57 protein-coding genes, 1 other RNA gene and 1 pseudogene (1 of these 59 running past the window's edge) are annotated in these 57,671 nt (G+C 37.6%); 16 read left to right on the forward strand and 43 right to left on the reverse strand.

Going from position 1 to position 57,671, the window contains the following annotated elements; translation table 11 throughout:
- Positions 1–226 precede the first annotated feature (226 nt).
- The 10 genes and pseudogenes from U8D43_RS03620 to U8D43_RS03665 all read right to left on the reverse strand — a co-directional run bounded on the left by U8D43_RS03620 (position 227) and on the right by U8D43_RS03665 (position 9,760).
- Positions 227–661 carry a BrxA/BrxB family bacilliredoxin gene (locus tag U8D43_RS03620; RefSeq protein WP_335869622.1) on the reverse strand — a complete coding sequence of 145 codons (435 nt, stop codon included), beginning with the start codon at positions 659–661 and terminating at the stop codon, positions 227–229.
- Between the two features lie 11 nt (positions 662–672).
- Positions 673–1,788: a conserved virulence factor C family protein gene (locus tag U8D43_RS03625; RefSeq protein WP_335869623.1), complete on the reverse strand. Its 1,116-nt coding sequence runs from the start codon at positions 1,786–1,788 to the stop codon at positions 673–675.
- Positions 1,789–1,860: 72 nt separating this feature from the next.
- Entirely contained in the window at positions 1,861–3,753 is a 1,893-nt protein-coding gene (locus U8D43_RS03630; protein WP_335869624.1) for an ABC-F family ATP-binding cassette domain-containing protein, read from the reverse strand.
- Positions 3,750–4,385 (reverse strand): HD domain-containing protein, encoded by a 636-nt coding sequence (locus U8D43_RS03635; RefSeq protein ID WP_335869625.1) that lies wholly within the window; start codon positions 4,383–4,385, stop codon positions 3,750–3,752. Before U8D43_RS03635 ends, U8D43_RS03630 begins: the two co-directional genes overlap by 4 nt.
- A 255-nt stretch (positions 4,386–4,640) precedes the next feature.
- On the reverse strand, positions 4,641–5,489 hold the full coding sequence (locus U8D43_RS03640) for a DegV family protein (RefSeq protein ID WP_335869626.1): 849 nt from the start codon (positions 5,487–5,489) through the stop codon (positions 4,641–4,643).
- A gap of 55 nt (positions 5,490–5,544) precedes the next feature.
- The gene (locus U8D43_RS03645; protein WP_335869627.1) at positions 5,545–6,036 is read right to left on the reverse strand and encodes a hypothetical protein; all 492 of its coding nucleotides are present in this window, start codon (positions 6,034–6,036) and stop codon (positions 5,545–5,547) included.
- A 13-nt stretch (positions 6,037–6,049) separates the two neighbouring features.
- Positions 6,050–7,735, reverse strand: coding sequence for a formate--tetrahydrofolate ligase (locus tag U8D43_RS03650; RefSeq protein ID WP_335869628.1), 1,686 nt, complete (start codon positions 7,733–7,735; stop codon positions 6,050–6,052).
- 293 nt (positions 7,736–8,028) lie between these two features.
- A pseudogene (locus U8D43_RS03655) lies at positions 8,029–8,235 on the reverse strand (aldo/keto reductase); the annotation flags it as partial.
- A 144-nt stretch (positions 8,236–8,379) separates the two neighbouring features.
- On the reverse strand, positions 8,380–9,075 hold the full coding sequence (locus U8D43_RS03660) for an AIM24 family protein (protein ID WP_335869629.1): 696 nt from the start codon (positions 9,073–9,075) through the stop codon (positions 8,380–8,382).
- Entirely contained in the window at positions 9,068–9,760 is a 693-nt protein-coding gene (locus tag U8D43_RS03665; protein ID WP_335869630.1) for a class I SAM-dependent methyltransferase, read from the reverse strand. Before U8D43_RS03665 ends, U8D43_RS03660 begins: the two co-directional genes overlap by 8 nt.
- A gap of 103 nt (positions 9,761–9,863) precedes the next feature.
- Here U8D43_RS03665 and U8D43_RS03670 point away from each other — a divergent pair, with 103 nt between their 5' ends.
- Positions 9,864–10,082, forward strand: coding sequence for a DUF3892 domain-containing protein (locus U8D43_RS03670; protein ID WP_335869631.1), 219 nt, complete (start codon positions 9,864–9,866; stop codon positions 10,080–10,082).
- Positions 10,083–10,547: 465 nt separating this feature from the next.
- On the opposite strand, the gene U8D43_RS03675 is transcribed toward U8D43_RS03670, so the two are convergent.
- The 9 genes from U8D43_RS03675 to U8D43_RS03715 form a co-directional block, all read right to left on the reverse strand.
- Positions 10,548–11,750 (reverse strand): alanyl-tRNA editing protein, encoded by a 1,203-nt coding sequence (locus U8D43_RS03675; protein ID WP_335869632.1) that lies wholly within the window; start codon positions 11,748–11,750, stop codon positions 10,548–10,550.
- Positions 11,751–12,156: 406 nt separating this feature from the next.
- A complete protein-coding gene (locus U8D43_RS03680) occupies positions 12,157–12,624 on the reverse strand; it encodes a hypothetical protein (protein WP_335869633.1) in 468 nt (155 codons plus the stop codon).
- Complete coding sequence (locus U8D43_RS03685; RefSeq protein WP_335869634.1) at positions 12,621–12,827, reverse strand: helix-turn-helix transcriptional regulator; 207 nt, start codon at positions 12,825–12,827, stop codon at positions 12,621–12,623. Before U8D43_RS03685 ends, U8D43_RS03680 begins: the two co-directional genes overlap by 4 nt.
- 807 nt (positions 12,828–13,634) lie before the next feature.
- Positions 13,635–14,897 carry an aminopeptidase gene (locus U8D43_RS03690; protein ID WP_335869635.1) on the reverse strand — a complete coding sequence of 421 codons (1,263 nt, stop codon included), beginning with the start codon at positions 14,895–14,897 and terminating at the stop codon, positions 13,635–13,637.
- A 139-nt stretch (positions 14,898–15,036) separates the two neighbouring features.
- Positions 15,037–15,465: a transcriptional regulator MntR gene (gene mntR / locus U8D43_RS03695; protein WP_335869636.1), complete on the reverse strand. Its 429-nt coding sequence runs from the start codon at positions 15,463–15,465 to the stop codon at positions 15,037–15,039.
- A 78-nt stretch (positions 15,466–15,543) separates the two neighbouring features.
- On the reverse strand, positions 15,544–16,440 hold the full coding sequence (locus U8D43_RS03700; RefSeq protein WP_335869637.1) for a metal ABC transporter permease: 897 nt from the start codon (positions 16,438–16,440) through the stop codon (positions 15,544–15,546).
- 3 nt (positions 16,441–16,443) lie between these two features.
- On the reverse strand, positions 16,444–17,724 hold the full coding sequence (locus U8D43_RS03705; protein ID WP_335869638.1) for a metal ABC transporter permease: 1,281 nt from the start codon (positions 17,722–17,724) through the stop codon (positions 16,444–16,446).
- Positions 17,725–17,736: 12 nt separating this feature from the next.
- Complete coding sequence (locus U8D43_RS03710; RefSeq protein ID WP_335869639.1) at positions 17,737–18,480, reverse strand: metal ABC transporter ATP-binding protein; 744 nt, start codon at positions 18,478–18,480, stop codon at positions 17,737–17,739.
- 11 nt (positions 18,481–18,491) lie between these two features.
- Complete coding sequence (locus U8D43_RS03715) at positions 18,492–19,424, reverse strand: metal ABC transporter solute-binding protein, Zn/Mn family (RefSeq protein ID WP_335869641.1); 933 nt, start codon at positions 19,422–19,424, stop codon at positions 18,492–18,494.
- A 401-nt stretch (positions 19,425–19,825) separates the two neighbouring features.
- On the opposite strand from U8D43_RS03715, the gene cspD reads away from it, so the two are divergent.
- Positions 19,826–20,026, forward strand: coding sequence for a cold-shock protein CspD (gene cspD, locus U8D43_RS03720; RefSeq protein ID WP_335869851.1), 201 nt, complete (start codon positions 19,826–19,828; stop codon positions 20,024–20,026).
- 131 nt (positions 20,027–20,157) lie between these two features.
- Here the strand turns inward: cspD and U8D43_RS03725 are convergent, their stop codons facing one another.
- Positions 20,158–20,337, reverse strand: coding sequence for a zinc-finger domain-containing protein (locus U8D43_RS03725; protein WP_335869643.1), 180 nt, complete (start codon positions 20,335–20,337; stop codon positions 20,158–20,160).
- A gap of 22 nt (positions 20,338–20,359) precedes the next feature.
- A complete protein-coding gene (locus U8D43_RS03730; protein ID WP_335869644.1) occupies positions 20,360–21,016 on the reverse strand; it encodes a reverse transcriptase-like protein in 657 nt (218 codons plus the stop codon).
- 92 nt (positions 21,017–21,108) lie between these two features.
- Here U8D43_RS03730 and U8D43_RS03735 point away from each other — a divergent pair, with 92 nt between their 5' ends.
- From U8D43_RS03735 to U8D43_RS03745, 3 genes are read left to right on the forward strand one after another with little or no spacing between them, the layout of a single operon-like run.
- On the forward strand, positions 21,109–21,780 hold the full coding sequence (locus U8D43_RS03735) for a queuosine precursor transporter (RefSeq protein WP_335869645.1): 672 nt from the start codon (positions 21,109–21,111) through the stop codon (positions 21,778–21,780).
- A gap of 45 nt (positions 21,781–21,825) precedes the next feature.
- Positions 21,826–22,230, forward strand: coding sequence for a reverse transcriptase-like protein (locus U8D43_RS03740; protein WP_335869646.1), 405 nt, complete (start codon positions 21,826–21,828; stop codon positions 22,228–22,230).
- Positions 22,227–23,150, forward strand: coding sequence for a DMT family transporter (locus U8D43_RS03745; RefSeq protein ID WP_335869647.1), 924 nt, complete (start codon positions 22,227–22,229; stop codon positions 23,148–23,150). Before U8D43_RS03740 ends, U8D43_RS03745 begins: the two co-directional genes overlap by 4 nt.
- 855 nt (positions 23,151–24,005) lie before the next feature.
- On the opposite strand, the gene U8D43_RS03750 is transcribed toward U8D43_RS03745, so the two are convergent.
- Positions 24,006–24,284 carry a DUF6123 family protein gene (locus U8D43_RS03750; RefSeq protein WP_335869648.1) on the reverse strand — a complete coding sequence of 93 codons (279 nt, stop codon included), beginning with the start codon at positions 24,282–24,284 and terminating at the stop codon, positions 24,006–24,008.
- A gap of 35 nt (positions 24,285–24,319) precedes the next feature.
- The gene (locus tag U8D43_RS03755) at positions 24,320–24,802 is read right to left on the reverse strand and encodes a divergent PAP2 family protein (protein WP_335869649.1); all 483 of its coding nucleotides are present in this window, start codon (positions 24,800–24,802) and stop codon (positions 24,320–24,322) included.
- A gap of 224 nt (positions 24,803–25,026) precedes the next feature.
- On the opposite strand from U8D43_RS03755, the gene U8D43_RS03760 reads away from it, so the two are divergent.
- Positions 25,027–25,164, forward strand: coding sequence for a small, acid-soluble spore protein L (locus U8D43_RS03760; protein WP_335869650.1), 138 nt, complete (start codon positions 25,027–25,029; stop codon positions 25,162–25,164).
- Between the two features lie 1,020 nt (positions 25,165–26,184).
- Here the strand turns inward: U8D43_RS03760 and U8D43_RS03765 are convergent.
- The 3 genes from U8D43_RS03765 to U8D43_RS03775 all read right to left on the reverse strand — a co-directional run bounded on the left by U8D43_RS03765 (position 26,185) and on the right by U8D43_RS03775 (position 31,745).
- A complete protein-coding gene (locus U8D43_RS03765; RefSeq protein WP_335869651.1) occupies positions 26,185–27,081 on the reverse strand; it encodes a 5'-3' exonuclease in 897 nt (298 codons plus the stop codon).
- A 35-nt stretch (positions 27,082–27,116) separates the two neighbouring features.
- Entirely contained in the window at positions 27,117–27,959 is an 843-nt protein-coding gene (locus U8D43_RS03770; RefSeq protein ID WP_335869652.1) for a sulfurtransferase, read from the reverse strand.
- 171 nt (positions 27,960–28,130) lie between these two features.
- On the reverse strand, positions 28,131–31,745 hold the full coding sequence (locus tag U8D43_RS03775) for a dynamin family protein (protein ID WP_335869653.1): 3,615 nt from the start codon (positions 31,743–31,745) through the stop codon (positions 28,131–28,133).
- Positions 31,746–31,946: 201 nt separating this feature from the next.
- On the opposite strand from U8D43_RS03775, the gene yunB reads away from it, so the two are divergent.
- Together yunB and U8D43_RS03785 are read left to right on the forward strand one after the other, a co-directional pair.
- Complete coding sequence (yunB, locus tag U8D43_RS03780) at positions 31,947–32,717, forward strand: sporulation protein YunB (RefSeq protein ID WP_335869654.1); 771 nt, start codon at positions 31,947–31,949, stop codon at positions 32,715–32,717.
- Between the two features lie 417 nt (positions 32,718–33,134).
- Entirely contained in the window at positions 33,135–34,040 is a 906-nt protein-coding gene (locus tag U8D43_RS03785) for a DNA-3-methyladenine glycosylase family protein (RefSeq protein ID WP_335869655.1), read from the forward strand.
- Between the two features lie 294 nt (positions 34,041–34,334).
- Here the strand turns inward: U8D43_RS03785 and U8D43_RS03790 are convergent, their stop codons facing one another.
- Complete coding sequence (locus U8D43_RS03790; protein ID WP_335869656.1) at positions 34,335–34,895, reverse strand: isoprenylcysteine carboxyl methyltransferase family protein; 561 nt, start codon at positions 34,893–34,895, stop codon at positions 34,335–34,337.
- Positions 34,895–35,968 carry a type III polyketide synthase gene (locus U8D43_RS03795; protein WP_335869657.1) on the reverse strand — a complete coding sequence of 358 codons (1,074 nt, stop codon included), beginning with the start codon at positions 35,966–35,968 and terminating at the stop codon, positions 34,895–34,897. Before U8D43_RS03795 ends, U8D43_RS03790 begins: the two co-directional genes overlap by 1 nt.
- Positions 35,969–36,143: 175 nt before the next feature.
- Between U8D43_RS03795 and U8D43_RS03800 the strand changes: the two genes are divergently transcribed.
- Positions 36,144–36,599 (forward strand): chemotaxis protein CheX, encoded by a 456-nt coding sequence (locus U8D43_RS03800; protein WP_335869659.1) that lies wholly within the window; start codon positions 36,144–36,146, stop codon positions 36,597–36,599.
- A 214-nt stretch (positions 36,600–36,813) separates the two neighbouring features.
- Here the strand turns inward: U8D43_RS03800 and U8D43_RS03805 are convergent, their stop codons facing one another.
- Entirely contained in the window at positions 36,814–37,584 is a 771-nt protein-coding gene (locus U8D43_RS03805) for an SDR family NAD(P)-dependent oxidoreductase (RefSeq protein WP_335869660.1), read from the reverse strand.
- A gap of 411 nt (positions 37,585–37,995) precedes the next feature.
- Between U8D43_RS03805 and U8D43_RS03810 the strand changes: the two genes are divergently transcribed.
- The 3 genes from U8D43_RS03810 to U8D43_RS03820 are packed head-to-tail and all read left to right on the forward strand — an operon-like array spanning position 37,996 to position 40,306.
- Entirely contained in the window at positions 37,996–38,154 is a 159-nt protein-coding gene (locus U8D43_RS03810) for a cytochrome c oxidase subunit 2A (RefSeq protein ID WP_335869661.1), read from the forward strand.
- 18 nt (positions 38,155–38,172) lie between these two features.
- On the forward strand, positions 38,173–38,649 hold the full coding sequence (locus tag U8D43_RS03815) for a cytochrome c oxidase subunit II (protein ID WP_335869662.1): 477 nt from the start codon (positions 38,173–38,175) through the stop codon (positions 38,647–38,649).
- A gap of 1 nt (position 38,650) precedes the next feature.
- Positions 38,651–40,306: a b(o/a)3-type cytochrome-c oxidase subunit 1 gene (locus U8D43_RS03820; RefSeq protein WP_335869663.1), complete on the forward strand. Its 1,656-nt coding sequence runs from the start codon at positions 38,651–38,653 to the stop codon at positions 40,304–40,306.
- 707 nt (positions 40,307–41,013) lie between these two features.
- Here the strand turns inward: U8D43_RS03820 and U8D43_RS03825 are convergent.
- The 10 genes from U8D43_RS03825 to U8D43_RS03870 all read right to left on the reverse strand — a co-directional run bounded on the left by U8D43_RS03825 (position 41,014) and on the right by U8D43_RS03870 (position 53,443).
- Positions 41,014–42,516, reverse strand: coding sequence for a carboxypeptidase M32 (locus tag U8D43_RS03825; protein ID WP_442893549.1), 1,503 nt, complete (start codon positions 42,514–42,516; stop codon positions 41,014–41,016).
- Positions 42,517–43,026: 510 nt separating this feature from the next.
- The gene (locus U8D43_RS03830) at positions 43,027–44,958 is read right to left on the reverse strand and encodes an ATP-dependent DNA helicase (protein WP_335869664.1); all 1,932 of its coding nucleotides are present in this window, start codon (positions 44,956–44,958) and stop codon (positions 43,027–43,029) included.
- A 68-nt stretch (positions 44,959–45,026) separates the two neighbouring features.
- Positions 45,027–46,163 (reverse strand): THUMP domain-containing class I SAM-dependent RNA methyltransferase, encoded by a 1,137-nt coding sequence (locus tag U8D43_RS03835; RefSeq protein ID WP_335869665.1) that lies wholly within the window; start codon positions 46,161–46,163, stop codon positions 45,027–45,029.
- Positions 46,164–46,321: 158 nt separating this feature from the next.
- Positions 46,322–46,710: RNase P RNA component class B (rnpB, locus tag U8D43_RS03840), an RNA gene on the reverse strand.
- A gap of 76 nt (positions 46,711–46,786) precedes the next feature.
- Entirely contained in the window at positions 46,787–47,092 is a 306-nt protein-coding gene (gpsB, locus tag U8D43_RS03845) for a cell division regulator GpsB (protein ID WP_335869666.1), read from the reverse strand.
- Between the two features lie 439 nt (positions 47,093–47,531).
- On the reverse strand, positions 47,532–48,089 hold the full coding sequence (locus U8D43_RS03850; RefSeq protein WP_335869667.1) for an SLOG family protein: 558 nt from the start codon (positions 48,087–48,089) through the stop codon (positions 47,532–47,534).
- Positions 48,090–48,401: 312 nt separating this feature from the next.
- Complete coding sequence (locus tag U8D43_RS03855) at positions 48,402–48,707, reverse strand: CotD family spore coat protein (protein ID WP_335869668.1); 306 nt, start codon at positions 48,705–48,707, stop codon at positions 48,402–48,404.
- 319 nt (positions 48,708–49,026) lie between these two features.
- Positions 49,027–50,274 carry a ribonuclease H-like domain-containing protein gene (locus U8D43_RS03860; RefSeq protein WP_335869669.1) on the reverse strand — a complete coding sequence of 416 codons (1,248 nt, stop codon included), beginning with the start codon at positions 50,272–50,274 and terminating at the stop codon, positions 49,027–49,029.
- Positions 50,275–50,280: 6 nt separating this feature from the next.
- The gene (locus U8D43_RS03865) at positions 50,281–52,569 is read right to left on the reverse strand and encodes a DEAD/DEAH box helicase (protein WP_335869670.1); all 2,289 of its coding nucleotides are present in this window, start codon (positions 52,567–52,569) and stop codon (positions 50,281–50,283) included.
- Between the two features lie 82 nt (positions 52,570–52,651).
- Positions 52,652–53,443: an alpha/beta fold hydrolase gene (locus U8D43_RS03870; RefSeq protein ID WP_335869671.1), complete on the reverse strand. Its 792-nt coding sequence runs from the start codon at positions 53,441–53,443 to the stop codon at positions 52,652–52,654.
- Positions 53,444–53,551: 108 nt separating this feature from the next.
- Between U8D43_RS03870 and U8D43_RS03875 the strand changes: the two genes are divergently transcribed.
- A complete protein-coding gene (locus U8D43_RS03875) occupies positions 53,552–54,019 on the forward strand; it encodes an Hsp20/alpha crystallin family protein (RefSeq protein WP_335869672.1) in 468 nt (155 codons plus the stop codon).
- An 81-nt stretch (positions 54,020–54,100) separates the two neighbouring features.
- Entirely contained in the window at positions 54,101–54,343 is a 243-nt protein-coding gene (locus U8D43_RS03880; protein WP_335869673.1) for a hypothetical protein, read from the forward strand.
- On the opposite strand, the gene U8D43_RS03885 is transcribed toward U8D43_RS03880, so the two are convergent.
- Positions 54,311–54,796 carry a YppG family protein gene (locus U8D43_RS03885; RefSeq protein WP_335869674.1) on the reverse strand — a complete coding sequence of 162 codons (486 nt, stop codon included), beginning with the start codon at positions 54,794–54,796 and terminating at the stop codon, positions 54,311–54,313. The genes U8D43_RS03880 and U8D43_RS03885 overlap by 33 nt on opposite strands.
- Before the next feature lie 198 nt (positions 54,797–54,994).
- On the opposite strand from U8D43_RS03885, the gene yppF reads away from it, so the two are divergent.
- The gene (gene yppF / locus U8D43_RS03890) at positions 54,995–55,219 is read left to right on the forward strand and encodes a YppF family protein (protein WP_335869675.1); all 225 of its coding nucleotides are present in this window, start codon (positions 54,995–54,997) and stop codon (positions 55,217–55,219) included.
- 118 nt (positions 55,220–55,337) lie between these two features.
- Here yppF and U8D43_RS03895 read toward each other — a convergent pair whose 3' ends face one another.
- The 3 genes from U8D43_RS03895 to U8D43_RS03905 form a co-directional block, all read right to left on the reverse strand.
- Entirely contained in the window at positions 55,338–55,691 is a 354-nt protein-coding gene (locus U8D43_RS03895; protein WP_335869676.1) for a YppE family protein, read from the reverse strand.
- A gap of 136 nt (positions 55,692–55,827) precedes the next feature.
- Positions 55,828–56,073 (reverse strand): hypothetical protein, encoded by a 246-nt coding sequence (locus tag U8D43_RS03900; RefSeq protein WP_335869677.1) that lies wholly within the window; start codon positions 56,071–56,073, stop codon positions 55,828–55,830.
- 324 nt (positions 56,074–56,397) lie between these two features.
- Positions 56,398–57,396 (reverse strand): DUF2515 family protein, encoded by a 999-nt coding sequence (locus U8D43_RS03905; protein ID WP_335869678.1) that lies wholly within the window; start codon positions 57,394–57,396, stop codon positions 56,398–56,400.
- Positions 57,397–57,509: 113 nt separating this feature from the next.
- Between U8D43_RS03905 and recU the strand changes: the two genes are divergently transcribed.
- Positions 57,510–57,671, forward strand: the 5' end (the start) of a protein-coding gene (gene recU, locus U8D43_RS03910; protein ID WP_335869679.1) for a Holliday junction resolvase RecU. Its footprint extends 483 nt past the window's final position; 162 of the gene's 645 nt are visible here — the first part of the coding sequence; its start codon is at positions 57,510–57,512; the stop codon falls past the right edge of the window.

Raw genomic sequence — 57,671 nt, forward strand, 5'->3', positions numbered from 1 at the left:
CTATGAGGTAGATATCCAAAAATCAAAACCAGCTTAAATCAAGTAATGGTGCCATAGCCAATCTTTAAAAATGGTCATTCCATTTTAGGGAGGGTGCTTTTTTGTGTCAAAATCAGCATCAAAACCCATTTTCGTATAAAAAGAACCTTAGGAAAAGATCACGAAGTCATACTACTCAAGGGTTCTATTCCGATTCGATAAGCAGTAATCTTAGCGAAAACAGCCTTTAACAATGTTCTTCAAACGCGGATGTTAAATTCTCAATAATCTCCTCGAGGGCATGGTTTTCAATTTCTTCTCGAGGAATAAAATGAACCACTTCTGCTCCTTTTAGCAACGCCATAGATGGAGAAGAAGGTTCTTGATTAGTGAAAAATTCTCTCATTGCTGCGGTCGCTTCTTTGTCTTGACCAGCAAACACCGTCGCCAAGCGGTTGGGTTGTTTGTTGCTTTGAAGAACGGCTTGTGTTGCAGCCGGACGAGCAAGGCCTGCTGCACATCCACAAACAGAGTTAATGACAACGAGGGTTGAGTTGTCATCCTCCTTCATAAATGATTTCACTTCTTCTTCAGTCGTTAATTCTTCAAAACCCGCTCTTGTTAACTCTTCTCTCATTGGTACTACTATTTGCTTCATATATTCTTCGTATGCGTTTGACATAGTTTCACTCCTTAGCGTTCATTTTTACGCGATTCGGTCATTTGCTTCCAAACCGATCCTTTTGCTTCTTCTCCGCCTTTTATTCTTTCAATCGCCATTTTGATTTGCATTTTCACTTCGAACTCGTCATCATCTTGAGCTGCCTCTAGTGCATCTAAAGCCGTTTCATCGCCGACTTCATATAAATACATTGCGGCACGCCAGCGGACAATCTTACTTGTATCTTTTAAAGCCTGCATCATTTCGGGAATGGCTTCTGAGAATCCTAAATCTGATAAACAGTCACCTGCCGTTCTTCTCACGGTAACGGTTTTATCATGAAGTCCTTCATAAATTAATGGAAGAATTTGTTTACTTTCGATCATGCCCAAATAAACAACTGCTAGTCGACGAATGGCTGGTTTTTCATCCGCTAAAGCAAGCTCTAGAAGAGGAAGATCCGTTTCAGAAATGGATTTAAGTTCATCTAGCATGCGGTAACGTATACGCCAATCCTCCACTTTGAAATCTTCTGGACCAATATTTTGTTGTGCTAAAGTTACTTCTGATTCAGCCACTTCTGTAGGGTGAATCAGAGCTTCAAGCTTTTCATTTGGATACGCTGCTTCTAGCTCTTCCATGACTTGTTCGCCAATCTGTTCAAGCTCACCATAACGTACACCATAATCTTTCCATTTACGGTCAGTAACGACATTGTCACCTTGAACTTGTTGAATAGCTATTACAAATCGATCTGGTAAACTAAAGCGTTTCTCTTGTTCACCATCTGACAATTTAATTTGCATCGGGATGTTTTGAAAAAATTGCACCTCAGCTTGAACTTCTCCGAAATGATCATTGAAATCGGTTTGACTTCCTTCTTCATTGCCTTTTTCCCCAAACACTTCTCGTACTTGGCTGAGAAGACCTTGCCAATCATATTTAGCATTACGCTCAAGTGCTAAAAAGTCTGCTACATGATATACCCCTTTGATTCCTTCAATCAAAAGCAAATTGGAAATGAGAAGCGGGGCATCTCCTCGATTTTCTTTTTTATAGTTCGCTCTAGTGCCAGCTGGCAACTCTTCGTCGAGAATGATTTTCATCGTGTTTGGACTTGGTGTTGGTTCAATTAATTTTATCTTCATTTAAACAGCCCCTTTGTTCTTTGATATCCCCTTCATATTAACACATAACACGATGAAGTCTGTTGAATATGCTTATGAAGTAGATAGCTCCGAAAGATACGACCATCGTTCGATTAGCGTTTCTAATTTGTCATTTAATTCTTCTATCTCGTTCATACACGATTGAGCTTGTTCGAAATCACTACCCACTTTTTCTAATTGCATCTGCACCTCTTCTATTCTTGTTTCTGTCGTTTCGATGATCTCATCTATCGTTTCCCATTCAATTTTCTCTTTATAAGTCATCTTCTTCTTTTTTACAGTTTGCTCATTCGTCGCTTGAGGAACCTTGGATATAATTTTTTGTTTTTCACTGGTTTGTTTAGCGCCTTGCTCAAATTCAACATATACTGAGTAGGTCCCATAATACAACCCAATTTTCGCATTCCCCTCAAATACAAGCAACTGCTTGGCGATTTTATCTAAAAAGTAGCGATCATGTGAGACGGTGATGACAACACCAGGAAACTCCTCTAAGTAAGCTTCTAGTACTGTTAATGTCTGAGTATCCAAGTCATTCGTTGGCTCATCAAGCAAGAGAACATTTGGATTTTGCATCAAAAGCTTTAATAAATATAATCTTCGCTTTTCCCCACCTGAGAGCTTGCGAATTGGTGTTCCATGAGTAGAAAGCGGAAATAAGAAACGTTCTAACATTGAAGAAACAGAAAGTTGATCTCCAGATGATAAGGTGACTATCTCCGCTTCTTCACGGATATAATCAATCATTCGCTTATTCGGTGGCATTTCATCAAGTTGTTGGGTATAGTAGGCAATCTTCACTGTTTGTCCTCGATCTACCTCTCCTGAGTCAATCGCTTCCAATCCGGCAAGAATATTGAGAAAAGTTGATTTTCCGCTTCCATTATTCCCAACAATCCCGATGCGGTCTTGTCGCTTAAATAAAAAGCTAAATGAATCTAAAATCACTTGATTGTGAAACGTTTTAGACACTTCTTTTAATTCAAATACTTTTTTGCCTAATCGACTTCCTTTTAACGCCATATCCATTTCGGTTTCTGTTGAATAAGACGCCAGCGTAGAATCTAGATGTTCGAACCGCTGTATTCTGGCCTTTTGCTTCGTTGTCCGCGCTTTTGCTCCGCGACGCATCCACTCCAGCTCTCGTCGATATAAGTTTTTTTCCTTTTCTCGGGTGGCCATCTCATTTTCTTCTCGCACGCTCTTCGCTTCCATAAAGGCTTCATAATTCCCTTTATATGTATACAGTGACCCTTTGTCTAATTCAAATATTTGATTCGCCACTTTATCTAAGAAGTACCGGTCATGAGTAACAAATAACACAGATCCCGGGTATTTCCCTAAAAATTCTTGTAACCAATCAATACTTTCATAATCAAGATGATTCGTAGGCTCGTCCAGTATTAGTAGATCTGGTTTTTCTACCAGAACTTGGGCAAGGGCGACACGTTTTTTTTGGCCACCTGAGAGTTCAGAAATTTTTTGGTCAAAATATTGAATTCCAAGTTTTGTTAAAATCGTTTTTACCGTAGCACTCGCTTCCCAAGCTTGATTCTGATCCATCTCTTTTTGCACTTGAAACAATCTTTGTTGATACGTATCATTTGATGGGTCTTTTTCAAGATTTTGAAGCGCTTCTTCATAGCTTCTCATCAAAACAACAATCGTCGCATCGCTTTGAAAAACCTGCTGAAGTACAGTGAGGTTCTGGTTCAACACTGGATCTTGATCTAAATAAGCAAGGCTATACTCTTTAGGTGTGAGGAAAGTGCCAATGTCTGGCATATCAATGTCTGCAACGAGCTTCAATAAACTCGATTTCCCTGTTCCATTGATTCCAATTAGCCCCACACGTTGCTTCTCAGCAATGGTAAAGGAGATATCCTGAAACAAAGTCTTTTCACCGTATGATTTAGTGATGCTTTCTGCTTGTAAAACTTTCATTTTGTTCCCTTCCATTCTTCATGAAATCTATGTATAAATTGTTCCATAAACACATGACGCTCTTCAGCCATTTTTTTTCCGGTCTCTGTCGTCATAAGTTCTCTTAGTTTAAATAATTTTTCGTAAAAATGATGTACGCTGGAAGTGTTTTCCGTTCTGTATTGTTCTTCCGTCATATTCTCCCGTACTTCTTCGGCAGGGTCATAAAGAGGTCGTCCTTTTTTTCCTCCATAGGCAAAAGTTCTCGCAATGCCAATCGCACCTAGGGCGTCAAGTCTATCTGCATCTCTTACAATTTTCCCTTCTATTGATGTCATTTCCGTTTCATGACCACCATTGAATGAAACATTCAACACGATGGCTCTAATATGATTTTGATCTTCGATAGGTAAATCGGTCAAAGCCAATCCTTGAGAAAGGAGTTTTTCTCCTTCGATTTTACTCACTAATTTTTTATCCGCCACATCATGAAGCAAAGAAGCATATTCAATGATAACGGCACTTCCTTGCATTTCAAGTTGCCTAATCGCCATTGCGTTGTTTCGAACTCGATCAATATGATACCAATCATGACCCGATGAATCCTTTCCTAACACATTCTTGACGAATTTTTCTACTGAAGACACACTCATATAAGTCCACCTTTTCCATATCTACCTTATAAGCTGTTTCTTTTTGATGGTTACTTCTGACATCCTGAATAAACTGGGAGTAAGTATTTTGTCCCAATGTCAAAATAAGGTTAGATACATCGATTCTATTGAAAGAAGAAAACCACAACATTAGATCTTTCAAGGTTCAATAGCTTCTCCAAAAAACAAGTATTTTTTTATTCAGTCTTCTCCTATTATACTAAACGAATAATTCCTCATTGCAAATCAAAAGAGTCAATGAATCATTGACTCTCCTTGGTTATACCAACTAATTCCAATTATCTCTTCCCCTACATGAACCGAGATAATGGTGCCGATAGGACAGGTTTCAAATGCAATGCCAGGATATTGTTCGGAAAGCGATTCTTTCCACTCTTGTGCTTCTTTTTGATTTCGACCATGAAAAACCCAGGCACGATGAATAAAATGCTCTTCTAACGCCTTATTTAAATAGGAAATCATGCGTTGAAATCCTTTTTTCTTGCTTCTTACCCGTTCTTTAATCGTAACAATACCATCCTGAATCGAAAAAACCGGCTTTATTTTAAGAACGCTTCCTAGAAGATAGGATACCCCCTTGATTCGACCACTTTTATTCAACTGATTCAAATTTCCAACCATCACATATGTTTGGTTTAAGGGGATTCTTTTTTCAAGTTCTTCCTCAATCTCCTGAACGGTTGCACCATTTAAATGGAGGTATTTTCCATATAAAATTAAATCGAGAAGTGGATAAGATAAAATTTGTGAGTCGATAAATGTGATAGGGATGTTCACAAATGCCTCAGCTTGGCGAGCGGATGATAACGTTCCACTCAGTTTTCCGGAAAGGTGAATGGATATTATATGATCATAATGCTTTTCGCAATCACGGTAAACATCGACAAATGCACCAATAGAAGGTTGTGAGGTTTTTAAATCTTCCGTCTCATCTTTTAAAAAGTGATAAATTTCTTCATGGCTTATATTGATTCCATCCAAGTATAGCTTTTCTTTCACATAAAGAGACAACGGAACAACAAACACATCCTCGATAGGTTTTTCTTGATGAACAGAGCTGTCTGTCACCCACGCAATCCTCAAAAAAATCCCCCCTTCCTTCTATATGTATTACAGAGAAAAGGGGGTTATGAATGTGTCAATTGAGCTTTTCTAGCGCTCCAATGCAAACTGTAACGAGCTCTTGGAGGTCATCAACTTGTTCTTCCTTCATTGGTTCAGGAAAGCTATATTCCCATGAAACACTTTTTCCGTGTATCGATGAGTGTGTATCAATCACTTCAAACACTCGGTTTTCTCCAAAGAACTGATGCAATATATCCTCTGTTTTCACACTAACGTCTAAAGAAGCGCTTGAATAAAAACAGATTCGAACATAAGCCCCGATTGGTCTACTCGGTAGGCTAATCAATTCAGAAGATAGCATTCTCATAGACGAATTCAACATGATCTTAGCAGTAAAAGAAGCTTCTGACGACGTTCGAAAAGAAAGACTATACTCTCTTGACATTGCCGCTAAATCGACCATATCATGTCGACTTTCAATCACGATATCTCCAAGTAAATCTGCCTCATAAACGAACCCTTCTAAAACTACCTTTAAATTATCAAATGAGGTTGGATCAAACATTTTCACTCTCCTCCTAGAACAGCCCTTGGGCTTTTCCAGCCGCATCCACGTCCATGTGATACGCTGCCGGTTCCTTCGGTAAACCAGGCATCGTCATCACATCGCCCGTTAATGCGATAAGAAATCCAGCTCCTACTCTTGGCACTAGATCACGAATATAGAGCACAAAGGATTCTGGTCGTCCGAGAAGCTTAGGGTCATGAGACAAAGAATACTGTGTTTTCGCCATGCAAATTGGAAGCTCTCCCCACCCGTGCTCATTCGCTTCTAATAAACTATTTTTCGCTTTTTGAGAGAATTCCACGCTTGAAGCTCCGTACACTTTTTTCGCGATGCTCTCGATTTTCTCTTCAATGGAACTCGTTACCTCATAAAGGGGGGTGAACTCTTTCGTTGCTTGCATTTCTTTTAACAAAATTTTTGCTAGTTCTTCTCCTCCTGCTCCACCTTTTTCCCACACTTCAGTTAAAGCAAATGGTATCGTTTTTTGTTTGCACCATTTTTTCAATACATTGACTTCCTCATCAGAATCAGTAATGAATTTGTTTATCGCAACGACAAACGGAAGATGAAATTGTTCCATAGTATCAATATGCTTTTCTAGATTGTTTAAGCCTCGGTGAAGTGCCTCCACATTTGGTTCTATTAGCGCATCCTTTGCGATTCCACCGTGCATTTTTAATGCTCGAATCGTTGCCACGATTACCACTGCTTTTGGCTTTATATGACTAATTGGTGTTTTTATGTGAAGAAACTTTTCGGCACCAAGGTCGGCACCAAAACCCGCCTCTGTTACAACGATTTCCCCTAGCATAGCTGCAGCTTTTGTCGCCATTACCGAATTACAGCCATGAGCAATATTAGCAAATGGACCCCCATGAATAAGTGCTGGTGTATGAGCGATGGTTTGAACCAGATTCGGTTTCAGTGCATCCTTTAACAACAGCGTTAATGCCCCTTCAACTCCTAAATTCTTCACAGAAACAGGTTGTTTTTCATACGTATAGCCAATTACTATTTTACCTATTCTATTCTTTAAATCATTCAAGTCTGTCGCTAAACAAAGGATAGCCATAATTTCAGAGGCTACGGAAATATCAAATCCTTCTTCGCGTGGCACTCCCTGAGCCGGTCCACCTAAGCCAATAACCACATTTCGCAATGCACGATCATTCATATCAATCGCACGTTTCCACTGAATTCGTCTTGGATCAATATTCAATAAATTCCCTTGATGAATATGATTATCGATCAGAGCAGCGAGCGCATTATTTGCTGTTGTGATCGCGTGGAGATCGCCCGTAAAATGTAAATTTATTTCATCCATGGGCAACACCTGTGAGTATCCACCACCTGTCGCTCCTCCTTTGACCCCCAAGACTGGCCCTAAGGAAGGTTCACGCATAGCAATGACTGTTTTCTTTCCTAATCGTGTAAAAGCATCTCCCAACCCAACAGTTACTGTAGATTTCCCTTCACCCGCTGGAGTTGGATTAATCGCTGTTACTAAAATAACATCTCCCTCTTTTTTTGTTCGCAATTTTTTTAATTTGTCATATGTAATCTTCGCTTTAAACTTACCGAAGAGCTCCAAATCATTTTCTGATAATCCAAGTGTTTCTGCAATATCAACTATCGGTTTTAGAGTGGATTTCTGCGCGATGTCTATGTCTGACGGTATTTTCGTACGACTAGTCATGATTGTTCCTCCTAAATATTTTGTCTGCTAATATTATACTACGCTTTAGGACATCTTCACGCCAAATTCATTTCAAATTATGTTTTGTCTTTTAGCTTAGCTCTTTTCGGATCCATGGTAGCTATTAAATTCAAGATTTAATGAAATCCTTCATTTTTCAGTCCATTCTTTCGAATAATTATGAAAAAATACTTGGAAATTCATTTTATCAACAGGAAATATTGCTGAGAAAACAGCCATACCTAAAAAGCAATCACTTTTGAATTCAAAAGGATTGCTTTTTAGAGCGCAAATTAAAAATCAAAATTATTTAGATCAGATCCTACTCGTTTCTCTTCGTTTAATCCATTGATTTGCTCCATCTCTTCTGGAGAAAGTTCAAAATCAAACACTTCACTGTTGCTGATGATTCGATGTTCTTTAACTGACTTTGGTATAGAAATAGTATCATTTTGCAAATCCCAACAAACGATGATTTGAGCTGTTGATATTTGTTGCTTCACCGCAAATCCGTCAATTTTTAATGGAAATTAACAGTGAAATGGGCGATTTCAATCAAAAATCAGATGTAATCACCACAATGAATACGAAAAGAGTTAATCAAGAATATCTTCCCATAGAAGATTTGAAAGGGAAAATTTCACTTACTGCTGCGGGGAATAATAAACTTCTTCAAATGGTTGGACAACTACATAACCAGAGCCTTCAAATTTCATTTGGACCGACTCTCCACTTCCACGACCGAAAAAGGATTTTAGCGAAACATCCGTTACAAATTCTGGCTGCAAATTACCAGACCATGCAACAGTTGCATTTGGATCCGTATATACAGGACTTCCTGGCTCGACTAATAATGTCAGTGGTTCATAATGTGAAGTGATCGCGACCATTCCTTGACCCTCGATATGAACATTAAACAGACCACCCGCTAACATACCAGCCACTTTTTTCATTAATTTAATATCCCAATTCAAGCTTGGTTCAAATGCCAATAAATCATTGCCATTTACAAAAATGGAATCACCATTCAAGTTAATGATCGAAATTTTCTTTCCTTGGTCGGCAACATACAGCTTCCCATTTCCTGATGCTTTCATTAAAGAAGTACCTTCACCCGTTAGTGCTTTTTTAAAGAACTTCCCAACTCCATGTTCAAGTATACCCTCACGAACAAATTTTATATTTCCTCGGTATGAAATCATCCCACCTGCTTTAGCCCAAATATCGCCGTTTAAATTGATCTCTAAAATTCGCTCGGTTTCTAATTCAAACAAACCCTGCCCTTTGTCCTCCTGCTTAGTTTTTTGAATAAATTCTTGGACAGAAAAACGATTATCCATTTCCAATCACTCCTTTTTGAAATAATAATAGTGTCATAAATGTTAATGCTTGTTTTAGTTCTGCTGGCATATCCATCTCACGTACTTGTTTTGGGACACTTTCTTTCCACACCCAAGCTTCACCTTTGAGCGTAAAGCCTTCTTCCTCTGCAAGCTGCTTACATTCCCACGGCATCATAGTATTGCAAATAACTTCCTCTCCTCTTAAACGAGGTAAGCTATTCGAGCGTGGATGAGCAGTTGGACCTAAAATCCCTAATAATAGGCTTCCATCTGGATGCAATATTCGGTGAATTTCACGTAGGGAATGAAGAGGATCCTTCGTCCATTCTAAAGAATTAATCGCCATTGCTGCATTAAATTGATAGTTTTGAAACGGCAACGCGGCTAAATCACCCTGCAAAAAGGATAGACCTTCAGTTTCATTCTTCTTTGCCAGTGAAACCATTTGGTCGGATAAATCCATGCCAACGACGCTGTATCCATTCTTATATAGTAGATAGGATCCGTACCCATCTCCGCATCCAAGATCAACAACATGAGATTCCGCAGAAATGTGCTTGGTGAAAAAGGGAATAATATCCTTTCGACTCCCCTTTTCCCACATCGACGTCGTTCGACTATGCCAAGAATCAGCAGTATCGTCCCATTTGCTCTTTGCTTTGTCATGCCATTGATTTTCCACTGTACTCACCTACTTTTTTAATTATTTACTCTCACAATAAGTATATCAAAGAATTCTTGTCCATACTGTTAATAACAATAAAAGCGAGAAAGGATGAAAAGCGATGGAGTATATCGAACGCGTGCATCGTACTCAAGATGGGACTATCTTAAGCTTTCAAACATCTACCGGGCGAATCATCTCCTACCGAAAAGCAGTTCAAGCAGTAAAGAATGGGGAAATAAGCGGAATGATGGTTCATGAGTATAACGATGATTACGAACAATTAAGTTCTGCTATTGATGGGGATGCAACTTTTGACAGCTATCCTGATATTTTTTAATAGCTAATATAAACCCTTCCCTGAAGAATGTGAAAAGCAAAAGGCTTATGTCCCCCACCGAATACCACCAGACACAGGAATCATATTAAAAGAGCTTTATATAATGGCTGTATTTGCAAGGCTCTTTTCGTATACTTTGTTGCTTTTCGAACCAGTCTATAAATGGTGATATCGCTTTGTTTCGGGTATCATTTCGTCTATTTTTGATGGGAATCAACAGTGAAATGGGCGATTTAATCAAAAATTAGATGAAATAGCCACAATGTATGCGAATAGAGCCTTTAGAAAACAAAACTTTCTCATTAGGCAAAGAACACGAAGTCATACATTTCTAGGGTTTTATCGCTATCCAAAAAGCTACAAGCTTGGACAAATAGCCTTTAATAAAGAGAGCCAGCAGTCTCTCTTTTTTATTCCTAATGATGATTGTGACGATCGTTTCACTTAGTATGTCTTCCTCTTTTTTTAAGCTAAAATCTCTTCCTCAAGTTGATCTAGCAACTGAGATACACTGATAATAGCTTCTCCCCCTCCTTGAATAAACGTGTCTTTCCCGCCGCCCTTACCGTTAATTAATGGCATAACTCTTTTCGTTGCACCCTTAATATTGGTTGAGACTTTTTCTCCTTTTGCAACAACAAACTGAAGTTTTTGTCCATTTTGCACAACGAAGAGTACGAGAGTTTCTTCATGTTCGCTTACTATTTTTATGGCAAGTTTTTGAAGCTCTTGAATTGTTCGATTTTGATACCCGCTTTTGACCAATTTATAGTTTGTGTATAGTGAGCCTTTATACCATAGATCCCGCGCCTCATCATGGAGCAATTGCTGTTGAAGCGTACCGATGTGTTTTTCTTGATCATGTAGTTTTTCAAATAGTTGTTTCACTTTTTCGTTCATTTGTGGTTCAGGTGCTTGAAGCAAGCTTGTTAAGCCTCGCAAGGTTTGATGCTTCTTCTCTAGTTGATCCAGTACTCGATTTCCACATACAAACTCCAAACGAATATGTTGTTTATGCTTTTCCCAATCCAGTATTTTAATACTACCCACCTCACTAGTTGAGCGGGGATGAGTCCCTCCACATCCGTTATAATCAAACTCTGGAATTATCACTAACCGAATATCATTTTGTACAGAAGGGGCTTTGCGAAGAGGGTAAAGACGAAGATCATCTTTTGATATCCACTTTGTCTCGATGATCCGACCTTCTTGAATAATGGCATTTGCAATTGCTTCTGCCTTATGAACTTCATCTCCCGAAAGCTTTTCGATGTTTAGGTCAACCGTAAGTGTTTCCTTACCAAGGTGAAAGCTAATTGTTTCATAGTGAAAAGCTTCCTCAAAGGCTGCCGACAAAATATGTTGTCCTGCATGCTGTTGCATATGATCAAATCGTCTGTTCCAATCAATCGCTACCTTTACTTCAATACGATCATCATAAAAAGGTTCTTCTATGTAATGGCGGATTTCTCCCTTAATTTCTTCTACAGCTACTACTCTTTTTTCATTCAGTGTTCCTACATCATGTGGCTGCCCTCCGCCTGTCGGGTAATACAAGGTATCAGCCAACACGACATACCAATGACCGCTTTCATCTTGCTGCTGTTTAACTATCGCTGTTGTCATATTAATAGCATATGGATCATCATAGTAAATTCTATTCGTCATGTTTTATTTTCTCTCCTTTGTTCCTATCTGCCATTTACTTTACCATACAACCGAATAGAGAATAAATGAAGCATTTTATTTCACTTCATCATTTTGGATCGTAGCAATTTCCTGAATCTTCTAGTGCCTCTAAAAAACTCCACACTATGAATGATTTTATCTACTTTTCATTTACTACTCATTCCATCATGTCATTGAAGATCGTCTTCTCCAGATTACCTTCAACAAACGAACGATAAAAGCCACTTCTTAAAGAAGTGGCTTTTATCAATTGCTCTTTCGTATATATTATTGCTATTGACTTCGTTCAAAACAGATGAAAAACATCCCAAAACCTATCTATTTAACTAACTAGTTCCGGCCCAAATAATACTCTTATCCCAAGAACCTCTTTCACCCATTTGACTTAATAATAGCGCTTTAGTGTAAAAAAATAAGCAAGAATTTGAGTCAATGGAAACAAGAGAAAAACAAGGACTGGGAAGTAAGGGATCCAGTCTGACACAAAAGGATAGAGGAGAAGTAAGGCTGTTAGGACTGGGAATATATACCACATACTAATATAGGAAGATCGACAAGCCTGGGCAGTAATCTGCTTTTCACGTTCATCACATTCTTCAAATTCGATTGGCAATAATAACGCTTTAGACCAGGAATTCGTTTTTTTCTTCTTCTTCAATAGGATGACAGGCATGATTCCTGCAATTAAAAGCATTAAAAATATAGGAAATACATTTATTTCCACAATCCAAGGAGGATCAGGATCTTTAATAATTTCAGCGAAGCCGAGATAAGCTGAGTAAAGAGAGCTCATGCACCAACCGAAAATCAAAAGAATAGCGATAGTAAGCACTAAATTGCGATAATAATTCATTTTACTTCCCCCATATAAAAGATTTCTTCGACTGGTAGCTGAAATGTTTGAGCGATTTTCATAGCCAGTAGTAAAGAAGGGATATAACTGCCTTTCTCTAATGCTATGATGGTTTGTCGTGTTACCTCTACTTTATCAGCCAAATTACTTTGAGTGAGATTATGCTTTGCTCTTAATTCCTTCACCCGGTTCTTCAAAACCAAATCGCATCACCTTCCAATATTTTCATTTTTATTGTAATGTCTACTATACTTTTTGTCAAGTTTACTTTACATTAACGCCGCATTATTTTTACTAATGTTATCCACAATAGATGGTTTCAATATAATGTAATTCTCAGAGGAACCTAACCATTTAAACGAATATGTACAGTTACAAATACTGCTTTAGCTATAAAAAAAGAAGGATTACGTTTTGTTAAATAGGTCAGTTATTGTGGAGATAACATTAAATAACAATCTGAATAACATTGGAATTAACAGGTTAAACCACACATGAAATAGGCTGCAAAAAGCTCAGATTTATTTCTCTGAGCTTGTCTTTTTCAGGGGAGTTGATCCCATTAAAGTCCCTTTTAATTTCAGATTGGTCACCTTTTCCTGACAGAAAAATCAAGTATTTTTTTGTACAGCTCGTTCGAACATTGATAGTATTCTGTTACTTCACTTGGATTTATAAGAATTCTTTCTCCTGACTCATACTTTGCTTTAAAATCAAGTAAATGGTTGATGTCCATTCGATAAAAAACTTGATAGCCTACTTTTGGATAGGGGGTATTTTCATCCCAGTTTGGGTTTTCATCGAGGTCAACTATAATATACCCTAAAAGAGAGCAACTTCTTGTAACATATCCTTCTTCATATACTGCACGCTTTATACATTCACCTTTTTATAACAATAAAAAACCGAGTATAAAATCTTTGCGATTTTATACTCGGTTTCCTAAGTTAATTCTATCGTTTCTCCACGTTATCTGAACTACCTAACGTTTTGTATTCCTGCTCTTTTTTTTATTTTTTGACAGATGATGCAGGTATTAAATTGCTCGCCCAATTTCCATTTCGAAAGATAGGTTCTGTCGTGCCATCTTTCTTTATTGCATCGATATTTAGTTCCGCACTCCCAATCATAAAGTCAACATGAGTGATACTCGTATTAAATCCCATCTCTTCTAATAGTTCCGGCGCTTGATTGCTTTCATCTTTCACACAAATATTAAGGGCGTTGCCTAACGCTAAATGGCAAGAAGCATTTTCGTCAAATAACGTATTATTAAACACGAGATTGGTATTAGAAATCGGCGAATCATGCGGTACCAAGGCCACTTCTCCTAAATAACAGGCACCATCATCCGTATCAAGCAGTTTCTTTAACGTTTCATAACCTTCTTTTGCTTGAAAATCGACCACTTTTCCGTCCTTAAACGTCAGTGAAAAATCCTTAATTAAATTCCCACTATAATTCAACGGCTTTGTGCTTTGGACAATCCCGTTGACCCCGGTCCTTACTGGAATCGTAAAAACCTCTTCTGTTGGTAAATTCGGAACAAAATCTATCCCTTTTTCGTTTTGAAAGCCTGCACTAATCCATTGGCTTCGAGAATCAAACTCGATGGTCAAATCCGTTCCAGGACCTTTGTAGTGGAGTTTTTGAATGTCTTTCTCGTTCAGAACCGCCGCATGATGATTTAGTTGACCGATATGTTCCTTCCATAATTCAACTGGTCGCTCTTGGTCCACTCTGGTCGTGTAAAAGATGTTGTCCCATAGCTTTGATAACGCCGTTTCTGGTCGTTCTTTTGGAAAGACTGTTTCTGCCCATTCCATAGTTGGAATGGCTGCTATTAACCAGCTGATTTTTCCTCCAACAATATATTGTTGAAATCCTCTAAATGCCATCCCTTGTGCTTTATTCGATATTGCTACTCGATTTGGGTCTACATCTTTTAGAAGGGTTGGGTTCGGTGCATTTAAATTTAAAAATGCTACATTCTCTTCGGCCATCTCTTCATACCCACGGGGAATCCAGGTTGGAAAATCCTCTAATCCTTCCTCTGTCGCTAGTTCAAGGGTTAATTTACCGACGATTTCATCAAAATATTGCACTAATACTCTTGAAGTACCTGCTTTGTATGCTTTTTCAGTAACTATCCTGACAAAGTCCACTGCAGATACAGGAGAATTAATAATCAACTTCTGCCCTGGTTGAATGTTTAAACCTACCTCAATAATTAAATCTGCATAGCGATTTAATTTTACATCAAAATCGTTCATTTGAATCTCACTCCTTTTTTTGTAGATATTATGTACATACTACGTTTTATCAAAAAATCCTTTAACTAATGCAAAATAATTCACAGAAGATTTTCATATTGACACGATAATCACTAAAAAAATAACCGTTGCTATACGGTTATTCTTCGTTTTCTTCATTCTGCTGTTGAATCAATTTCAATGCTTCAACTCTCTCTGAATCGTCTTCAAAAAATTGGACCATATCTCCAATTCGATCAATCGAATCCCAACTTAAATGGTGTTCAATCCCTTCGACATCCTCGTAAATATTTTCCTCTTTAACGCCGATAATTCGTAAAAATTGTTCTAATAGGTCATGTCGATACACTAAGCGCTTACCGACCTTTTTCCCTTTTTGCGTTAAAATAAGACCACGATATCGTTCGTAAATTAAATAATCGTCCTTATCTAATTTTTGCACCATTTTCGTTACGGAGGAAGGGTGAACAGAGAGTGATTGGGCAATGTCCGAGACTCGTGCATAGCCTTTGTTCTCAATTAAAAGATAAATTTGTTCAATATAATCTTCCATACTTGGTGTTGGCATGCCGATCCCTCCCATACGTTTTTCCACGCGTCATGAAAATTTTACTATACGTTCAAAAATTAAACAAGGAAAGCCTATTTAAACACCTTCTGAAGTTGAATCTAATCGACTCTTCGTTTTAAGATTACTTTTTGCCAGCAACCCGTGTTGCGGAGCAAAGATAAACGCTATGGCAAACACAACTCCGGCCATCACGGCCATCGCCCCAGATATCGAAACATCTAAATACACCGCTAAAAAATATCCTAATATTGAATCAACGCAACCGATAAAAGCACTCAAGAACAGCATGACGCTAAAACGGTCGGTTAATAAATACGCGGTTGCTCCTGGAGCAATCAACATTGCTACAACCAGAATGGCACCAACACTATCAAATGCTGAAACCGTTGTTACTGACACCACACCCATCAAAACGTAGTGAATCAATAAAACCGGTATCCCCATTGCTGCAGCCATACTTGCATCAAAACTCGTCAATTTAAATTCTTTATACAGGAAGAAAATAATAATGATATTGACGATTAAAATAGAAGAAATCATGACCACAGATTTGGGTACATCCCCGAGAAACGGTAATGACATGGTATTCCACGGGATAAATGCAATTTCACCCATCAATGCATGCTCAACATCTAAATGTACGTTTCCTGCGTAGAGAGAAATCAAGATGACGCCAACTGCGAACAATGATGTGAAAACAACACCAATGGATGCATCCTCTTGAATGCCACTTGACTGAAATAACTGAACTAATAAGGTCGTAAATAATCCAGCTATTGCCGCACCAATTAGCATATAGAAACCATTTAAACTTTGGCTAACTAGGAACGCAAGCACCATACCTAATAAAACGGTATGGCTAATGGCATCAGCCAACATGGACATTTTTCTTAAAATCAAAAAGCATCCAATCATTCCACAAGAAATGCCAACAAGGCAACCGGTTAAGATAATCCAAGCTTCATACGTCATCTTTTATCCTCCTCTCTTCATGTCTACAACTGGCTGGATTTTATAGCGCTGTTGTAGATCAAGCATTTTCTGATGCAAAGTTTGAGCTTCTTCATTATTCATCTTTTCAATTTTCCCATCTTCAAATGCTGGGAAGGACACATCCGCTAATTCATTCGGATACATTTCACGTAATTCGACCATATGGTTAAGCAGGATGGTTTGCTTAATTACTTCCTCACCATCTGTTGTCAATCTATAGATGCCCTTCTGATTAAGAAGCCATCCTCGCTGTTCGAATCCCTTAAGATAGCGTAACGCTTTCCCAACAGAAATTGAGGATGAATGGAGCACCTGCTCTTTTGAAATTCCGAACTGATTACTTTGTTCAAATTTAAGCAATAAACTTTTTTCATTTATAATTTGATCATTTTTTATCCGCTTTAACCACTTCGATACTAACCCTCTTTCAGGAGCAAAGAGGAGGGAGAATAAGAAAATCATGGTGGCAGATAAGACTATAAATGGACCTGTTGACAAACCTTTACCTAAGGTACTAATTAAGGTACCTGAGACACCAGAAATCGCTCCAATTAAGCCTGATACGACAACCATAATACCCAGAGAATCCGTCCAATATCGAGCAGCTATCGAAGGTGTAATCAATAGCGCCGCCATCATAATCACTCCTACTGCCTGGATACCAATTACAACGGTAAGTACGAGTAAAGAAATGAAAAGCAAATTCAGTAGAGGTGTAGGCAAGCCGATTCCCTTTGCAAATTGAGGATCAAATGTTGATACCTTGAATTCTTTAAATAGCAGGAAGGTAACCCCAATTAATATCAAAGCAGTAAAAGCCATGATTTTCACATCCGTTCCGACAAGTGAAGCCGCCTGCCCAAAAATGAAACTGTCTAAGCCACTTTTATTCCCTGAAGGAGATTGAGCTACTTTCGTCAATAACATAATTCCTGCCCCAAAAAAGACAGAGAGAACCAGACCAATAGCTGTATCTTCTTTAATTCTTGAATAAGATGAAATAAATTGTATACAGTAAGCAGCCAATAATCCTGTAGTTGCTGCTCCGGCTAATAACACGATAAAATCTTTTTCTCCTACTAATAAGAATGCGATACAGATCCCTGGCAGTGCGGCATGAGCTACTGCATCCCCGATTAAGCTTTGTTTACGTAAAAGAGCAAAACTTCCTAATACTCCACTTGCCGTCCCGAGCAGAAGGGTACTCAACAAAACCCATTGGGTATTCGCATCATTTAGTATTGAATTCCACATTTGTTCCATTTTATACACCTCTTATGGTTGGATGAGCATTTGTTGTTCTAAGAATGCTAGACGCCCACCGTAGGTTTGTTGTAATTTTTCCATTGTGAAAACGTCTTCTGTTTTCCCAATCGCAATGGTTTTTTTGTTTAAAAGAAGCAACCAATCAAAATACTCTTTGACGGTTTGCAAATCATGATGAACCACTAACACCGTTTTTCCGTTGCTTTTTAATTCATTTAATAACATGATAATCGCTTTTTCTGTCGCTGCGTCTACTCCGACAAATGGTTCATCCATGAAATACACTTCAGCATCTTGAGCAAGTGCTCGTGCCAAGAAAACACGTTGCTGCTGTCCACCAGATAATTGACTGATTTGTCTAGAGGCATATTCTTTCATCCCGACCTTTTCCAAACAAGATATTGCAATCTTGACATCATGCTTTGACGGTCGTTTGAACCAACCAACATGACCGTATCTTCCCATCAAAACTACATCTAAGGCATTCGTAGGAAAATCCCAATCTACCGTTCCACGTTGGGGGACATATCCCACTTTTTTCGCTTTAGGAGAATATTTTTCTCCAAGAATTTTCACCTCACCCGATGCTTTAGGTATTAACCCTAAGACAGCTTTGATTAAGGTCGATTTACCTGCGCCATTCGGACCGACGATCCCCATTAAGCACCCGTTTGGAGCTTGGAACTCTACATCCATTAACACTGGCTTCTTATGGTAAGCTACCGTTAAATCTTTCACTTCAATTGCATTCATCATTTTCACCTCTATTTTAATGCGTTCACAATTGTATCAACATTGTGACGGTACATCCCTATATACGTTCCTTCTTTAGTGCCTTCCGCTCCCATGGCATCTGAAAAGAGTTCTCCACCGATCACTACATTATGCCCTTTATCTTTTGCACCTTCAATAACAGCATTTATCGATTTTTCTGAAATACTCGATTCAACAAACACTGCGTTGATTTGTCTTGCAACTAAGATTTCAACAAGCGATTGAACGTCACCTAATCCGTACTCTGAATCTGTGCTTAGTCCTTGAAGACCTTTCACTTCCATATCATAAGCTGCCCCAAAGTAATTAAAGGCATCATGAGCCGTTACAAGCACACGTTGTTCAACAGGAATCGTCGCGATTTGCTCTTTAGCATATTGTTTTAATTCAGACAATTGAGCAAAATACTCCTCGGCATTTTTTTCATAATACTCCTTGTTCTCCGGGTCTAATTCACTCAAACCTCTAGTTACTTCTTCTAAAGCTGTCGTCCATAGATCAATGTCAAACCAAATATGAGGATCAGTAATGCTCACATCTACCACGTCACTTCGTAAAGCTTCATCTGAAATGTTATCTGCAATGGCGATTGTTGGTTTTGTTTCATTCATTTTTTCAAAGATTTCTAACATTTTACCTTCTAAATGTAATCCGTTATAAAAAATAATTTCTGCATTTTGCAATTTTCCAATATCACTTTGCGTGGCTTTATATAAGTGGGGATCAACGCCAGGTCCCATTAAGCTTTCAACACTAACAAATTCTCCACCAATATAGCGAGTTGCATCCGCAATTTGACCTATCGTCGTTACGACCTTTATTTTACTGCCATCCTTTGAATCTGTTGAATCCACTCCACACCCTGAAAGGAATAAACCTCCAAGTAATAACATCATCAAACCAACTAAGTTCATCTTCTTCATATCCATTTCCTCCTATTGTAAAATCTGACCATGTGCAAATTCGCCCACAAAAAATCTTCCCTACTTTTGTATTCTATATTCGACCTAATCGTGACCATTTTTTGCACATACTTTACATTTTTTTATTCAGGACTAAGTTTTGCCTTAATGCAAATTTTAAAGCCAAACGAAACTTTTTGTCAACTATAAATTTTAATTTCATCTATTTTTATTTATAATTTACTATTTTGAAAATAAAATCAATTCCACTTCTTGACGCATTATTCGCAATTATTGTATATTTAAAGTAGTCAAATAACGCTTTCGAAACACATTTAATTATTCGAGGATCATATTGTCCCTTCGAAAAATTTTCTTCATGAGCATTCGTTGCTTATTAGGGTGTAGGAGGAATCAGAATGATGCAAAATGGAAAAGTAAAGTGGTTTAATAATGAAAAAGGTTTCGGATTTATTGAAGTAGAAAATGGAGAAGATGTATTCGTTCACTTTTCAGCAATCGAAGGAGACGGGTACAAATCATTGGAAGAAGGACAAGAAGTTTCTTTTGAAATCGTTGAAGGAAATCGAGGACCTCAAGCTTCTAACGTAGTAAAAATATAATAAATGTATTATATACTAGACATTAAAGGGAAGATTCTATAGAATCTTCCCTTTTTATTCCTCTTGGGGCTCATTAGTGTTCTACTGGCACCAATTAACACCAATCTTTTTGAAATTGTCCATTATATGGTTCATTGACTAATTTTCTTTCCTAATTCCTGTAGTTGAGCCCCAATGGTACACTGACCAATACAAAAACGATGTGCCTCTGTTTTCCCTTTTTCCTTTCGAAACTCACGCTTTAACCAACAGCCTTCGCAATAAGTATCCATTAAATTATCAGCTTCTATGATTGCTGTTTTTCGTTTCAATTTCCCTTTCACTTCCTTATACCTAAAGTTGTTTTTTATGACTATGTATCTCTTTGCCTTCTAAAGCTTGAGACGCTAGCTGATGGGCTTCTTTGTTTTGATTTCGTTTTATCACAGAATAACTTGCTCGAACCGGGAGGTTGTTAATTTTCTCTTCAATGCGATCTAACCACCGGTTGAGTGTTGCTTCGTAACAGGGCCACTCCCCCTGTAGTTGCTTAATTAAGCCCTGAGCATCTCCTTTAATTTCACAAACCGTATGCTGTACACCAATATCCTCCAATGACATCAGGGCTTCAAAAAGAGCAGCGTACTCAGCTTCATTATTATGTTGAATACTTTCTAAACGATTGTTTCTCCGGTAACGATAGGATTCTCCATTTTTATCATAATACACAACAACACCGATTCCTGCCACATTCGTCTCTTTATGAAAACCTCCATCAAAATAGAGAATGACATTTTCAGGTTCTGTTTCAAGCTGTTGGTTTAACTTCATATACTCTTTTTTTGACCACTCAGCCCCGAGCTCATCTACAATCATAATGTTCTTTGATTTACCTGACTTTTCAAGATCACTTATGAGAGGCTGCACGTTATGCCGTAACACCCAATCAGATTCAAATGTTGTTCCTTCTAGCCCTTTCCCTACATAATTGAAAATCACTTTCATTTTCATCATTTTTCCTCCTTCAATAACTAGTTGAGAAATGCTCGTTTTGTCGATATAATAATCGTTGTATTTTTAATCAGTATTTTTGGAGGATCAGTATGTATAACGAATGGTTTGGAATTTTATTTGTTTTAGTTAATTTTGCATTGGTTTTACTAATGTACCGTATATTTGGCAAAACTGGTCTGTTTGTATGGATTGGCATCTCCACCATACTGGCAAATATCCAAGTAGTCAAAACGATTGAAATTTTTGGATTAACCGCTACACTTGGTAATACAATGTATGGAACTGTTTTTCTTGTAACGGATATTTTAAATGAGAGATACGGTAAAAAAGAAGCACAAAAAGCTGTTTGGTTAGGGTTTTTTACGTTAGTGGCGATGACCGTCATTATGCAAATGTCCATTATTTTCCAACCTCATCCAAACGACATTGCACAAGAGTCGCTCGAAACAATTTTTGGACTTCTTCCCCGGATCGCATTAGGAAGCCTAGCTGCCTACTTAGTCAGCCAACATTCTGATGTTTATCTTTTCACTCTTTTAAAGAAAAAATTCCCGAAGGATTCTCAATTTTGGATTCGGAACAATGGATCGACGATGATTAGTCAGCTGTTAGACACACTCGTCTTTACTTCGGTTGCCTTTCTCGGAGCTTTCCCAATGGAGATTTGGATAGAGATTTTCATTACTACTTATATTTTAAAATGGATCGTCTCTCTTCTTGACACTCCTTTCGGATATATCGCCAGACGTTTTCCAAAATAAGGATTTTGTTCGCTCTACAATTCATCGAAAAGGAGTGTTTTGGAGATGGTGGAAGTATATATAGATGGTGCAAGTGCAGGAAATCCAGGACCAAGCGGTGCAGGAATTCACATTAAATATACAGGAAAAGCAGAGAGTTATTCCATTCCTCTTGGTATGAAAAATAATCATGAAGCTGAATTTCTGTCTTTCTTGTATGCTCTAAGAAAATGTGAAGATCTTAACTTTGAAATGGTTTCGTTTCGTTCTGATTCACAGGCTCTAGTGAATGCAGTTGAAAAGGGATTCGTTAAACGTGAGCAATATCGTAGAATATTTGTTGAGATTCAGGAGCTGTTAACTCGACATGAATTGTACTTTATTAAATGGATTCCTTCTTCTGAGAACTCTGTCGCAGATGCACTAGCTCGCAAAGCAATCGTCCAATTAAATGAAGGAGATATTATGTGAATAAAAACCGGACTCTTATCGCATCAACTGGTCTATTATTAGTCGCATTTGTATGGGGAAGTACCTTTGTACTCGTTCAGCAAGCCGTTTCTATCCTTCCCCCTTTCTCCTTTAATTTTCTCCGCTTTTTTCTAGCTGGACTTCTGTTGTTTTTGCTTTACTTATTTGGAAGGCGTTCTCGCTCTTTTGATTACTCTATCTTGTTTCCGGGAATTGTGTTAGGATTCTTTCTATTTCTTGGATTCGGACTACAGACGATAGGACTATTGCATACCACTCCCGCTCGAGCAGGATTTATTACGGGCTTAAATGTAGTGATAGTCCCGTTCCTCGCTCTATCATTTTCAAAGAAGCGGCCCAGTTTATTTGCGATATGTGGCGCGTTCTTTGCGGCAGTTGGGTTATACCTTCTAGCCGCCATCTCTTCCAATCAAGTCCAGCTAGGTGATATTCTTGTATTAGGATGTGCAGTTGCGTTTGCCGCGCACATATTTCTAACAGATAGATTTGCTGCAATCCATTCTGCCCTATTATTGGCAGCTATCCAACTGCTTTCAGCAAGTCTTTTTTCATTCGTGAGTATGTTGCTATTCGAAGATAGTTCATTACTACGGAACGTGGACGTCCTTAAACAACCAGAAGTGTTCTCAGGCATTCTGATCACAGCCCTTTTTGCAACGGCAGCAGCCTTTTTTCTTCAAACATGGGCACAACAATTTACTTCTTCAACCAGAGTAGCTGTAATATTTGCGATGGAGCCCGTATTTGCAGCACTTTCATCCTTTCTCTTAATTGGAGAAGTCTTATCGGCCAAGCAAATAATCGGTTGTCTATTCATTTTCTTTGGGATGATGATTGTTGAAATAAAGCCGAAGAGCAAATCATGGCTACACCGAAGAGACAATTTTTTCTCTTCTTAAGAAAAATTCCGATTTATATTAGGCCCTTTCCCCTAAAAAAACCAGAATGTAGTGAAACTACACACAAAACTATATTGATTAGTAAAGTTGATAATTACTCAAATATTAAGGCTGTTTTAGCAAAAGTTATGGATTTTCGTATCAATTTATAATCTAGATATAGCTTTGTTCCGGCATTATTCCGTCTAGTTTTGATGGAAATTAATAGTGAAATGGCGGATTCAATAAAATAGATGAAATAGTCACAATGTAAAAGAAAAGAACCAATATTAGAGATATAAAAAGAGATATTGCATCGACATAGGAGATCTCAATCTTGTTCAGCAATTGGGCAAATTAATGAAAGACTCGAATGCAAGATAATCACACAAAACTGATTCAGGACCTACCAATTTACCCTCATCAAACACATAATAACCAATTTTCGCTTTTCGATTAATATGATTTATATAAATTAATCTATAGAACTCACTCAAAAACAGTTGACTCCTTGGGTTGTCCCAGTCCATTCATCACGATGTTTCCAGTCGGATAGACTCCCTTACTTTTTTAAGGACTCATGGACTTCTCTAGCTATGTATTGATTAAGGTTGACAGTCATTGGCTTCTGTTGAACGTACTTTCCAACAGAAGCCAATGACTGGTCTGATAGCGTTGATCCATTCGACGTGAGATAAATGAAAATCCTTCTAAAACAATGGTTCTGTTCAAGCTTATGGTTGATTTATATACTAAATTAATTGGAGTGGAAATTAACAGCCCAAATTAACAAAGCACTATCAAAAAAATAACTTAGGTTCAAACTATATAGACAAATAGAAAAAACACGTAAAAGCCAGGCATTCCGCCTGGCTTTTACGTTAGTATACCTTTTTCTTCAGCATATTGTAGAGCTTGATATCGTGTAGAGAATTGATTTCCATGGAACTCTTCCAAAAGTGACACATAGAAACTTCCATCAAAACCCTGTTTGACCTTAAGTGTCACTTCAATAGCAACATTGACCAATATATCAGGAGCTTCAGTCAATTTCTTTCCGAAAAAAATAAAACCAACCGCATCTTCAGAAAACTTAAATCCCTTATCTTCTAAATACATCAAATATTCCTCAATCGTCCTTACTCTTGTTACCAACCTACATCACCTATTCGACATTAATCAATTTAATTCTACATAAACCAATTACGTTTGCCTACATTTTTCTGTAGAATAAAGGAAGTAATTCCCGTGATGATGCCAAATAATGCACCTCCAATGACCTCTGAAGGTTGGTGTCCAAGCATTTCTTTTAGTTTAGTTGGTGGTTTTTGTTTAAACTCAATGCTTTCTTGTTGGTGAGCTTTACGGACTAGTTCATCTAAACTATTGACTTTTAAAGTTAACTCACCCGCCTGCCTTCGGATTCCCTGGGCATCGTACATAACAATCAAGCCGAATACTAGCGATAGGGCAAAGTCAATCGTTGAAACGCCTCTTTTTAAGGCAATAAAAGTCGTTAATGACGAAACCCCTGCTGAATGAGAGCTCGGCATTCCTCCTGTTTGAAAAAATAGTTGTGGTTTCCATTTATTTGTTTTCAGAAAATACAATGGAATTTTCATGGCTTGAGCCATTCCAATGCTCAGCAAAGCGATAAACACTCCTCGATTCAAATACAATCACCTCCACAGTTTTAGTCTCTCCTGCTCGTGTAATGAAATTCATCACCATTGAGCATCATAAGAGAGGCGTAAGGCACACATATCTCGGCGACATACTTGATGACTGCCCTGTCACGTTTGTTTCCTCATATCAGTGGTAGCCTTATGACCTTGAATCGATGGTGAAAACCAGTCTATTCTTTTTTCTTACCTTTTAAAACCGGAGGTGATCTTAAGTGAGCAAAAACCAAAATAAAAACCGTGGCCTAATAGGGCAAAGTGTCAACCCAGAAGGACAAGGACCTGATGTTGAATTCGGAAATGAAATCTCATCTCAGTTGGAAAAAAAGGCTAAAAAGAAAAATACAAAATAAATCAGTAAAAAAGATGGTTATTGTTAAATAAGGCTGGTTTCGCAAAAATTGTTGCTTTTCGAACGAGTCTAAAAACGGTGAATTGTATTGTTTCGAGGTATCATTTCATTTACTTTTGATGTGAATCATCAGAAAAATGAAGTGCTCCACCTAAAATTAGACTAAATAGAAACAGTGTATTCGAAATGAGCCCTAAACAACCACAAGAAATCAGTCTTGTGGTTGTTTAAACCCCATAAATATATAACTCAAATTGTATCAACATTCCCTAATTATGACATAGTCATTGAAAGCAATTGATTTAACTAGTGGCTGTGCATGATTATGTACATTTTCTAGCTTTACCTATTTTCTTTCACTCTTCTTCACAGAAGAAAATAGCACACGTAAAATAAGAGTTAGTCAACTACCCTGATCAATAATACATATTGATTCACTTTTAGATAGGGGGACATGTGATTTGATTTTTGTTGGTATGCTTCCGTCTAGAATGCAAGCTGAACACTGTTATCGATCAAAGTAATACCTCCTCACAAAATATGCAGAACTCGTAGAGGAGTAGATCGACACTGACAGTTAACTAATATTTCTAGTGTTCCTATCAGCAGTTATTAAAGGCTAACTTACCTTTATGCACTACTATTCTCGCTCATCTTTCTCGTATACTATGATTATTCAATCAATAAAGAGGCTCTTCGCTATTTAGTGTTGACAAGACAATTTTCTAGGGTTCAATTGATGCTACCATTTTAGCTTAATGTCAGGATTCTACATATTGATTAAAACAAGCGAAAAACCAAACCGGACAAGGGAATGAGTTCAATTGCTCGCTCAGCATTCACCACCTGTTACAAGAATAATTGATTGAGTTCCGAAACCTACATAGTTGTTTGAACTAAACACTAAATAGCGAAGAAGCAATAAAGATTGATTTTCTCAAAAAAAAAAAAAAAAAAACACCCCATGAGCCTCCACATGGGGTGTTTATCTACTTTAGAATTTACCCTCTAGAAAGTTTATCTAAAGTGTTTCGGCCGAAGATACAATATTATGTTGAATCAAAAAACGCTTGATGCTTCTTAATTCATGTTCATCAAGAAAAATTTGGGTTTCTTCAGTAATACCTGACCAAACAGATTCTTCTGGAGAAAAAGTGACAGGCACTTCACAATGAATTTCAGCTAATGTTCTCGATAACTTTAACATCTCAAGGTCGTTTTCGATTTTTTTTCGCTGCCCTGGTGTTAGCTTTTCAAGATTGGCCAGTATCCCCTCAATGTCAGTATACTCTTGAATGAGTTTGATCGCCGTTTTCTCTCCGATGCCTTTCACCCCAGGGTATCCATCACTAGAATCGCCCATTAAGCCTTTAACATCGATAAATTGAAGTGGGGTAATCCCCTTTTCTTCAATAAATGATTGTTCTGTAAAAGTTTTATAATTGCCGAATCCTTTTTGTAGAATATGAACATCGATATTTTCTTCTAGTAGTTGTAGAAGGTCATGATCACCACTCAGTATCGAAACTTTATTTTCTGATGATAACGATTTTGCGATCGTTCCAATACAGTCATCCGCTTCGTACCCTGCTAGTCCTATATTCGGTAGCGTAAAGGCCGTTGCGGTTTCCTTCGCTAAGTCAAATTGTGGATGCAATTCCACAGGTGGTGCATCACGGTTTGCTTTGTATCCATCATACAGCTCATTTCGGAATGTGTTTGCGCCCATATCCCAGCAAACTGCTACATGTGTTGGCTTCACATAATCGATTGCAAGTAAGCTATGTTTAACGAAACCTTGCACCGCATTGGTCGGGGTTCCTTTTGAATTCATCATAAATTGACCCGTCATAGCTGTGGCAAAAAACGAGCGAAATAATAATGCCATTCCATCAATTAATAATACATTTTGTTTCATTTTATCCCTCACCTCGTCATCCATTATAGCATACGTTATTTCTTCTCTTGCTCTTTCGTAACAGGATTCTCCTCATATGATATCCAATCACTAAAGCTACCGCTGTATAATTTTACATGAGTATAACCACTTTCCTTCAATGCAATGATGTTGGGAATTGCCGTCACTCCAGATCCACAGTACACGATCAAATTCGAATCCTTCGGCAGAGAAGAAAACTGTTGAATTAATTCTTCTGTATCTTTGTAGAGTCCCTCTTCTAGAACATTCAGCCAAGGAAAATTGACAGCGGTCGGAATGTGTCCAGCCTTTTTATCGATGGGTTCTACTTTCCCTTCGTATCGCTCCTGTGCACGAGAATCAAGTAAAATAGCCTCTGATTTACCGAAAAGTACCTTTCTCACATCATCCACATCGGCAAGCATTTGTTGTTGCGGTTGAGCTATATATACTGTCTCTCTGGCCACTCTTGTCCCTTTCTCGACAGAAAATTTTGCTTTTTTCCACTCTTTAAAGCCACCATCTAGTATATACACGTTTTCATGACCTAAATAATGAAGTTGCCACCAACCTCTTGCAGCATAGGCTCCATCTCCGCGGTCATATAAAACTACTGTATCTTGACGGGTAATTCCTTTTCCTCCGAGTGTTTTCTCCATCTTTGAAATACCTGGTAAAGGATGTCTCCCACCATGCACTGAAATTTCATCTGATAAATCATGCTTTAAATCAAGATAAATTGCTCCAGGAATATGTTCTTCTTCATATTGAATTCTACCTCGACTAGAGTCTGTTAATGAATAGGAACAATCCAATACCTTCACTTTTCTTGCTACCGGCCGAGTTTGTAGCTCGTGCACCTTCAATACATATTTCATTTATAATCTCTCCTTTCTTTAGCCAACAAGGTTTTAACATGATCTTTCGGTTCCCAACAATCAAAACCATACGTGGTTTTCGTTTCAAATCCCAGCCTTTTGCAATAATACTTCATTCCTTGCGGAGTTTTTCTCGGGAGAAAATGGACACAAGTAGCACAGCAATGGTATTTATTGTACATGATCTGCTTCCGTCACTTTCCGGTACACACTTTCCCATCTCTGAATATCTTGTTCTGTACTACTCCCTTGCGTCCATGAATGGAATTGGTCCCTTGCTTCTTTTTCTGTTGAATCTAGGAAGATAGAAAATTGACCATCGACGTACTCTTTTGACCAATTAAATAACAACCCGGACATTGACTGTAAATAGGTTTTAACAATCGGTTTTAACGAGTCAGCTAGAGACTCTTTGACCAATTCTTTTTCGTTTTGTTCAAAAAAGCGCTTTGTGTTTTTAAAGAGTTTCAACGGTGATTCATACGATTGGGATAAAAAATCATCCTTAATATCTGAAAATGGTGGTGTTTGTATATTGGACCATTCGGTTGGAAAAAACACTAAATCTCCATTTATATCATTCAAATGAGTAGAAACCAAATTTGCTTTTTCACTTAACTGTTTCTTCATAAATTTTTCCAAACGAACAGTTGTTGCTCGCAATTCTTGTAGTACATCATAGGCTGTAGAATCTAGCACTTCTGATAAAGCAAGAGAAAGAGCCGTTTGTGAATCATGTTTATTAAAAAGTGAAGGGAAAAACGCTTCTTTAAAGAAATCTGAATATCTGAAAAAGACACGTTGATGAACATAAAGAAGTAACTCATCAATCTCTTGCTGAAGAACCGGATATATGCTCTGAATTGATTCGTTTGTTAATAAATCAAGAACTAGATGCGACTGGTTTTGAATTTGGTGAATGTACGTCTCATAATCGGCTACCGTTTTTTTATTGCCTTGAATTAAATGAGACAAGCGATTTTTCCCCTTATCCAAGAGGAAATTAGCAGAATCTACCACCATTTTTGTTAGTCCATTCAATAAATATGAATCAAATTCAACTTGAAATCGTTGCATCTTCTTATTTAATTCAATGAAATCTAATTTTTCTTTTAATGATTGCTGTGAGGATAAACCAAACAGCTGTGGGGAACGAATCCCATACTGCAATAGTTGTGATTCTACATAGTTCATTACTTCGGTCTCTTCCTCTTCTGACGATGCTAAATCAATCGCATTCACGATAAAAAACATCTTATCCATTTCAAAGGAATCCTTAACCCGACCCAACTGAATTAAAAATTCTCGGTCGGCTTTACTAAAAGCATGATTATAATACGTAACAAATAAAATCACATCAGCATCTTTAATATACTGAAAAGCTACATCAGTGTGGCGAGCATTAATTGAATCTGCTCCGGGTGTATCGACTAATGTAATACCTTGATTCGTAAAATCATTGTCAAGATGAACATCGATTACATCGACAAAACATGCTTGATGCTCATTCGCTGCATATCCTTCATATTCTGCTAAACTAACGGTGAGGGATTCTCCTAGCTTAGATTTCAGCAGTGAAAATCCTTTCTGAAATGCATGTAAAAAGGCAAGATGTGTGTTCTCCACTCCACTTAATTCATTTCGTTTGATGGATGAAATTTTGTCGTACGCTTCTTGAACAGAGTTGACCTTCCTTTGAAAAAACGAAAGGGAATGATTCAAGTCCTTTAGCATAACTTCAGGTGATTTCAAATGAATAATAGCCATATCCCGCTTGTTATGTTGACTTGGTTGAATTCGATTAATAGTTGCGGTCGTCGGGTTAGGTGAAACAGGTAAAGCCTTTGTCCCTAGTAAAGCATTCGCAAAAGACGACTTCCCTGCTGAAAATGCACCAAATAAAGCCACTGTAAAATGGCGTTCATCTAAACGCTTTGCTTTTTCACGTAAATTTTGTGCGAAGGATTCAAGACCCGGGATGGTGATGAACTGCTGACTCATTGAGACAAGGCGATCAATGGTCCCCTGCACATCTAGATTTTGATCTTTCGAGCTTGTTCGTTGCCATTGATCTACCAAGCTGTCTTCTTTCTTGGTTATTTCTTGTTCATTCTTCAAAATAGAATCTTTCTGCACCTCTTCGCCCTTTTCTTCTTCTAACCAGTTCTCAATTATTAATGCTGAATCTTGAAAGCCAAAATTATCAGACTCTAGCTGCAGTGTAAGCGACTCTTTTTGATTTTGAAGCTGTTCTTTTTCAAACTGGATTCCTTGAAAAGCTTCTGCTTTATGTCTAGCTTCTTCTGAAATTGCTACAAGCGGATTCTTTTGTAGATGCTTCAGCAGAAGCTCTTTGATGTCATTGGCTTGACGTTCGGCCACTTTTGTAATAATATCCGTCATTGTTTTACAATAATGCAATACGTATTCACCTGAGATTTTAGCTCCGTGGCTTTCTGCCTGCTGGATCATCTCATAGGTAACATCTACATGGAAAGAATCGATCCTTCCTTGAATTGATCCATCAGAAATCTTTAGGTTTTTGACTTTTTCAAGCAAGAAATTTTTCACATGCCAATCGAGTTGTGAAACAACGGTTCCTCGAAGAGCTTCTTGAAACGCTATGAACCGACGGTTTCGCTCTTCTTCCGTCTTACCCTTCGCAAAAAACAGCCCGACTTTGAACTCTTTTTGTGTGGAAGTTAAATAGTGTTCTGCTAAATGCCGATTTTCATAGGGCATGATATACGCATTTTGAAGGATTTTATTTCGTTCTTGATTAAAATCATCTTCCCACTTTTTTAACCATGCCCCGCTATTCACTTCTTTCCATAGTTCATAGTCCTTTAATATCTTTTCTTTTTTCTCCCAATCTTTATGCGTTAATCTCTCTACATACACCTGTACATTCTCATCATACTGCTCTTCCAACCATTGGATATGTTCCGCTAAAAGGTGATTCATGCTAACTTCAGCCGTTCCAGACATAGAGTCAAAACGATCCTGTAATTCTTCTAGAAGAAATTGCTGTAATGCTGGAAATTGATTTTCTTCGTGTTGAGGATTTTTTAAGCTTGTATAATAAATCGCTGACAAATTCACATCCCAAGATGCGAAAGAACTTGCCACAGACGCTTGAAATTGAGCAAAAGATATCTCTTCTTCGTTATGCTTATCAACTTGATTGACAATTAAATGAATGGAAGCACCCTTATCGATTAGCTCTTTTGTATACTGAAAATTCACTTGTGATTGAACATGATTATAATCCACCACATAAAAAATCAAGTCCGCCAAGTGAAGTGTAGACTCTGTTGCTAGCATATGGGCAGCATCCGTAGAATCAACACCTGGCGTATCAAGTACGGTCACCCCAGCTGGTATTTTGGACTCTCGGTGACCAATCTCAATCATATCTACGGTATCCCCGCTTTTACATAACTGCTTTACGCGGTGTGAATCAAATTCGCCTTGTATCGTGACCGGTGTTCGATGGTGGTAATAAATTTTTGTATACTCTTTTTTACTCTTTTTGATTTTCACTAAGTTAGCACTTGTTGGAATCGGACTTGAAGGAAGAAGTTCCTCTCCGGTAAGTGCATTAATCATCGTGGATTTCCCAGCAGAAAAATGTCCACAAAAAGCGATGATCCATTCTCCTTTATAGATCTTCTTTCCTAGTTGTACCGCTTTTTCAGCACGTTCTTCGTCTCCATGTTGAAGGAAAAGATCGTGCATTTGAAGTGTTTGATTGATCAAATTCTTTTGTTCACTAGATATAGTCATTGGTTATTCCCCTTGTTTTATGATAACGCTTTAATTGTAAATCATTTCCCCCTATATTCCCATTGTTTAAATTCTTTTTCTTTATTTCACTTTGCATAATAGAATTTTGATGCATCGTATCTTCAACTTTTCACTATGTTAAGGAATAGTTGATATGGTTTGAGCAAAACGAGCATATACATATTTTGAAGGAGGGGTACTGTGTTCAAGCAGAGAAAACGACGCCAACTAAGAGGTCCGTTACCCGCCACGTATGTCTTTATGATCACGTTTATCACGTTTAGTATTTTAACATTTATTAGTTTAGTGGTTATTAACCGTAACATTGAACCTAGTCTTATGAGCATTGCCGAAACCAAAACGAGACAATTTGCAGCACAGGCAATCAATGATGCAATATCCAAAAAAATCTCTGAAAATATTGATATAAATGAATTAATAGTAGAGCATGAAACCGGTGGTAAAATTTCCTACAGCTTCAATCCACAAATTTACAACCGAGCCATTTCAGAAGCTACCATCCGCGTTCAAAAATACTTAGATTACGTTGAGTCAGGTGACTTAGAAAAATTAGAATCATTTAAATCAGATATAGAAATTGAATATTCAGATGATCAGCCTCACAACGGCATCATTTACGAAATCCCGTTAGGTATGGCGACCAAAAATACATTACTATCAAATCTTGGTCCACGTGTCCCAGTCCGCTTTGAAATTTTAGGTGCTGTTACCTCTAGTGTCGACACAAAAATTATTGAATCAGGGATAAACAATACGTATTTGGAAATATACATCAAGATTAACGTACAAATGAATGTCATTATTCCTTTATCAGAGAAAAAAATTGAAATCTCCAACTCAGTAAAAATTGGCGATCTATTTTACCCAGGGGAAGTACCACAATTTTATAATGGCCAAGGAAACGGAAATCAATTTAATCCCATTGTTGTTCCAACTGACCCACCTAGTTAACTTAGGCTGTTTCTGCTAATAATATTGCTAATCTCAAAAAAATTTTGCCTCAATTAAATAAGTTTTGGAGCATCATATCGAGTTTTTTTGAATGAAATCACGTCTAATATAGAGGATTCTATTGATTATTACATTCTCTTAAACAATGCATTTGTATACATCCTTTATTAAAGGCTCGTTTCGATTACTTTGTTGCTCTAACATATAAATGGGGATAGAAACACTGTTATCATTCCTCACTTCGAATTAGAAATATTGCAAAAACTTGACCGAAGTCATCCTTCATCACGAAATAAGGACTAATTCAAAAACAGCCCTATAAAAATACTATCTCTAGAGAAGGTAGTATTTTTTGCTATTAGGGTTCTATTAAGGTATAATTATTCTTTTAATTTGATGTAGCAAAGAGGTCTGTATATGAACTGGACTAAACATAACGACACGTTTCAGATTCCCACACCAACTGATTTTAATTTTCAGGAATGTTTAGTTTTCCTGAAGCGATCGAATCAAGAGATTCTTCACCGAGTTGGTGAGCAATTCGTCGAAAAACTTTTATACATTCAGAATAATATGATATTACTCCATATCTCGTGGACACCGAAATCCTTAATCCTTCGATTCCCGTTAGGATGTCCTAGCTTTGATGAACAAAAACAGGTCGTAAAGTATGTTTGTGAATGGTTTGATTTGAGTCGGAATCTCGATGAATTTTACCTCATGGCAAGTAGAGATCCTCTTCTTGCTCCAATAGCAGAATCTTATCGAGGACTTCGAGTGATAGGATTTCCTGACTTATTTGAAGCAATCACATGGGCCATTACGGGACAACAAATCAACCTAACCTTTGCCTATACTTTACGAAAAAGATTCATTGAACACTACGGGGAATCAATTTCCGTTGGAAATCAAACATATTGGCTATATCCTAATCCCAGAAAGATCTCTTTTCTATCAATTGATGAGTTACGCTCGTTACAATTCACTGGAAGAAAAGCTGAGTACATCATTGGAGTTGCCAAGGCGATGATGAATGAACAGATCAGTAAAGCATCATTACTTCAGGAGAATAAACAGGAAGCAATCGCCTCTTTAACAGCCCTACGCGGAATTGGCGAATGGAGTGCTCATTATGTCTTGATGAAATGTTTAGGAGATATGTCTGCTTTTCCTGTTACAGATGTGGGGCTCCAAAACGCCATTAAGGATCAATTAGGACTAGAACGTAAACCAACGATTAACGAGATACACTCTTTAGCAGCAGATTGGGAAGGATGGCAGACCTATGCAACCTTTTATTTATGGCGCACTCTGTACGATTGATCAATGAATAGTAGAATAAACATCCAATCTTGCCTATCACAAAGAGCCCCTCTTCTGACAGAAGAGGGGCTCTTTTCATTTTATTTACATTGATCTTTGTGCTCTATTGACAACATTGTTTAGGACATACTTAGTGATCCCAACATACGTAACCGCAGTTGCTGAAATAAATAACCAAACCATTTAGAACACCATCCTTATTATAAGAAATCTTCTACTTGAGAATAATTTTCATCTTCATTTAGAAGTTTATCAGAAACGAGAATGATTTTCAATACCAATTATCTGATTTACTTAGTCTTTCTTGACTGTTGGAACAAATCGATACGTATGTTCATGTGTCTCTTTATAATCGGTGATTTCTTCAAGTGCTTTTTCCTCTTCTGGAATGCGAACGGCTAAAATGAGTTGGTTTAGACATCCGAAGAAGAATAGAGTCCAATATGCTTGGAACATTATCGGGATCACGATAAGTTCTATCGTAACTAGAACATAGTTTGGGTGTTTCATGTACTTATAAGGACCTTTTGCAACAACATCTGCGTTTGGTAAAACTAGGATTTTTGTATTCCAGTACTTTCCCAATGAGGATAGAACCCAGACCCTCCCTATTTGTGCCAGTAAAAATAAAATTAAAAAGAGTAACCACAAGGAATGAACCTTCCCACCAGTCCACTTAAATTCAATCAATAGCGAGACAAAAAACAAGGAATGAATGAGCACCATAAATTTGTAATGACCCTTCCCATACTCGATGGCTCCTTGGCTTTTCATCCACTTCTCATTATTTCGTGCAATAACTAATTCAATGAGCCTTTGAACAACTACAATGCCAACAAAAAGGATTGGGAACATCAACTCCACCTCAATAACAAAAGTTCTGATGAAAAACCGGGGCCAAGTGCGAATGCAAGACCGTATTGATTTCTGTCGACTTTTTTCTTTAACTGTTCTTTTAATACATAAAGTACAGTTGCAGAGGACATATTTCCATATTCGTTTAACACTTGTTTTGATAACTGCAATTGTTTTTCTGAAAGATGTAAAGAAGTTTGATACGCATCAAGCACCTTCTTACCTCCGGGATGAGCCACAATAATGGAAATATCCTCTAACTCCAGACCATATTGATTTAGAAAACCTACTGTGTTGGGCTCTAACCATGTTGAAACAAGACTTGGAATGTCTTTTGAAAACACCACAAACATTCCTTCATTTTTAACATTCCACCCCATTACATCAAGTGAATCCTTCTTTAAAGTTGACAGAGTTCCTACAATTGAAGGTTTCGGTTCTTTCAGGTGTCGACACACATCACTGTTATCTCCTGAAACTAAAGCACAAGCGACCCCATCTGCAAATAGCGCCGTACCTACAAAGTTGCTTTTACTTCGATCATTGGCTTGAAAGGTTAACGAGCAAAGTTCAACTGTTATCACTAAAACATTAGCCTTTGGATAAGCCAGACAATAGTCATAAGCGCGTGATAATCCAGCAGCACCTCCAGCACAACCTAGCCCCCAAATCGGGATTCTTTTCACGTGTGGAGAAAAAGGAAGCAAGTTCATTATTCTTGCTTCAATCGTAGGTGTAGCTAAACCTGATGTACAGATGGTGAAAATAGCATCGATGTTATCATAAGATAGCCCATCAGTAATATCTATGATAGCTTCAACAGATTTTTTCCCAAGTTCAACTGCTTTTTCTATAAATAAGTTATTTTTCTCCTCGAAGCTATGTTTTTGTTGAAACCAATCAATTTCTTGAACAAAATAGCGTGATTGAATATCTGAATTCTCAAAGATGCTCAATAAGCGATCAATATTTTTAAAAGAATCAGCAAACATATTTTTCGCAAATGAAGCAGCCTTAGCTTGGGTAATCTTATATGGAGGAAGAGCAGTCTCGACATTGATTATTTTGGGCATTAATATCACTCCTATCACTTCATTTGGATAGATTGCCCTTTATTGGATTATATTATTTAGATTCGTGTTTTTACTTTATTTTACGACAATTTTTTCACTATTCCTACACTCTTCTGCCCTTTAAAGCTGTCATATATGGTAGAATTATGTTCATAAATGCATGGAGGATATGATCATGACTCTTACGAAAACAATACAAGAAGTTCTTAACAGTAGCATAGAGGCAATTAAGGCTGTTATCCCTATGGTACTGAACATGGAAACCCCCTCTTTATTACAACAGCCACTCTACCAACATAGTATAGGTGTTCTTATTGGAATGACAGGTGATGTAAGAGGAAGAGTGATCATTGAAAGTAACGAAGAAACATTAAGTGGAATTGGAACTGTGATGTTCGGAATGCCTTTAGAGGGGGAAATGCTTGAGTCATTTGCCGGAGAACTCGGCAATATGATTGCAGGCAACCTTTCAACCAACGTTGCGCAAAAGGGTTACACCACCGATATCACTCCTCCCACCGTTATAGTGGGAAAATCCAAGATGTATGGGTTTGAGCGTGCAGTTCGTCTGCCAATTCAAATCGAAAATGCCGGAAGTTTAGATATCATATTAATGATTGAAGGTCAGTAATTACACATCTGGATCACCTGTCCGGATAAAGAAAGAACGCAATTCAAGAATTGCGTTCTTTCTTTATGTCTAATAATCGTTTATGGCAATAACGTATCTCTTGTTGTAATTTTATTCACTATTAAATGAAATCCTTCATTTAATAGTGATTTCATTCAATAAACACGAAAAGATGCCACGAAATCTATTATTTCTAGAGTATATACAGCTTCATTTAAAAGCCTTGGATGGTCATGCCTCCATCAACAAATAGTGTTTGACCGGTGATATAGTTTCCTGCTTCAGAACATAAAAACACAGTAGGTGAAACCAGTTCTTCTAATTTTCCGAGCCGATTCAAAGGGGTCACTCGAAGTATATCTTCTACATAGTTTTCATCCTGTAATAACTTTTCTGTTAAAGGCGTGGGAAAATACCAAGGACCAATAGCATTCACGTTTATATTATGCTCGCCCCACTCTAACGCAAGCACTTTGGTCATTTGAATCAATGCTGCTTTGGTCATCGCGTAAACCACTCCTGTTCGTAAGGCCACATGCCCCCCGACAGAGGAAATATTTACAATTTTTCCGTGACCTAGTTTCTGCATTCGTTCCCCAGCTTTCTGGGCCATTTGAAAGGCAGATTTTAAGTTTGTATCCATTATGATGTTCCACTCTTCTGTTGTTACATCCAACGCCTTCGACCGAATATTCATCCCCGCATTATTAATTAATATATCCACAGATCCCACTTCTTCATCTATTCGTTTAAAGAGCGACTCGACTGCTTTTTCAGAAGTGACGTCTGTTGGCATCACCCAGTATGATACATTTTGATTTTTAATATGTATTGCTGTTTCTTCTAAATTGGCTTTTGTACGAGATACAAGAATAACATTGGCTCCAGCTTCAGCAAGACCAATTGCAACGGCCTGGCCAATCCCTCTTCCAGCTCCAGTAACAACTGCATTCTTTCCATGAAGATTAAAGGATGATAAATACAAGGCAAACACCTCTTCCAGCTTAATATGCTAATTTTACCATATTTTCCTAGATGTTTGCCTATCAGACTAGTTTTTTTTTGTAGACTTTTCTTGATGTAAGCTAGTAATGACAATCTTCTGCTCAATTGGTCCTAAGCAAATTAAGCAAGTTCCACAATCGTTATAAAGAACCATGCATTGCTTGCAATAGTATTTCTCCATAAAAGATCCTCCTATCTGCTTTATTTATCCTATTCTTATCTAATGATTTTCTTTACAGGTAATAAAAGGAATGAAAAGGAAAATATTCTTCACACTTTTTTCACAAATTTATGCACTTGATGTGATTTTTATCACAGAAGCAATTGGTTTTCACCTCTATGATAGTGTTAACAGTAAAAATTGTTTTTTTAAGGGAAAGGAGCAAGTCACATGGGAAAACCACAATCTCAATTGCCTCATAATCCAAAAAGTAAACTTGAAAATGAGCGAAACTCATTAAAAGGGACTCTGGCTGCCGTTTCAATACTCGGTGCATTTATTGTTGTTACCTGGTTTATCGTATTTTATATTTTTATCGATCGTTTTTAGGGAAGGGAGAAGATTTATATGCACATGCATCGTTATGAAAAATGGTGGCTTACTTTAGGAACTGGTTCTCTTATTTTATTTTTAACAATTTTAGGAATATCGGCCTTCCATCAAGGTCATGAACCGCCAAGTGCCAATGCAATTGTGGACCCAGAGCGTGTGGGAGAGTTTAGTCCATTTGATGAACCTGGCCTTAAGAAAGTTGATGGAAAAGAGTGGGATTATGAATTGGTATTCGTCGCTTCTGCATTTTTTTACGATCCGGGAGAAATTGAAATCCCAAAAGATTCAACGGTGAAAATTATTGCAACAACAAAAGATGTCGTTCATGGCTTTGAAGTGGCTGGAACAAACATCAATATGATGCTTGAACCTGGTTATATAAGTGAATATGTTACAACTATGGATAAATCTGGTGAATATTTAGTTCTATGTAACGAGTATTGTGGTGTTGGCCACCATACAATGAAATCAATGATTAAGGTGGTGGAGTAACATGAATACCAATACCTCTTTTATAAAAGTAGATAAAAAAGATGCAAGTTTAGCGATGGCTCATTTATATGTTGCTTTTATCGCCCTAGCCTTAGGTGGACTCGCTGGACTCCTTCAAGTATTAGTTCGTTCAGGTAGATTCACGCTTCCTTTTAATATAGGATACTATCAAGTTCTTACAGTACATGGTGTTTTACTTGGACTTATACTAACAACATTTTTTATTTTAGGTTTTCAAATTGCGGCCATTAGTCGTACATCTGGTACATTTTCTCCAACAGCTCGCCGTCTAGGCTGGATTGGTTTTTGGGTGATGGTTCTTGGTACTGCGATGGCTTCAGTCATGGTTTTATTAAATGAAGCTACCGTTTTATATACGTTTTACGCGCCTCTTCAAGCGCACTGGATATTTTACCTTGGGCTAACCTTTGTTGTAGTTGGTAGTTGGATTGGTGGAGCGGGGATGATCGTCGTTTATGTTTCATGGCGTAAAGCAAATCCAGGCCAGCCAAGCCCCCTCTTAACATTTATGGCTGTTATCAATACAGTCTTATGGATTGTGGCGACACTAGGAGTTGCTGCAACGGTATTATTCCAATTACTTCCTTGGTCGCTAGGTCTTGTTGATCGTGTAGATGTATTAGTTAGTCGTACACTATTCTGGTATTTTGGGCATCCTCTTGTGTATTTCTGGTTGCTTCCAGCTTACATGGCTTGGTATGTCATTATACCTAAAATCATCGGAGCGAAAATTTTCTCTGACTCACTAGCACGTATGTCTTTTATCCTATTTCTACTATTCTCGATTCCTGTTGGATTTCACCATCAACTAGTAGAACCAGGAATTGATCCTTTCTGGAAGTTTTTACAAGTTATATTAACTTTTATGGTTGTCATTCCATCATTAATGACTGCTTTCTCACTATTTGCATCATTTGAGCAATTTGGTCGTCATAAAGGGGCAACAGGTCTATTCGGATGGTTCAAAAAAATGCCCTGGAAAGATGCTCGCTTTCTCGTACCATTCATTGGTATGGTCGCCTTTATCCCTGCTGGTGCCGGTGGATTAATCAATGCATCTAATCAGATGAATCAAGTGGTTCATAACACCATTTGGATAACAGGTCACTTCCACTTGACGTTAGCTACTTCTGTTGTGTTAACATTCTTTGCTATCATGTACTGGCTCGTTCCCCATTTAACAGGACGAGTCTTAACGAAAGCGATGAATAAATTAGCAATCTTCCAAGCTATCGTATGGACCGTCGGGATGACAATTATGTCAGGTTCGATGCATATCGTTGGACTATTAGGGGCTCCGCGTCGTTCTTCCTTTTCGACTTACGGAGATTCTGCACAAGCACTTGAATGGATTCCTTATCAAGTAGCTCAAGCAGTTGGCGGAAGTATTTTGTTCCTAGGGATCGTTCTTGTTCTCTACATTTTCATCAACCTTGCCTTCTTCGCTCCAAAAGGAGAAGAAGAGTTCCCGATCGGTGAAGTATCTGATGCTGCTGAAAAAACACCGATGTTTCTTGAAAACTGGAAAATTTGGTTAACCGTACTTGCAGCCTTGATTCTAGTCGCGTACAGCGTTCCATTCCTTGATATGATTCAAAATGGACCTCCTGGATCAAAAGGATTCAAATTATGGTAGTTTGATTTTTAAAGGCTGTTTTCGCAAAGTTTGTTGCTTTTCGTATACATTAATAATCTATGATATAGCTTTGATTCGGGCATCATTTCGTCTGTTTTTGATGGAAATCAACAAGGAAATGGAGGTTTTAGTCAAAAATCAGATGAAATAGCCACAATGGATACGAAAAGAGCCTTTTTAAAAAAGCGAAAGAGATTTTTAATCTCTTTCGCTTTTTTGCATGATATTTACTGATTCCTTTCCTCTGTTTCCTCCTCTCCCTTTGTATTCGCTAATTAATCGAGTTGTGGAAACCTGTTTCTAGTTTTCCTGTTTTCTCTCCATAGCCTCTAATTCTTTTTTGACTAACGTCTTTTTCATATACACTGTTGCTATTTAACTTTCTTTTCAATAGAATCCCTCATATTTTCAATAATTTTATTTAAAAAAGCTATTGCTTTTCGTACCAGTCTGTAAACGTTGATATAGCTTTGTTTCGGGCATCATTTCGTCTATTTTTAATGGAAATCAACAGTGAAATGGGCGATTTAATCAAAAATCAGATGAAATAGCCACATTGTATACGAAAAGAGCCTTAAAAAAAGACAAAAAACTGCCCCTAATCCTTATATTTTCAGGAATTATAAACGGTTACAAAAGTTTACATTAATTGCAAAAACAGCCTTTTGAAAAAAGCATCTTCTTAATAAAGAAGATGCTTTTTTTATTTATAATCCATATACCTTTGAATATTTGTCTTTTAAGTATGTGATTAAATGACTTGCATTTAATCCTTCACCCGTTGCATCCTTTAATATTTCTAGAGGTTTTTTCATTTTACCATGTTGATGTACTCTCTCTGTTAACCATTCCTTGATTGGTGCAAGATCCCCTTTTTCAAGAAGTTGCTCAAAATGAGGTAGATCTGTCAGCATGCTCGTTTTCAACTGTGCGGCATACATATAACCCAAAGCATAGGAAGGGAAATAGCCGAAACTGCCACCTGCCCAGTGGACGTCTTGTAGGACTCCTTCACTGTCATTCGAAGGTGTTACGCCTAAATATTCTTCATATTTTTCATTCCAAACCCTCGGTAGATCTTTTACTTCTATCTCATCATTAAATAAGCCTTTTTCAATTTCATATCGAATGATAATATGCAAGGCATAGGTTAATTCATCCGCCTCAATACGGATTAGAGATGGTTTTGATTCATTGATTGCACGATAAAAATTGTCTAAGGAAATCGGATCAAATTGGCCAGATGCATACGTTTTCAATAAGTCGTAATTTTTCTTCCAAAACGCATAATCTCTCCCGATAAAGTTTTCATAAAATAGTGATTGTGATTCGTGTATACCCATAGAAGTACCCGTGCAAAGGGGTGTACCTATCAAATCAGCAGCAATATTTTGTTCATACAACGCATGTCCACCTTCGTGGATCGTTCCAAATACAGCGGTTCTCCAATCACTTTCATCATATTTCGTGGTCACTCGAACATCCCCAGGATTTAATCCAATCGCAAAGGGATGGACGGTTTCGTCAAGTCGACCTGCTTGAAAGTCATAACCCATTTGCTTTAATATTTCTAGGCTGAATTCTTTTTGCTTTTGTTTTGGAAAGGACTTAAATAGAAAATCTGTTTGGGGTTGGCTTGCTTCTTTAATTTGGTGGACGAGTGGAACAATTTCGTTTCGTAATTGCCCAAACACTTCATCTAAGACACTAACCGTCACTCCAGGCTCGAACATATCTAATAGGGTATTGTATTTATTGTCTTCATATCCCCAATAATCAATGAACTTTTTGTTAAAGTCTACTAATTTTTCTAAATATGGACGGAACTTTTCAAAATCGGAAGCTTCTTTCGCTTCTTCCCAAACATTTTCAGCTTGTGATTGAAGAACTACATATTGTTTATACTCTGCTGCGGGTATTTTTTTATTTCGTTCGTAATTTTTTTTACATTCTTCAAGAATTGTACGTACGCTAGCTGATAAATCTTGCTTTTGAGAAGACAGTTCTCTTATGTATGCTGCCATTTTATCCGATGTAGACATTTCAAAGACATCTTCTGATAACATGCCGATCACTTCTGACCGTTGTTCAACACCCTTTTTCGGTGCTCCCGTTCGAAGATCCCAGAAAATTAAACCTAGCGCTTCGTTATAAGCTGTCATTTTCTTTACGTACTCTAAAAATTCATTCACAATGGTTTCTAACTTCAAATTGATTCCCTCCTTAGTTTCTTCCTATTATTTTATCATATTAGTAGAGAGTGAAGGTTATATTACTGTACCCACTCTACTAATTATTTTCAAAGGCTGTTATCGCAAAGATTGTGGCTTTTCGTATTAGTTTATATTCTATGATTTAGCTTTGTTTGGGGCATCATTTCGCCTATTTTTGATGAAAATCAACATGAAATGGAGGATTTAGTCAAAAATCAGATGAAATAGCCACAATGTATACGAAAAGAGCCTTATACATAGAAAGTTTTAAAATGAGTGATATAATGATGTCCAATCTGAAAAAACCTTGCCTGCATTGGAGGCAAGGTTTTTCTCTATGGCTGTTTTCGCAAACTTTGTTGTTTTTGAACCAGTCTACAAACGGTGATTTAGCTTTGTTTCAGGTCATCTTTTCGTCAATTTTTGATGGGAATCAACAATGAAATGGAGGGTTCAGTCAAATCTTAGATGAACTAGCCACAATGTATACGAAAAGAGCCTTCAATATTAATATTTTTGGATTTTTGCTGTCGTTGGCAGTACAGATTCGATTACTGGTATTAGATTTCGCTCACTTTGACTCACGAGAATTTTAACGTTTCCTTCATCTTCTGATGTACGAATTAATCGACCTATCCCTTGTCTTAAGCGTAGTAACATATAAGGTAAGTCCACTTCATTAAACGGATTCGTTGTTCCTTGACGCTTTGCTTCAAAGACAGGATCGAATGGAGGGAAAGGAAGCGCGTGAATGAGTACTGAACTTAACGACTCTCCTGGTATATCTAGCCCTTCCCATAAATGGTACGTACAAAGAACGCTATTAATGTCATTTTGAAAATGTGAAACGAGGTTTGATATTTCTTCTGCCCCTTCGTAATACATGGAAAATGGCATGTCAGGATGTGTCTTCATAAAGTCTTTAAATTGCAGCAAATCTTTATTCGTTGCAAACAAAATAAGCGATCTACCTTCTGACCCTTGAAGTTGTTTCAGTAGGAATGCAAACGAGTTCTGTTCATGTTGTTTAAATACATTAATTTCAATGTTCATTTTTTCATCATATTCAAATGGTGAATTCACTGTAAAGGATGAGTAGTCCTCGATCCCCAAACTTTGGGCCATATAGGTGAAGTCTTTATTACTGGAGAGCGTGGCAGATGAAAAAACATACGGTTTTTTCTGAGAAAACACTTCTTCTTTTAAGACTTCTTGAACTAAGCGAGGCATCATGACTAATGTCGTGTGCCGCTCGTCTTCTTCCAACCAAATGATGCCTGCATTATCTGATACAAATAAGGTTAAAGAATAGAGCATTTGCTCTAAGTATTCTTCCACTACTCGAAGATCATATTCGGCAATCACAAATAACTCACCTTCAAAAACAAGTTCGTCTGTCAGTTGATCAATGGTAAACTTCAATTTCTTTGCAACATCAAGTACGGATTTTGTACGTTCAATATGAAGTCTTTCTTCTCCTGTAGGAGAAAAACTATTGGCACGAAGGTGTTTAAATAATTGCTCATTCAAAATTAATACTTCATCAATTAAATGCAAAGTTTTTTCTCGAATGTCGTTGCTTGTCAGCATCTCTAAAACATCTTCTACAGTGTTTTCAGTCATTTTATAGGTTAAAGCTTTTTGCGAAGCAAATTCTAATAAATGCCCTTCATCAAACACGACCGAGCTAGATTCAGGGAGAAGAGGTAATTGACCTTCTCGCTTTCGAGATTCTTTAGTCCAGATATGCTCCATATAGAAATCATGTGAGCAAATAATCAAATCTTTCGCTTTACGATAGGTCTCACGTTGAAGAGTCAAACCACAGCGGTGACGAATATCACATGATAAACAGTCCTGCGTCGCATCCCAATTAATCATCGACCATTTTTCATCATTTAAGTCAGGATGATCTTTTCGGTCCCCATACGCTTCATACTTAGACATCGTCTTTGGATTAGTCACAAACTCTGGTAACTCTTCATAGATATCCATAAATTCATCATGTTTCGTTTCGTTAATTTGTAACTTTTTCACACAAAGATATTGATCTCTTGATTTTGCTAAGCGAACATCGATCGATAATCCAAGTGCCGATTCAAGTTTATGAATATCTCCCTCTTTTTTCACAAGTTGCTCGATTAAAGTTTCATCGGCACAGGCAATAATTCCGGGTTTCCCCGTGTATCTTGCATAACAAAGACTATATAGTAAATATGCAAGCGTCTTGCCCGTTCCAACACCTGCTTCTGCGAACATTACCTCTTTATTTTGAAAGGCTTTCTCAAGTTGAAACGCCATGAAAATTTGTTCGTCACGTATTTCAAACCCTTTTTCAGGAAGAATGTCGTAAAATACGTCACCGATCCACTCTCCTAATGCTTCATAAAACGACTGTTCCTTTGTTAAAGGAAAGGGCAGACTCTTTGTCACATACATCGTCCTCTCTTGTTCAATCGAAAGCGCAAGCGATCGTGTTCGCTTGCGCTTTTCCTCATATTTATTTTCTAACCTCTTGGTGGCTTAGGTCCCCAATATTGATATAGGTCCGTTCTAATAAACCCGTTAAAGAGTTTTCTCTTTTTGGTCGCATCTTTCCCATATTGCTTTTCAAATGCTTCATAGGAAGTCAATATATAAATCGACCATGTATCCAATGAGCGAAACGCTTCACCCATGTCACGGTACATAAGTTCAACTTCATCACGATCTCCTAGGCGTTCTCCATACGGTGGATTTCCGATGATGACTCCGTATTCTTTGTTAGAGGTGAAATCTTTTACTTGCATTTGCTTAAATGAAATTAAATCTCCAAATCCCGCTTCAAAAGCATTATTTTTAGCGATTTCAATCATGCGATGATCGAAATCGGTACCTAAAATATCCACTTCTTGATCATAATTAGCAAGGTCCTCTACTTCCATGCGAACAGAGTCCCACATCGTTTTTTCCATCCAAGGCCATTCTTCTGAAAGGAAATCACGATTAAAACCAGGCGCAATGTTTTGACCAATCATGGCAGCTTCAATTGGAATTGTGCCTGACCCACAAAATGGATCAACAAATGGTCGCTCCGGTGTCCAGCGACTTAGTTGAACAAGAGCAGCTGCTAACGTTTCTTTCAGCGGTGCTTCTCCTTGAGCGGCCCGATAACCTCTTTTATGCAAGCCAGCTCCACTCGTGTCCAAAAGGAGAGAGGCTTTGTCTTTATGAATCGCAATTTCTATTTTGAATAGAGGTCCATCCTCAGCAAGCCAACTCGTTTGTTTATACGAATTTTTGAGCCGGTCGACTATAGCTTTCTTCACAATAGCTTGGCAATCAGGTACGCTGTATAATTTTGATTTAACCGATTTCCCTTGAACCGGAAATTCTGCATTTACTGGCAATAAGTCTTCCCATGGCAAAGCTTTTGTATTCTCAAAAAGCTCATCAAAACTATATGCTTTAAACTCTCCTACTAGTACCTTCACTCGATCTGCGGTTCTTAGCCACATATTCGAGCGCGCAATAGCACGCTCGTCTCCTGAGAAAATCACTTTCCCATTTTCAACCTGACAATCGTACCCTAAATTTTTCACTTCATTCGCTACCACTGCTTCAAGTCCCATTGCTGAGGTTGCAATAATTGTATATTTTGACATAATTCCACCCTTATCCAATAAAGTCCATAACCTTTTCCTTCATTTTCCTTTGGCGTTAGATTCTTTCTCGAAGGTGCATTAGGTGTATGTATAAGTAAATAAAGCTCTCCTTATAGTAGTAAGGAGAGCTTTGTTTGTTGTTGTTCCCATACATAACGTACTGTAAGCCATGTTTTGTTCCTTCGTACTACAAACGACTGGCGTCTCGTACTCCGGCGGCAATCATCTATCTACAAGAATAAATTCTTGTCCTTCCCTTCGTTTAGTTCCTCTAGGAAGATGCCCCTACCATTATTTGGGTTTCTCACTCGTGGGGTTTACCTCGTTCCACTCTCTATATTTCTATAGAGACTCCGTCACTGTGGCACTTTCAAGGTATTCATACCATATTCTTTGCAGAACTTAGGTATTTTCCCTGCCGTCAGCCTAGATTACTCCAAGCTGCCCTAGCTTATGAATTGGCTAGGCACGAACATTACGGGCATCTCAGCACCGTGTGAGCATGGACTTTCCTCTACAACCAAGGTTGCAGCGATTACCCGTACGTTATGAATCAGCATTGCAAGAATTAATTATACGAGAGAATAAACAAAAAATCAACCTTTTCTAAAAGGAAATTTTTTCTACTCATAAAGTTTGCTACCGAACACATGTTTTTCAAGGTTTGATAGGCGCTGAATAATATCAAAATTGGTTGTACCTGTTGGTTGTGTAGGTTGTGTTGCACGTACAGCTTTGCCTTCATTTTGTTTTTTTAGTCGTAAATTTTCTTGTTGTAAATCTTCAATGACTCCGTGAAAGGTTTCATAATCTTTAATAATGAGATCTAAAAATTTATCCACATCTTCTTGTTTGTAGCCACGCATACCCGATTTAAAATCTTTCTCGAGTATATCTTTAGCGGTTAATTTTACACGATCAGCTAACATATTGTATCACCTCTATATGTACCTTCATGATATTTTATTTTTTCAAAATTAGGAGCATTTGTCAATTGAATTCATCACATTATCACGATTCTTTTAAAAAAAGGCTGTTTTCACAAAGATTGTGGCTATTTCATTATATTTTTGATTATTTCTTCCATTTCACTGTTGAATTCCGTCAAAAATAGACGAAATGATGCCCAAAACAAAGCTATATCATAGATAATTAACTGATTCGAAAAGCCACAAACCTTGCGAAAACAGCCTTTCCTAATGAAAAACTCTTCATTTCTAGATAAAAAAGAAGAAATCAATCGAAAAAAACCTACTGCCTGTTTTTTCTTTGTGTCAAGAGCAACAATGTATACGAAAAGAGCCTAAAAAAAGAAGTTGTTTTACTATTTTGAGGAACAAATGCAACTTATATCTATTCTGTTTATACTTACCACTCTTGGTTTTTCAATTGCTCTTCTTCTACAATATTCTGCAGATCTTGAAACGTAATTTGCCTAATATCGTAGGGATACTTTTCTTGGTATTGTTTAGCTAATTGAAAATAATATTTAGGCGAACCTTCTTTTTCCTCGTCATATAATAGGAGAGTTGCATCGGATTTTTGGAGGAAGAGGACATTTTTCTGCCGGAATTGTTGTGGACTTTCATATGGTTTGTGAGAAATCGAATCAAAAAAATCAGCATTGATGGTGATACTTTCATAAAGCTCACGATTTTGTTCATTCCACTTCTCTTCTTGTTTTTGAAATGGTGTCAACACAGCTAATTGAAGATGAGGGTATTCTTCTTGAAGTTGAAGTACCACTTCTGCTCCCCATAACTCCACACCCAATTGACCCGAAATCAATACCCATTCTAAGCCTTCATCCAACATATCTCTCAATTCTTTTTTGATGGCTTGCTTGATATATGTAATGGCAGGGTCTTTTGCGTTAAATAGACCCAACTCATGTGCTTTATATCCTGTTATCGTCACAACCTTCATTAAATTTTAAGCCCCTTCTTGTACTCCATTCAAATAAGTGAAAGACACCTGGACCTAGACACTTAGCTATCTCCCGAACGTTTGAATTTTCTTCTCTTTTGGCACTTTTCGTTTTAATTGTCGCTTTATGAAGTCATTTTGAAAGAAAATCGTCCATTTTTCCAAATCCACCGTCCCATTGATACGAAAAGATGTCCCGAAGTGTAGTGATTTCAAGGAAGAAAAACTTATGCGAGAAGCAACACTATTCGCGAAAATAGCCTATCTTATAAAAAATAAAAATCAAAGGGCAATCTCTTGCCCTTTGATGAACTATCTACCCATACCATATGGACCCATAGGAGGTCTAGGTTGTTGGCCTGGCATTCCACCTGGCATTGGTTGTTGGCCCGGCATTGGTCCAGGACCACAATTAAATTGCTGATTGTTGACACAATTGACTTCCGATTGTGTTTGAGGGAAGTAATGTTTATGTTGATACAACTCATTGTTCACAACCGTGGTGTGCGTCGGATGAATGTGTGGCACCTCATAGGTAGCATAGTTGTTTTTCACACATTGCTTAGTTGGGTGTACTACTGCAGGTAGTACCTGCCCAGGTCTTGGTCTACAAAACATAGCACTGTCTCCTTTCGCTTTTTTTCTCTTTACATTAATAGCCTATGAGAGAATGGGAGAACATGTACTAGAACAAACACCTATTTTTATAAAACAGATGGAAAGCTATCTTTATAAGTGTTTAATACAAATCCAATAATACAAATTACAACAAAATACATTACAAAAATCGCACGGAACATTTTCATCTTTCCTCAACCTTTTCTAATGAGATTCTCCCTTTATTCTACCGTTTTAATCGTCTAACCTCAATACATTTTTCGACATCAAACTCTACTTATTTTGCGCTTGGGTACTCTTAGTTAGACTGAATCATTCATTAATTCTGGTTTTTCTTCTTGTCAACTTTTAATTTCCGTTCCAACCGTTCCATTCGTTTAGCTAAAGCCTGTTTCTGCGTCTCTGGAATATGAGGTTTCATTTTTTCACAAGATGTGAGAGCCGCCTCAAAATCTTTCTGATAATGCTCTTGGATTTTAGCAAGCTCTAAGTATGCTTCTCCTTTAATCTTGCCAATACCCTGTCCACTCACCTTTACCCAATAGGAATAAGCTTCATCGTAATTTTTGTTTTTTTTCGCTTGAAAAGCCAATCGATGCATAGCTGGAAGTGCTATATATTCTTCCTCTGCTTTCAATTGTTGAAATGTGCTGTTGGCTTCAGTTTGATCTCCCAAATAATGAAACCATTCTCCTACTAAAAGTTTTTCAAATGAAGATTGTTTTTCATCGATTTGCAATAGTTGTTTAGAAAGGTGAATGTATAAACTTATAAGTGACAAAATATCTTCTTCATTATGCTTTAAGATTTGAAGCATACCTTCAGGGTTTTGTTGTTGTACATAATCGAAGTAAATCATCGGGGCCAAATAACCTGGTACGTCATCTTTGCGGTAAAAACCTAGAATTTCTTTTTCAACATTTTGCAGTTTTACAGATTCTATTTTATGCTTCCACATTCTCCGTGCGCCATGAAAGAGATCAAAATGACCAAAGGATGGCAACTTTGGAACATGATCTCGAACGAGGGTATGCCTAGTCTTAACTTGCGGCCAATCGAAGGCTTTACCGTTGTACGTAACGAGTGTAGAGTAATCAATCTTTTCTAAAAAACTATGATAAAGTGCCACTTCATTGCCGGGGGAAGGTAGCACATGCTGCCGTACTTTAATTTCATTCCCTTGGACTTGTGCATAACCTAAGAGAAAAATAACATTTCCAACTCCCCCACCTAGACCTGTTGTTTCAGTATCAAAAAAGAAAAGATCATTAACGTCGAGTCCCTTTCCACTTAAAGGATGACTGCCTTCAAATTGTTGCCAAGCTTCAACTACTTCTACAAGTTCATCGAAAGAATGATTTCCATGCTGATAGGTAAGAGGATATCGACTCTCTTTAATAAAGCAGTATTGTTCGTCAATACTATATATTGAGGTGTTCACCTTTTCCCATTGATTCCAATAGGGAATAGATACAGCGGGCACAGTTTGTGAGACTTCCTTCTTCTTAGTGTCAACTTGCGCCTCTCGAACAATATGCTTTTTCATTCGGTTTAATTTATTTTTCATCCTCACTTAATCCTTTCCTTCCACACCTACCGTTAACAAAATCGCCAATAATTTCAGTGCATCCCCTTTTACAGTATTTGAAGATTGTTCCGTTCCAATGCATGATGGACAGCCGTCATGGCATCGACATTTAGAAATCATTTTCTTGGCTTCTTCTAATATTTCCCCAATGTTTCCAAACACCTTTTCACTTAGTCCGACACCCCCAGGGTAGCGATCATAAATGAAAATGGTAGCTTTTTCATTATGAGATGCTTTCACTTGAGGAACAATCGCGATATCTTGTGGATCACACATTACAAATAAGGGAACAATGGCATGAAGTGCGTGACTGATCCCGATCAATCCCGCTTCCAAGCGCTCGTCTGATAGGGAGGCAAGTGGTTGGGAGAAAGAGAACCATGTCGATGAGGTGTGAAGTTCTTCTTCTGGCAAGTGAATAGGGCCTGAACCAATATTTTCATGGGTATCAAATTTTATTTTCTTAAATATGGTTGCCATTGCTCGAACAGACACATCTCCATACTCACACACTATTTCTTTATCCTGATTGGTTTTATCTACTTCAAGTACGTTAAGTGATACCGCTAGATTTGCATCCGTAAAATAATCAACATCCACTTCTCGAACAAATGCTTTTTTCTCTTCCCAATCAAGTTTTTCTACCTGATATTGAATCCCCTGATGAATATAAATCGCTTCGTCATGTAGCAAAGTCATTGCACTAAATCGATCCATCTCACCGATAACTTTTACAGTTGCTATATTTGTTGTATCAATAATAATGATGTTTTCTTGTGAAGCCGATCGCAAACTAATATTGTGAGCAGGAAAGGCATCGTTCATCCAATAAAACTTCTCGCCATTTTCATGTAAAACTCTTTCTTCGTGTAAAAACTCCAAGATATCTTCAACGTCAAGCTTGCCAAATTGATCTTCTCTACGAAAAGGAAGCTCATAGGCCGCACACTTGACATGGTCAACTAGTATGACCATGTTATCTGGGTTAATTCGAGCTGTTTCAGGTGACTTTTGAAAAAAATAAGCGGGATTTTCAATAATGTATTGATCTAATGGACTCGAACTCGCTACCATTATCACTAGCGATTCCCCGTGTCGCCTTCCCGCTCGCCCGGCTTGTTGCCAAGCACTTGCAATAGTTCCTGGATAACCTGTCATCACGCACACTTGAAGCTGACCAATGTCTACGCCTAGCTCTAAGGCATTGGTACTGACCACTCCATAAATATCTCCGGACCTTAATCCCTTCTCAATTTCTCTTCTTTGTGTTGGCAAATAGCCCCCTCGATATCCTCTGATGGATTTCGGGCCGAGTTGCTGTTTTACGAGTTCTTGTAGATACGTCAAGATAATTTCCACTCTTACTCTACTACGTGCAAAGACGATGGTTTGAATTCTATTCTTCAAAAGCTCTCCAGCGATATTTCGCACCTCTAGTGTAGCGCTTCGGCGAAGATTTAGCGGCTTGTTGACAATCGGGGGATTATAAAAAACAAAATGCTTCTTCCCACTTGGGGATCCGTTATTATTGATTAATTCCATGGTCGAACCGGTCAGTTCTTCCGCAAGTTCTTTAGGGTTTGCGATTGTGGCAGATGTACAAATAAAGGTTGGCTTACTACCATAGTAGGAGCATATCCGTTGTAATCTCCGTATTACGTTTGCCACATGACTACCAAATACCCCTCGATAAGTATGAAGTTCATCAATGACCACATATTGTAAATTCTCAAACAGTGATACCCATTTTGTATGATGCGGCAAAATTGCTGAATGAAGCATATCTGGATTGGTCATAACAATATGACCAGCTTTCCTTACTTTTTGGCGAATATTTGCCGCTGTGTCTCCATCATATGTGTAGCTATTAATTGACATATCTACTTGTTCAATTAGTTCATTAAGTTCGCTTTTTTGATCTTGAGCCAAAGCTTTCGTTGGAAATAAATATAATGCACGGGCCGAATTATTATTTAATATTGATTGTAGCACGGGCAGGTTATAACAGAGCGTTTTCCCAGATGCCGTAGGGGTAACAGCTGTAAAGCTCTGCCTCTTCATTGCTGTTTCAAACGCACTTAATTGATGAGTATATAAATCATGAATCCCTCTTTTACTTAAGGTCTCTTTTAACTTTGGGTGAAGATTTTGTGGGAAAGAAGCCGTTTTTCCCTCTTTTTCATTAATGGTCTCCCAATGAACGATTTGATCCTTAAACAATGTATCTGTTTGCAGTAGCTGGATTACATCTAGTAATGATTTCTTTTGAAACATTTCTTTCACCTCTCCCACATTGTAGCGAATATTTGTTCGGAGAGAAAGCAAAACTAATAAACTAATTTACTTTCCATTGACCTCATTTCTCTTCCGACTTCCACATAAATTGCTTCAACTCTATCACCACTCGCTCCGGTTCTTCAATCATCCCCATATGACCTGAATCTTTTAAGATCACTTTTTTTATATGAGGTTTATCTGAGGAAAACACTTTTTCTACCGGCACAATTGCATCCATTTCCCCCGATAGAAGTAAGACAGGAACATTAGAGTTATCGATTATGCTTCTTCTATCTGCCCTTACTCGCATTGCAGCAAGAAGATCTTTTGCGGCTTGGGGCTTCGTTTCTAGCCCAATTTGACGAATACAATACAATTTTTCCTTGTAATGAATGTGATTTTTTTCTGCAAATAATTTGGGAATTAATTCATCAAGATACGAAGGCAATCCTTTTTCTGTTATTTGTTCGATGGCTTTAAGGCGATTCCACTGTCCTTCAACGGTATCAGGAAAAGCCGTTGAATGAATGAGACCAAACCCTTTCACTTCGTGAGGAAATTGTTCTACATACGCTAACGTAATGTATCCACCAAGAGAATGCCCAAATAAATGAAACGGGGCAACACCTAATTCCATGACAAGATTATGCACATCAAAAGCCAGTTCTTCTATAGACTTTACCGGGGTATCATATCTAGACTTCCCATGTCCTCTAAGGTCGACTAAAATGACTCGATGAGTGTCTAGCAGCGGAGCCACTTCATCCCAATAGGCACTGCTCCCACAAAAACCATGTAGAAAAAGTGCCACTTCTCCTTCTCCGCGATCATAATAAGCTAATCCATTCGTCGAAATTCTCTGGTTCATCATCATATACACTCCTTTTAGCGATTTATATTTCTTTAGGCTATCTCACAACTTTCAACTTATAGCATAAGATAAATCAAAATGAATTTCCATTTTAAAGGAGGAATAATTATGGAAAAACAAAATTCAAATCGACCAGCTAAAAATCAACGGGAACCTTTTGGAGACATAATGAAAACCATGAATGAATTTTTCCATGAGCGACCGGTTAAAGGATTGCTATCTAGCATCGATGAATTCTTTTCATCTCCTCATCCCTTTGGAGGCTTCCCTGTCGACTCAGAAGAAACCACATCTGAGTATATTATTACTGCTGAATTACCAGGCGTTAAAAAAGATCAATTAACCATCGATATTCTTCAAAACTATGTAACCATTTCCGTTGAACAAAATGAAATGCTGGAGAAAAAGGACACACTCCAAAACAAAGCAACCAAGAAAAAAGCCTTTCATCGCTCGTCACGCACTATCCCACTCTCTACACCAATTGACGAACGAAATGCCACAGCATCCTACCAAGACGGACTACTAAAACTCATCCTTCCAAAGAAAAAAGGAAAATCCATAGAAATCAAATAGAAAAGCGAAAGTGGCTGCCCAGGGACGGCAGGCATCTGGCAGTACACGTAGTGAAGCCTGCTTCACGCAGGGGGCTGACAAATGCCCGAGTCCCTAGCCACTGTAGCTGGATCACGAAAAGCGAAAGTGGCTGCCCTAAGGCGTCAGGTATATGGAAGTGCCCTGCTCATCACAACAACTTTGACAAATGATCTGATTTTCAACAAAAAAGAGAAAACTCACGCTAATTCAGCACTGAGTTTTCTCTTTCTTTCTATCCGTTTCGAGCTAATCCAACAAAAAAACTATGTTTTATCCAAACATGCTTCCAAGGCCTTTAACTAATGACGACACTTGATTCACTGCACCTACCATTTGTCCTGCTGTGTTCATCATTTTATTTACATCGACGCTACCATCCTGACCCTTAAAAGAATTCATGATTGAACTGACTCCTCCTTTTTGCTTTTTTATTGAATAGCTACCCTTAGGATAAGGATTTGCATATACCGACTGTGGCGGTGCTGGGTAGTAATCATCCTCTTCTTGTAATGGATTTTGAAAATATTTACTTTGTTGATATGGAGTAGCGTACGCTGGTGCATTCCATTGATTACCTGATGGTATCTCGTGGGAAGGAAAATTTTGATAAACTGCTTGCTGATGCAACGGCGAAGGATGCACCCCTTGATTTCCCATATTCATATACGGTAACGGAGGGAATGGATGCCCACCTTGATATGAATATGGGTTTGGAGGTTGAGGTCGATAATATTGAAAGCGCTGGCGTCTATTCATGTGGATTCCTCCCTGTGAACTTACTTTCTACTAGCATATGTCATCTAGTGGAAATGGTGTGACTCCATTTAAAATTGTCGAATCCTAAAAATTCTGTCGGAAGTTTCATTTTTCTCACAAATCCAAATTTCCAATTCCTATGGTACGCTATTTGTAAATAGACGTTCGAATTGAACGATCATCCAAGGAGGAAAAAAAATGAATGTTCAACAGTTAAAAGAATTGTTTAATCAAAGACGCCAACATGATCCTGAGGAATTAAACGAATTATTAGATTTTGCTAAGAACATTTATATTTTAAACGAGATATCCCTAAAAGAGTATTCGATCTTAATTCAATCTCTAGAACGAAATGGTGCTCTTATTCCTTCTGATTACTACCCATCTTCATTTCGCTATAATAAAATGCACTCGCTTTCATAAAAACCGCTTGGGGCCATATGGCCTTTTTTTTGTTTATCTAGGTTTTTCAATAAATAAAAAAAGTATTTTTCATCTTTATAGAAAACCCTGTAAGCCAGCGAACTCCTTTTCCATCAACTTACCGTCTTTCTTCATCTAAAATGCTTTTTAATATAAACTGAATCGATTGATGATAACTTTGAAATCGCTTAAAGCTTGTTTCAGGAAAAAAAGCCTGTACAGAAACCAATTCAAAGTTTTCCATGGTTTGCTGAATTTGCATAGGGTGAATATACTTTGGATGCTTAGTACTTATCCACTTTAAAGCCTCATTTCCCCATTCATCTGAAATTCGTTTTACTTTATCCGCATAAGGTTTTACTTCTAAATAAAAATCCCCTTTCTCGCCAGACTCTCTTTTCGCAAGATAAATCTGTTGTAAATCATCATTTATGTGATAGAGTTCTTCAGTTAAATCAATGAATGAATCCATTTCTCTCTTCCCTTCTTTTTTAAGATCTCAAATACATATTGGAAGCTCTGAAGGAATATGTAAATAAAGATATTCCATTAATCTTGCTAAATTATAAAAAAGTAGCCAATTGGCTACTTTTTTTATTGTATATGGATTATGATCCTAGTTCAAGAACGGCCTCTGGCGGCTTTTGATAGGTGGATTTAAGTTGACGAATATCTTTAATAAGTTTGACTTTTTTTTCAGCTAGCTGGAGGGATTGGTGAATCTTCATTAAATTCAATTCTAGTTGAGTGGCTTCCTGAACTTCAGTGGTAATGCAGTCGGTTATTTTATTATCTAAAATCGAAAGCATGACGTCTAAATCAGTTAAAGTTGCTAATACTTCTTCTTTCACCATCTGTATAACCTCCTCTTTTCTTTAAAATATGATTTCGAGATAGATTAACAAACACCTTCCGCCTTGACAAAACTAGAAGAGATTTGACAAAAAAAGTTTTTCCCATGCAGGAAAAACAGGAATTTCGACAACTATTTCGCATGAATTTACACTTATTAGAGAAAATAAGAACTGGAGGTGGATAGAATGGTAAAAAAACAACCAAAGTCCAAAAATGAGTCAAAAGAACAACGAAAAGCAGGCTATGGAAATCCTAAGTTAGAAGGTCCAAACCGACCTGCAACATAATAAAGTATATTCCGAAATAGCAAGGGCTGCCCCTTGCTATTTTTTAAAACTTTGCATTATTTTCATACATGATTGGATTTCGAATCGTTTCTGTAAAAACCAACTTGTGATGTTTTTTTCTTTAAAAGGAGTGATTTCCTGCTCCCAACCTGGTAATGGTCTTCGCTTAGTTGTCCAATCCCTTTTTTCGTGTATATGATGTGTGACTATCGGCCACGATAGACGAAGCCAAGGTGTTGTAATCAGTTTTTCCTCCGCTAAATATTGTTCATAATCAACTCGAGAACCCGTATGATTTTGATGAAAGCTAAAATCCAAAAATTCATGGAATAGTTCTGGGTCGAATAATAACCTGGCGAGTTTTTTCCCAAAGGAAATTCTCTTATTTAATTTCGTGAACTGTGTTACACTGCCACCGTATAGCTCTCCTCTTCTTGTGGGGAAAATCACACTACTTAAATGGAAAAAATTTTGAAATAGATAGGATAGTGAGTGAAACACCTTTCTTTTATACAAAGGGTGCTTCAAGAGAGGTTCTTCAAGTAGGTTTTGTTCATTGACAATTAGGGAAAATAACAGTCGTTCATTGTTTTTGTTCTCCCAATAATATCGCCATTCTTCCTGCATAAAACGAGAAATTAAAAAATTGGACAATAAATGAAACCTATTCTTCTGTAAATACGTCGAATAGGAGTAAATAAGGAGTTGAGGAAACGCATCAGAAAAAATAAACCAATTCGCTTTCTCATACGTATAAAACATATGGAATCTAGTCTTTTCGGATAATAATGTAGAAAACATAGGGCTCTGGAGATCCGTCATATTCCAACCCGCATTTCTAGATACCATCGAAGCTAAATACGACCACCTCATTTCAGGATGAAGAAGAAATAAATTTTCATATGCTTTTGTTCTCGAAACATTATCGATATTAAACCGAGCGGTAAGTTCATATATTTTTTGAACAATCACCTGATCATTATCCAAGATGGAGATATTCTTCAATAATGGGTGAAAGCAATAGCTTTTTTTCATCAATTCTCCTCCCCTGGCTGTATATCGTTAAGTTTGGAGAAATTCGGTCTTTTTATTCACACATTTTTTTGCACTTTTTGATATGATATGTTTAGCTTGTGAGGTGAAAAAGATTGAATTTTCGATATCCAAACGGAAAATTATACAAACCAACTCAATCCAATACCGAGAAAAAGAGGACCAATCAAATAAAGAAAGATCATTCCTATAGTAATCGTGGAATGACCTTAGAAGAAGACTTGAATGAAACCCATGCATACTACCTTGAACATGAC

Source organism: Bacillus sp. 2205SS5-2, assembly GCF_037024155.1.
Taxonomy (GTDB): domain Bacteria; phylum Bacillota; class Bacilli; order Bacillales; family Bacillaceae_K; genus Bacillus_CI.

What these genes read in the sequence shown, in the direction of transcription:
- U8D43_RS03620 (WP_335869622.1), bottom strand. Translation starts at nt 661, where the DNA reads ATGTCAAACGCATACGAAGAATATATGAAGCAAATAGTAGTACCAATG.
- U8D43_RS03625 (WP_335869623.1), bottom strand. Translation starts at nt 1,788, where the DNA reads ATGAAGATAAAATTAATTGAACCAACACCAAGTCCAAACACGATGAAA.
- U8D43_RS03630 (WP_335869624.1), bottom strand. Translation starts at nt 3,753, where the DNA reads ATGAAAGTTTTACAAGCAGAAAGCATCACTAAATCATACGGTGAAAAG.
- U8D43_RS03635 (WP_335869625.1), bottom strand. Translation starts at nt 4,385, where the DNA reads ATGAGTGTGTCTTCAGTAGAAAAATTCGTCAAGAATGTGTTAGGAAAG.
- U8D43_RS03645 (WP_335869627.1), bottom strand. Translation starts at nt 6,036, where the DNA reads ATGTTTGATCCAACCTCATTTGATAATTTAAAGGTAGTTTTAGAAGGG.
- U8D43_RS03650 (WP_335869628.1), bottom strand. Translation starts at nt 7,735, where the DNA reads ATGACTAGTCGTACGAAAATACCGTCAGACATAGACATCGCGCAGAAA.
- U8D43_RS03660 (WP_335869629.1), bottom strand. Translation starts at nt 9,075, where the DNA reads ATGGATAATCGTTTTTCTGTCCAAGAATTTATTCAAAAAACTAAGCAG.
- U8D43_RS03670 (WP_335869631.1), top strand. Translation starts at nt 9,864, where the DNA reads ATGGAGTATATCGAACGCGTGCATCGTACTCAAGATGGGACTATCTTA.
- U8D43_RS03675 (WP_335869632.1), bottom strand. Translation starts at nt 11,750, where the DNA reads ATGACGAATAGAATTTACTATGATGATCCATATGCTATTAATATGACA.
- U8D43_RS03680 (WP_335869633.1), bottom strand. Translation starts at nt 12,624, where the DNA reads ATGAATTATTATCGCAATTTAGTGCTTACTATCGCTATTCTTTTGATT.
- U8D43_RS03690 (WP_335869635.1), bottom strand. Translation starts at nt 14,897, where the DNA reads ATGAACGATTTTGATGTAAAATTAAATCGCTATGCAGATTTAATTATT.
- mntR (WP_335869636.1), bottom strand. Translation starts at nt 15,465, where the DNA reads ATGCCAACACCAAGTATGGAAGATTATATTGAACAAATTTATCTTTTA.
- U8D43_RS03700 (WP_335869637.1), bottom strand. Translation starts at nt 16,440, where the DNA reads ATGACGTATGAAGCTTGGATTATCTTAACCGGTTGCCTTGTTGGCATT.
- U8D43_RS03705 (WP_335869638.1), bottom strand. Translation starts at nt 17,724, where the DNA reads ATGGAACAAATGTGGAATTCAATACTAAATGATGCGAATACCCAATGG.
- U8D43_RS03710 (WP_335869639.1), bottom strand. Translation starts at nt 18,480, where the DNA reads ATGAATGCAATTGAAGTGAAAGATTTAACGGTAGCTTACCATAAGAAG.
- U8D43_RS03715 (WP_335869641.1), bottom strand. Translation starts at nt 19,424, where the DNA reads ATGAAGAAGATGAACTTAGTTGGTTTGATGATGTTATTACTTGGAGGT.
- cspD (WP_335869851.1), top strand. Translation starts at nt 19,826, where the DNA reads ATGCAAAATGGAAAAGTAAAGTGGTTTAATAATGAAAAAGGTTTCGGA.
- U8D43_RS03730 (WP_335869644.1), bottom strand. Translation starts at nt 21,016, where the DNA reads ATGAAAATGAAAGTGATTTTCAATTATGTAGGGAAAGGGCTAGAAGGA.
- U8D43_RS03735 (WP_335869645.1), top strand. Translation starts at nt 21,109, where the DNA reads ATGTATAACGAATGGTTTGGAATTTTATTTGTTTTAGTTAATTTTGCA.
- U8D43_RS03740 (WP_335869646.1), top strand. Translation starts at nt 21,826, where the DNA reads ATGGTGGAAGTATATATAGATGGTGCAAGTGCAGGAAATCCAGGACCA.
- U8D43_RS03765 (WP_335869651.1), bottom strand. Translation starts at nt 27,081, where the DNA reads ATGAAACAAAATGTATTATTAATTGATGGAATGGCATTATTATTTCGC.
- U8D43_RS03770 (WP_335869652.1), bottom strand. Translation starts at nt 27,959, where the DNA reads ATGAAATATGTATTGAAGGTGCACGAGCTACAAACTCGGCCGGTAGCA.
- U8D43_RS03775 (WP_335869653.1), bottom strand. Translation starts at nt 31,745, where the DNA reads ATGACTATATCTAGTGAACAAAAGAATTTGATCAATCAAACACTTCAA.
- U8D43_RS03785 (WP_335869655.1), top strand. Translation starts at nt 33,135, where the DNA reads ATGAACTGGACTAAACATAACGACACGTTTCAGATTCCCACACCAACT.
- U8D43_RS03790 (WP_335869656.1), bottom strand. Translation starts at nt 34,895, where the DNA reads ATGTTCCCAATCCTTTTTGTTGGCATTGTAGTTGTTCAAAGGCTCATT.
- U8D43_RS03795 (WP_335869657.1), bottom strand. Translation starts at nt 35,968, where the DNA reads ATGCCCAAAATAATCAATGTCGAGACTGCTCTTCCTCCATATAAGATT.
- U8D43_RS03800 (WP_335869659.1), top strand. Translation starts at nt 36,144, where the DNA reads ATGACTCTTACGAAAACAATACAAGAAGTTCTTAACAGTAGCATAGAG.
- U8D43_RS03810 (WP_335869661.1), top strand. Translation starts at nt 37,996, where the DNA reads ATGGGAAAACCACAATCTCAATTGCCTCATAATCCAAAAAGTAAACTT.
- U8D43_RS03815 (WP_335869662.1), top strand. Translation starts at nt 38,173, where the DNA reads ATGCACATGCATCGTTATGAAAAATGGTGGCTTACTTTAGGAACTGGT.
- U8D43_RS03820 (WP_335869663.1), top strand. Translation starts at nt 38,651, where the DNA reads ATGAATACCAATACCTCTTTTATAAAAGTAGATAAAAAAGATGCAAGT.
- U8D43_RS03830 (WP_335869664.1), bottom strand. Translation starts at nt 44,958, where the DNA reads ATGTATGTGACAAAGAGTCTGCCCTTTCCTTTAACAAAGGAACAGTCG.
- U8D43_RS03835 (WP_335869665.1), bottom strand. Translation starts at nt 46,163, where the DNA reads ATGTCAAAATATACAATTATTGCAACCTCAGCAATGGGACTTGAAGCA.
- gpsB (WP_335869666.1), bottom strand. Translation starts at nt 47,092, where the DNA reads ATGTTAGCTGATCGTGTAAAATTAACCGCTAAAGATATACTCGAGAAA.
- U8D43_RS03850 (WP_335869667.1), bottom strand. Translation starts at nt 48,089, where the DNA reads ATGAAGGTTGTGACGATAACAGGATATAAAGCACATGAGTTGGGTCTA.
- U8D43_RS03855 (WP_335869668.1), bottom strand. Translation starts at nt 48,707, where the DNA reads ATGTTTTGTAGACCAAGACCTGGGCAGGTACTACCTGCAGTAGTACAC.
- U8D43_RS03860 (WP_335869669.1), bottom strand. Translation starts at nt 50,274, where the DNA reads ATGAAAAATAAATTAAACCGAATGAAAAAGCATATTGTTCGAGAGGCG.
- U8D43_RS03865 (WP_335869670.1), bottom strand. Translation starts at nt 52,569, where the DNA reads ATGTTTCAAAAGAAATCATTACTAGATGTAATCCAGCTACTGCAAACA.
- U8D43_RS03870 (WP_335869671.1), bottom strand. Translation starts at nt 53,443, where the DNA reads ATGATGAACCAGAGAATTTCGACGAATGGATTAGCTTATTATGATCGC.
- U8D43_RS03875 (WP_335869672.1), top strand. Translation starts at nt 53,552, where the DNA reads ATGGAAAAACAAAATTCAAATCGACCAGCTAAAAATCAACGGGAACCT.
- U8D43_RS03880 (WP_335869673.1), top strand. Translation starts at nt 54,101, where the DNA reads ATGCCCGAGTCCCTAGCCACTGTAGCTGGATCACGAAAAGCGAAAGTG.
- U8D43_RS03885 (WP_335869674.1), bottom strand. Translation starts at nt 54,796, where the DNA reads ATGAATAGACGCCAGCGCTTTCAATATTATCGACCTCAACCTCCAAAC.
- yppF (WP_335869675.1), top strand. Translation starts at nt 54,995, where the DNA reads ATGAATGTTCAACAGTTAAAAGAATTGTTTAATCAAAGACGCCAACAT.
- U8D43_RS03895 (WP_335869676.1), bottom strand. Translation starts at nt 55,691, where the DNA reads ATGGATTCATTCATTGATTTAACTGAAGAACTCTATCACATAAATGAT.
- U8D43_RS03900 (WP_335869677.1), bottom strand. Translation starts at nt 56,073, where the DNA reads ATGGTGAAAGAAGAAGTATTAGCAACTTTAACTGATTTAGACGTCATG.
- U8D43_RS03905 (WP_335869678.1), bottom strand. Translation starts at nt 57,396, where the DNA reads ATGAAAAAAAGCTATTGCTTTCACCCATTATTGAAGAATATCTCCATC.